The following is a 57,091-nucleotide window of genomic DNA, read 5'->3' as shown; positions in this document are numbered from 1 at the left end:
AATACTTGCGATGGCTGTTAGTTACTTTCTGTTCGCTATTTTGCTCAATAGTGTTGGAACAGTCATTTTACAATCAATCCATTCCTTTGGAATTACAAAACCACAAGCTGCGACATTGGAAGCATTTAAAGATCTTCCTATTGCTATCGTGTCATTTTTAGTCGCCTCCGTCATTCCAAGAGTTGGATTTAAAATTGCTTTGACTGTTGTGCTAGGAGTTGTGGCGCTGATCTGTAGCATTACACCACTGGTTGCTGAGTTTTGGATTTTAAAACTGGTCTTTGCTTTTGTGGGCGCTGCTTTCGCGGTAGTGAAAGTGTCCGTTTACGCGTTAGTTGGGCAAGTAACCGAGGGGAGTAATCAGCATTCAAGCCTTCTTAATTTTATTGAAGGTGTGTTTATGCTGGGAGTGCTTGGCGGGTACTGGGTTTTTGCGGCCTTTATCGATAGCGGTGATAACACACTTGGCTGGCTAAATGTATATTTTGTACTGGCGGTATTAAGTGCATTTACTGCAATCATTGTATGGATCTCGCCCATTGCAAAACCAGAGCCGACACAAGCGGCGGGATCTAATATTTCAGCTTTTACGGCAATGTTGAAGCTCGTCACAAAACCTTTGGTACTGGTGTTTGTCATTTCCGCATTTTTATATGTATTGATTGAGCAAAGTATCGGAACCTGGCTACCTACGTTTAACAATGAAGTCTTGTCTTTACCAGTTAATATAAGCGTGCAAATTACCAGTATTTTTGCAGCCTGTTTAGCACTAGGTCGACTTGGTGCTGGAGTTGTGCTTACCAAAGTACACTGGTATGTGGTGTTAAATGTTTGCCTTATCGCCATGGCTGTGCTTGTGGTGTTGACTCTACCCATGACGGAAAATATTGAAAAGGCAGCCATAACGTCTTTATTTGACGCGCCACTGGTGGCTTTCTTAATGCCTTTGATTGGACTCTTTATGGCGCCTATATATCCGGTGATTAATTCGGTAATGCTAAGCAGTTTACCTACCGCTCAACATGCCTCTATGACCGGGTTAATCGTGGTATTTTCAGCCCTTGGTGGTAGCACTGGCTCTATGATAACAGGGTTCGTATTTCAGCACTTTGGGGGGCAGCAAGCGTTTTATGGCGCGCTTATTCCTATGTGTGTCATTGCGGTATGTTTATATTTTTTCAAATCGATGAGTGAGTCTAGCCAAGCAAATCCAGCTCACACACCAAGTCAACAAAAGGTGAGCTGAGGTTTTACATGCAGTACCAATCAGATTTTTACAACACAGAAATTTTTAAGGCAGTACAAAAGGCCGGTTTGTTTACAGATAGTAAAGCCTTTGCTGACGCCATCGCAAAAATACCACTGGCAGAGATTGAACAGCTGTACGCCAAGCAAAAACCAACAGGAGCGGCGCTGCTGAACTTTGTTCATACGCACTTTGATTTTGTCGCCAGCAAAGAGTTAGAGGCCTTGCCTGACTTTGCTTGTGCACAGCTGTACATCAGTGCACTTTGGTCACGTTTATCCAGAAAACCGAGCACGGTTGCTACAGGCTCTTTATTACCGTTACCTTACCCTTATGTGGTACCGGGTGGGCGTTTCAATGAGATCTATTACTGGGACAGCTATTTCACTGCACTTGGACTATTAGATGCAAATCGAAACGATCTCGTTGAGGGAATGTTAGACAACTTTATCAGTTTGATTGACCGTATCGGGCATGTACCAAATGGCAATCGAGATTATTATCAAAGCCGCTCACAACCACCTGTGACGGCATTAATGGTGGATTTGCTGTGGCAACAAAAGTCTGATGACATGCAGTGGCTCAAGCGAGTTACCCAAGGGTTAATAAAGGAACATAACTTTTGGCAAACCGGTGGTGATGTTGGCAGCACTGAGGGTAATGCGCGGCTGCGTGTCGTCACAATGCCATGTGGCGGTACATTGAATCGTTATTGGGATCCGCTGGCAGCACCACGTCCGGAGTCGTATGTAGAAGATGTTGAATTGGCTAGTAAAGCAGTAGACCCAAGTGTGCTTTACCAACATATTCGGGCTGCATGCGAGTCGGGATGGGATTTTAGTAGCCGTTGGCTTGCAAACCCCGATGACTTGGCAAGTATCCGCACAACCCAAATTATCCCCGTAGATTTAAATGCACTGCTGGTCTTGCTTGAATTGCAGCTCGCAAGATGTTTAAAGAAACTAAATAATGAAACACAAGCCGAACATTATGATTCGCTGGCGTCAAAACGCAGTGCACTTATCCAGCGTTACTGTTGGTGTGATGAAACAGGCTGGTTTTATGATGTTAACCTTGATGATTATCAACCAACCAAAATTGTTTCACTGGCAGGGGTTGTCCCCATGTTTGCTAAGCAGGTTACACCAGCACAAGCACAGCGAATGGGTGACAAACTAAGATACGATTTTTTAAAATCAGGCGGGCTCGTCAGTACGCTAACCCCTACCTCACAACAATGGGATAGTCCAAATGGTTGGGCGCCACTGCAATGGTTTGCGGTATCGGGGCTAAGATCATATGGTCAAAACCAACTTGCAAGCGAAATTATGCAAGCATGGATTTATGCTGTTGAAACAGGCTTTGCACATCTGGGTTGTTTGCTGGAAAAGTATAACGTGGTAGAGCCAGACAAGCAGGCAGAAGGAGGAGAGTATGTTGTGCAACAAGGCTTTGGGTGGACAAATGGCGTTACCAGTCGCTTTTATCGACTTTTAGCGTCTGAAGTTGATAGTTTTTTGGGGTGACATTAAAGGCTTGTTTAAACGCTCGGCTAAATTGACTCGGGTGCTTGAAGCCGAGTGTAAAACTAACTGCGGTGATCTGAGCCCCAGCTTTTAATTTTGCCTTAGCTTCTGTGAGCCTCCTTGCTTGTAGCCACTGTTGTGGCGTAGTTGCAAATGATTTTTTGAATTGGCTAAAAAATCGACTGCGACTCATGCAGCTGAGCTTACAGAGTTTATCTACATCCAAAGGCTGATCTAAATGTGTCTCTAAATAATGCACTGCTAGGTATAGCCCATTGTGATCTGGAGTGTGTTTTACCGCATTGAGCAGAAGATCTCGGCTTTGTTGTTGTAGGAGCCTCGCTATCAGTTCATCCATTGCTAAATCGATAAAGTATTCTCGATTATTTTCATTTTCGCTAAACAGGTGGAACAGCTTTGCCAAACAGTGTTGGGTTTGCCAGTTGTGCTCGGTATGAATTAGCTGTGTTTGGTAAGTCACTTCATCGCAGAGGCTCAGAGATAATCTGTCGCTAACCGCCTTAATTTTCTCTCGGCTGATCTCAATGGCTAAGCAGGTAGTTGGCGAAGATAAGCTCGCATCTGGAAAGTCGATATGTACAGTTTGCTCGGGTGCCAGCACAAAGCTTTGATGTGGCAAAAACGGTTGATGGTAATCACAACTGTCTACATGCATTACTTTTTTGCCACTTACCATAGCGCAAAACAGCACTTCACCGGAGGTAAGCTTTACTTTATTGGCACTTTCATATGTGTCATAGATACTTAGCTCAACATTATTGGCAGCAAAGCTTACTTTGTTTTCGATCAAACGATCAATGTGACTAACACGTTTCGCAATCTGCAAGCAATATTCTCCTTATCCGATACTTTTTGGACTGTGTGTGTATATTCCAAGACGCCTTGTTAAGTTTTTAAAGCTGAATTTGGCTAATGTCAAACAGAAAAACAAATCTGGAACAGTAAGATCCAGGATAAATAACACAAGTTGCAGAGGTCAAAATGATATACGCAAATCCAAATACTGAGGGTGCTGTCGTCAGCTTTAAAACACAATACAACAACTTTATTGGTGGCGAGTGGAGACCACCTGTTGAGGGGGATTACTTTGATAATATAAGCCCAGTAAACGGTGAAGTTTTTTGTCAAGTTCCACGCTCAAGCGAAGCTGATATTGAACTTGCACTAGATGCTGCGCACGCAGCTAAAGCGTCTTGGGGTAAAACATCCGTTACTGAACGCAGTAATATTTTACTTAAAATTGCCGATCGGATTGAAAAAAATCTTGAATATTTAGCTGTTGCAGAAACGTGGGATAACGGAAAGGCTGTGCGCGAGACATTGGCGGCAGATGTGCCTTTAGCGGCGGATCATTTCCGATATTTTGCAGGGTGTATACGCGCGCAAGAGGGGACAATAGGTGAAATTGATGAGTCAACCGTCGCGTATCATTTTCACGAGCCTCTAGGGGTCGTGGGGCAGATCATCCCTTGGAACTTTCCATTGCTTATGGCTGCTTGGAAACTTGCCCCGGCGCTTGCTGCAGGCAATTGCGTGGTGCTCAAGCCCGCAGAACAAACGCCGGTCTCTATTTTGTTATTAATGGAGCTGATAGCCGACTTGCTACCAAATGGTGTCGTTAATATCGTTAATGGCTTTGGTCGAGAAGCCGGTGAAGCACTTGCTACTAGCCAGCGTATCGCAAAGATAGCATTTACAGGCTCAACTCCCGTTGGTTCACATATTTTGAAATGCGCGGCGGAGAATATTATTCCTTCAACCGTCGAGTTAGGCGGTAAATCTCCCAATATTTACTTTAGTGATGTGATGCAAGCGGATGATGACTACTTAAGTAAATGTATTGAAGGGGCGGTACTGGCTTATTTCAACCAAGGTGAAGTCTGTACCTGTCCTTCTCGATTACTCGTACAAGAAGACATATATGATGATTTTATCGCAAAAGTGATTGAGCGAACCAAAGCCATCAAGCGCGGTAATCCACTCGACACCGAAACTATGGTTGGTGCGCAGGCTTCACAAGCACAGTTTGATAAAATTCTTAGCTATATAGATATAGGTAAAAAAGAAGGGGCTGAAGTTTTAATAGGCGGCGAAGTAGAAAAGCTTGGTGAAGGTTATCATCAAGGTTTTTATATCCAGCCAACCCTGTTAAAAGGCAACAACCAGATGCGTGTATTCCAAGAGGAAATCTTTGGCCCAGTAATTTCTTTATGTACCTTTAAAGATGAGGCTGAGGCATTAAAATTAGCGAATAGTTCAGAGTTTGGTTTGGGTGCAGGCGTCTGGACGCGAGATATGAATCGAGCATATCACTTTGGTCGTCAAATTGAAGCAGGCCGCGTTTGGACTAATTGCTATCATATGTATCCAGCGCACGCAGCATTTGGTGGCTACAAAAAGTCGGGTATTGGCCGCGAAACGCACAAAAAGGCCTTAGATCATTATCAACAAACCAAAAACCTACTGGTGAGCTATAGCACCAGTCCACTGGGTTTCTTTTAGCCATAGCGGGAGATACCTCCCGCAATCTTAAAGCGCTGCGCCGCCCAGCTAGGGTTAAATACAACGGTATAGTGATAGGGCAATCTCTCACATCTCTAACAGAAATAACGTAAAAAGTAGTAATCTAGTACCTATACTCGCTAAATTTAAAGCGCTGATTTTTTTAAAACTATTCCTTATATAACAGTACTTTATTATTTTTCTTGCTTCGAAGTGTATCGTTGGTTGTTTTATGAATATTGTTCGAAAATATAGGCTAATACTTTGGTATACTTGTTTTTTTAAACTAATAACTCTACAATTTTCAACTGATTCTTGGGAGTTCTGGAAAAGAAACTCAAGATTTACACCGCAAATACCACCAATAGCAAACGGAGCTGCTATGTTTAAGTTTATCTCTTGGATCTTTTCGATCACCGCATTTTCACTTTCTTTCTTTTTTATCACGCAAGGCCATTACACGTTGTGTGTGGTGTTACTACTCGCAGGGCTTATTGCTTTGCCAAAGCGTGATACTGAGCTGCAACCGTTAGGTATGCGCTTACATACTAAGCATTTTGCCAATGAATCACGTTCTATTAGTTCAAAAGAAGTCATTAATTTCTTAGTTGCATTTTCACTTGCAGGGCTGAGTCTGGCGTTTCAATGGCATAGCGTCGTTATATAAAACGGCCAGTCTGATTTTGGGTATCAGCTTGAGGCTGCAAATATGTTTAAACTGATACCTAAAGTTGCTTGTTAAATTTGTGTTAGGGCATCTCCACTTCCTACATGTTGTTCTCAGGCAATCACTCTTGTAACTGGCTAAGCTCTACTCGGATATACGTAATTTAGCCGTTTTAAATTGCAAATTCTGAGCGGTCTACCGCAATATTTTATCTTCATGCAAAGGGTAAGTTTACAGCTTCAATAAAATCCTGAACAATAGTGTGTATAATACGCAAAATGATAAAACAACACAGGTTTTGCTGTTACTTCTATGTTTAACTTATGCTGACGATAAGTCATACGCTTTTGATAGTCTAATTCATTGCTAACTGTTTAATTTACTTTAATAATATACTGTTAGCACAAAGAGCCAAGGGTCAATACCTAGGGTAATACGAGAATGGCAATACTCTTGAAGCTTTCCAGTTAGGCTGATAAATAAAGCGACAATAGGCAAGTTGATTCTTTGCCTAAACTATAGAGTGATTAAGTGAAATCGTGTAATTGATATGTGTGGTTATGTAGTTTATGTGTGAGCTTTTAGGAATGTCGGCAAATGTACCGACGGACATTTGTTTTAGCTTTTCTGGTTTATTAGAGCGAGGCGGTAATACTGGGCCACATAAAGATGGTTGGGGTATTACCTTTTATGAAGGTAAAGGGTGTCGGACATTTAAAGATCCTGAGCCGAGCTGCCAGTCGGAAATCGCTAAATTGGTAAAAGCCTACCCGATTAAAAGCGTATCAGTGATCAGTCATATTAGGCAAGGTAATCGCGGCCGAACCTGTTTAGAAAATACTCACCCATTTACGCGGGAATTGTGGGGCAGAGAAATTACTTATGCGCACAATGGTCAACTGTCTGATTACAAAGACTTAAAAACAGACTTTTATCGCCCAGTGGGCAATACCGATAGTGAGTTGGCCTTTTGTTGGATTTTAGACAAGGTGAGAGAAAAGTATCCTAACAGGCCCTCAAATATGGTGTCAGTGTTTAGGTACATAGCCAAACTTGGGCACACACTTAGGGAGAAAGGAGTGTTTAATATGCTGATCACCGATGGTATTTATGTCTTAGCATATTGCACCAATAACTTACATTGGATAACGCGTAGAGCACCATTTGGCAAAGCAACCCTTATTGACGCTGACATGGTTGTTGACTTTCAAAAGGAAACAACTCCAGACGATGTGGTAACGGTAATAGCGACTCGACCGCTAACAAACGATGAACAATGGCAAAAACTACAGCCAGGTGAGTTTGCACTATTTAAGCTCGGTGAAAAGGTATAAGTTGCATTAGTTCCTTGCCATCAGCCTACTGGGCATCTGGCAAGGGTCAAACCGAATAATTTTTCGCATCAGTAGCTAGACTAAGCGCTAACTGCACCTAACTATTGATACGTAGGCTGCCACTTAATGTGAATCTAGAAACAATGTGTTAGCTCATTGCTTATCTACACCTCAGGTTATCTAGCTATCTGATTTTGCCTCTAAGGTTTTCAGCTCTATTTGAAATTGTTCCATCCCATCCTTTCCTTTATACATTTTCACAAGCATGTGATCATGATCGGGAGCAAACCATGCTATGGCTTGACGGTCACTGTCGTCATAAATGCGCTTAACTTTTATTGTTTTTACATTTCCAAACGGGAGGGTTATTGTCTCTTCGCCTGCAATTTCAAAGTCATAGCTACGTTGACTGCCTTTTTTGTCAATAATTGGATAGCTAAATTTGGTTTTGCCAGACTTTAAATCTTCCCTCAATTGTACTTGATAGCTAATCAAATCTTGTTGATTTTCGAGCCATTTTACTTTTAACGGATATTTTTCTTCGCTCGAGGTAATGGCATGGTTTTGATGATCGAACTTAATTTTATAGCTTTTGTCAGGTCCCGTACCTTCACGCTTCATACTATAGTGAAGTGGAATGATGACATGATCTGATAGCTTAAATAATGACTCCTCAATACGCACATCTGAAAAGATCATCCATTCGATGTCACTTTTATATCGCACTGCATAAGTGGACTCTGCTACTTTGGTGAGTGTCCGAGTTGCTGTGCCATGTACTTCCCCTTTGCGAGAAACTTGGTATTCTGCGTGATATTCTTTTAGAGGATTGGCAATCGTGGAGGTGGAAAGTAGAGCGCTAATACCAATTAGCACAGCGCTCCATTTTTTATTCTTTGATGTACGGCGCACCTTGAACTGGTAAGGTTTTGTTGTCAAAAACAGCATATTCTGCTTCCATGGTTAGTCTTTGTTCGCTGAACCATTTGACCACCAAAGGGTAAAGAATATGTTCTTGCTTATGAACACGTTGTGCTAGTGACTCTGCCGTATCACCGGGAAGAATTGCAACCTTGGCTTGGCAGACTACAGGACCGCCATCTAACTCTTCTGTGACAAAGTGAACGCTAGCACCATGTTCCGCATCGTTAGCATCGATAGCTCTTTGGTGGGTGTTCAGCCCTTGATACTTAGGCAACAAAGAAGGGTGAATGTTCAACATTTTTCCCTTAAATTTTTGCACTAAATATGGAGTTAGAATACGCATAAATCCTGCTAATACAACCAAATCAGGTGTAAAGCGCTCAATTAATTGGCCAAGCGCAACGTCATAGTCCTCGCGTGAGGCAAATTGCTTATGGTCTAATACTTCGGTTGTTATGCCGGCTTGTTGGGCTCTTATCAAACCATAGGCACTGGCTTTATTGCTGACGACGGCAGCAATTTCACCGTTTATATAGCCTGACTTACAAGCGTCTATAATCGCTTGTAAGTTTGACCCGCTACCAGAAATTAATACAACCAGGCGAGTTGGTGCCATTACTCGGCACCACCTAAGATCTCAACTTGTTCTTCACCTGTTTGTGCATTTTGGATCTCGCCAATGTGCCAAGCATTTTCACCTTGTGCTTTAAGTATTTCAAGGCTCAGTTCTAGTTTGTCAGCTGGAACAACTAGCACCATACCGACACCACAGTTGAATGTGCGGTACATTTCGTGAGTTGCGATGTTGCCATTTTCTTGTAACCAATTGAAGATTGAGGGCCATTGCCAGCTATCCCCTTTGATCACTGCCTTTGCCGACTCAGGTAGCACGCGAGGGATATTTTCCCAAAAACCACCACCTGTGATATGCGAAAGCGCGTGCACATCGACTTCTTTTAACAATGCTAAGATTTGCTTTACGTAAATGCGCGTCGGCTCTAGTAGATGTTCACCCAGTGTTTTACCTTCGAACTCTGCGTTGGTGTCTGCGCCAGAAACCTCTAGTACCTTGCGGATCAGTGAGTAACCGTTGGAATGGGGACCACTTGAACCAAGCGCAATTAGTTGATCGCCTGACGCAACTTTAGTCCCATCAATAATTTTAGACTTTTCTACAACACCGGTACAAAAGCCAGCCATATCGTAGTCATCGCCTTCGTACATACCAGGCATTTCTGCTGTTTCACCACCGATAAGTGCACAACCAGATAACTCACAGCCTTTACCGATACCAGATACAACGTCTGCTGCAACGTCAACGTCTAACTTGCCAGTGGCATAGTAATCCAAGAAGAATAGGGGTTCAGCACCTTGGACAATAAGATCATTAACACACATAGCAACTAGGTCGATGCCTACCGTATCATGTTTTTTTAAATCGATAGCTAAGCGTAGCTTAGTACCAACACCGTCAGTGCCAGCAACCAAAACAGGCTCTTTATACCCAGTTGGGAGTTCACATAGTGCACCAAAACCTCCAATACCGCCCATGACTTCTGGACGGCGAGTTTTCTTCACTACGCCTTTAATTCTTTCGACCAATGCGTTGCCCGCATCGATGTCAACGCCAGCGTCTTTATAACTAAGAGACTGTTTTTGTTCGCTCACAGGTTTTCCTCAAAAGTTGCTAGATAGATTTGCTTAGAAACGCCGACATTTTACAACAATTGCATCTGGGCGGCTAGCGACTTTACGAGAAACCCTTTGTATGTGGTCAAAGGTCCTCGATTTATTTGTGAGTCTAGTATAGGAAAGTGCTAGATGTTTGCTTTCAATGTAAAGGTATTTGACTTGCGTTAGATCAATATTCAGTGGCGGCAGGAGCGTACTATGAAGACAGACCCAATCAAGCAGTAACTTCATGAGATTATTGAAGAACACTGTTGTTAAAGGCGCATTGATTGGGTTTTCTAAACACGAGAATGCGTTTTATACCACCACGATTAATGGGACTAAAAAGATGAATATTGAACGCCATAGTTTAGCAAAAGAGCTACCAGAGTTTAAAGATAGAATTCACGAACTTAAATTGTCAGATGGACACTTCTCAAGGCTATTTAAAGACTATCACGAAGTAGATAATGAAGTGATCCGAATTGAGGATGGCGTAGAACACTCAAGTGATGAATATTTAGAGTCGCTGAAAAAAAAGCGCCTATGGTTAAAAGATCAACTATATAGCATTCTTAAAAGTGCTGAGTGACGATATATAACAATGCGGGCTAAGCTGGCCCGCATGCCTGCCTTTGCTTATCTTTTGCCTCCGTTGATGCCGTTTTGAGCAGGATCAAAATTCTTATCTATACTGTAATCATTGTACTCCTTTCACGATATATCCTTTGATTGCACTCACTTTGGTCATTGCTGGTAGCTTTATTATGGGATTAGCGTTTTCTCCAGCAATAAAGATCTGCCGTTTGACTTCGTCCATGGGGTGGCGTGTTTTGTTGATCCTAATGGCCTTGTTTGAGCTTGGTTACGTAAGCTTTGCGTATTTTATGTATGCTCACCTAGAGAGCATTAGCATTATTGAGCAAGGATTGAGCCTCATCTTATTCTTAGGGTCAATTTTCGTGTTTGTTGTCAATTGCCTCAGCTTGACGAGCTTGCGTGAGCTAGACGAGATAGCAAAACAAGCAAAATATAACGCGGAGCATGATTTTTTAACCGATCTTGAAAATCGGCAGCGCTGTATCGATGCGATAAATGAACGGAAATTACGACAAGTTGATTTCAGTGTTATTCTAGTCGACCTCAATAATTTTAAGCAGATAAACGATGCCAAGGGCCATTTTTTTGGTGATAAATTACTGGTAGCACTTGCGAATAAAATGCGCGCTGCACTATTACCGCGAAGTCAATTATATAGGATGGGTGGGGATGAGTTTATTATCATTATGGATGTCAGTGATGCTAACTGTATCTATTCACAAAATAATGCTTTGCTAAGCGAACTAAGATCGGGGATCGAAATAGAAGACCTAGAACTGGATGTTACCTATAGTGCTGGTGCTAGTTTATGGACAAAACAACGACAGCTAGGGGTCTTTGATCTATTGAAACAAGCTGATATAGCAATGTATTCGGCAAAACACAGCCGCCAAAGTATCGTTATTTTTGACGAAGAACTTCACGAAGGAGTTGAAGCTGAGTTTCAATTACTTACAAACCTAAAAACGGCATTGGCACGGGGGGAATTAACGCTTTATTATCAGCCGATTGTGTGTACACAAAGCGGCGATATTTATGGTGTGGAGGCATTACTGCGGTGGCCGCAAGCTGACGGCACTGTGATTATGCCTGATAAGTTTATTACATTGGCTGAGCGGAACAACTTAATTAAGCAATTGAGTGCGTTTGTTATTAACCGTGTGTTTCAGGACTTAGTAATTTTGCTGGAAGTACATTCAAGTTTAGAAGTGCATATTAATCTTTCATGCCAAGACTTTGTGGAGCAAAATTTGATAAGCACACTAGCAATGTTGTTAGATACGCACCAAATTGATCCTAAGCATGTTGTTTTCGAATTGACCGAAAGTACGGTAATGCAGGAAGTTGAAAAAGCACGAAGCCTAATTGAAACCTTAATTGAAATGGGATTTTCGGTGAGTATTGATGACTTCGGTACTGGTTTTTCCTCCTTTTCAATTCTCAAGGAGTTGCCAATCTCACAAATAAAGATTGATGGCTCTTTTGTCAGTCTCAGCCATGAGAGTGAGAAAGATCAAGCGATTGTAGAAACCAGTATGTTTCTTGCCCGTAAACTTAACTGTAGTATAGTCGCCGAAGGTGTTGAGAGCGATGCCTGTTTACAGTACTTATCCCGCTTGGGTTGCCCTTACATCCAAGGTTTTCAAATTTGTGAGCCACTATCATTGAGCGAGTGTATCAAATGGATGAACTCAAGATTAATGGTCAAAGGAGCGATGAAGCGCCTAGATGGGCGATAGCTAAAAAGTCAGTTTTGGTCTTGGCGGCACAAAACCATACATCTGCTCAAAGCCTGGTATTTCATTTTCCCAAATCGGTATTTCTTCACCTATATAAGCACGAAATGCGTCGAGGAATAGGCGTGTTCTTACAGGGAGATCACGATGAGGGTAAAGTGCGTACATCGCTGCAAAATCAATGAGCTTTGTCTCGGTAAGCAGTGGCTGCAGTTTTCCGTCGGCTACCTCTTGGCCAACTAAAAATGCGGGGGCGACGATGTAACATGTTCCGGATAACACGCTTTCTAAAAGAGTATCACCATCATTCGTTCTGAAGATACTCTTAATTGGCATTTGTTGCTCTTGGTTATTTTCATCCAAATAAGTAATGCTGGTGAAACGTAATGCGTCACTGGCGTAGCTTGCAGCTGGGAGTTGAGTTAATTCTTCAAGTGTCGTCGGTGTGCCATGTGTTTTTAAAAAGGTTGGGCTGGCTACTATCAAAAAACGATTACGTGCGATGCGCCGTGCTATCAAAGAAGAGTCTTTTGGCTCGCCGACACGAAAAGCTAAGTCAAATCCTTCACCGACTAAGTCAACCAGCCTGTCTTCTAGCCTGAGCTCGACTTCAACGTGAGGAAAACGTTTTTGGAAATCATTAATAACCGGCTGTACATAGCGTCTACCGACAACTGTTGAGCTGGCGATTTTGAGCAATCCCTTTGGCTCTGTGTGGTAATTCTGCGCGATCCGCTGTGTATCACTTAGCAGTAAACGCAGCTCTTCAGCTTTTTTTACCATTTCAGATCCTGCTGAGGTTAATGAAAAAGAACGTGTTGTTCTATTCATTAGTCTTACTCCAAGCTCTTCTTCAAGCTTGGTCATCTGCTTGGAAATGACTGAACGGTCAATGTTGCGAAGTTGTGCGGCGCTTGCAAATGAACCGCGTTCTACAACGTCTAAAAAGATTAATAATCGGCTGCTAATATCCATAGTGCAAAAAAGTTCACTGATACTGATGCCATTGTGACACTAAACAATTGGAATTGCGAGGGGCATATTTACACTAATAAAGTTGTGGCAAATAGCTAACAATGGTTTAATGAAAATAGACGCATAGCTTCTAAGCGTATTACATTATTTTGAAGCATAACGTAAAGGCACAAGATGAAAGCAGTCCGATTCAAACATACAAATGGACTTACCTTCGAGCAGGGAGAGATTAATTTACCCGAGGCGAACGATGATCAAGTTTTGATCAAAGTTGAGCATGTTGGTTTAAGCTTTATCGATACTAAAGTCGCCAATTGTCCTTGTGAAGACACACCAAATCGTGTGTTTGGTATTGACGCGGTAGGCACTGTTGAGAAAGCTTGTAAAACAGGCTTTCCTGAACCCGGCACTCGGGTATTTTGGCATGGAGATATACGTGAGCAGGGCACAATGAGCGAATTTGCAATCGTCCCTAGTCATGCCTTAACTGTGTTACCAGCCAATGTCGATGGTAAACTTGCAGCCGCGGCAATCGCGCCGGCTATGTGTGCATTAATCGCGCTATTCAAATTACAGCTGAATCGTGGTGATACCATACTTATTGAAGCGGCACATCATCCAGTTGGACAAATAGCGGTACAGTTTGCAAAGCAGCTCGGAGTTGGTGTTGCTGCTTGTACACAGGCAAAGCATAAAAAGCTGGTGGAACAACTAGGTGCAGATCTGGTTTATACAGAAGATAGTCTGTCTGCTTTAGCCGAGAGGTTACAGCAACATTTTGGTGAAGCAGAGGTTCAAGGTGCATTAGACCTTACCGGCACGCAAACACAGCAATTGATCAATCATTTGGTTTTTTGTGGACGAGTGAGTTGTTTAGCTGGGTTACCTGCAATTGAACAGCATGTATTGATGAAAAAGGCACCTAATATTGGCATTGTATCTTTATGTGGGAGCTGGCTTTCTAACAGTGTCTGTGCACAGCAAAGAATGGCATTTATTGGCAATGTACTGGCCGAAAAGCTAGAAAAAGACGAAGTAAAGTTGTCCCACTTAGGATCCGTCCTAGCTAATAACGACATTCTCATCGAGACACTCGATAAGCTTGCTGATGATAAAAATATTACTTTCTTCTGTGCTGAAATGCCGTTTAACTAATTCTTGCTTTTTAGGGTGCCAAGGCTGCGTGTAAGCCCAGCCTTGCACTTCTACAATATTTGATACATTTTCTGACATTTTTTCTTATCTGAACACCGTATACTCAAGCTACCACTAGGCTATGGCCGTAAAGTGCAGTAAATCCTTCTGTCCATGCTGTTAGTGGGTATAACTTATTATTCGATCTTATACCGATGCGCTTAGTACATGCTCTATTTAAGGGAGTAAGTCTGGCGCGAACTACGTTAAGGTTTTTTGTCTGGAAATAGATCGTTTAGTTAAGCGGATCGGTATTAATCGTGTCATCTCATATTTTATAATAGGTTTATTGATGTCAACACAGCATCAATTTGGTGCGAATTGATATGTTTATTTGCACTCGTCAAATTGGATAGACTAGTGCCCAAGGTTTAATAAGGATTAAACGATGAAAAAGTTACTCATTATTTTTAGTTTACTCGTTTTTTCGAGTATTGCTGTGGCGAATACTTCTCCATACACGCTAATCAATCAAGTAGGCGATAAGCTTTTTACAGATATTAAAGCGGTAAATAAAGAAGGAAAGGCAACTGAAACCGAAATGAAGGGGATTGTACGTAGTCGCCTTATGCCGCACATTGATGTGAAGTTTGTTTCCTTCAAGCTGCTTGGCAAGCATATCAAAGGGCTAAAAAGAGATGAAGCGGTCGACTTTATTAATGCCGTTGACGATTATTTAGTGGCAACTTATGCCAGCGCACTATTGCAGTATAAAGGGCAAGAGGTGATATTTGAAGAGTTGCCAGTTTCTGACGGCTCTGATTTTGCTACGGTAAAAGTTGTGATCAAAGAGCAAGCAAAGCCTGATATCGACATGCACTTTAAGTTTCGCCAAAGTAAAGATGGCACTTGGAAAGTTTATGACATGGTAGCTGAAGGCATTTCTCTACTGAGTGCGAAGCAAAAAGAAATCACCATGCGGATCTCTGAAGTAGGTTTGGCACAAGTCACCGCTGAACTTAAGAGCAAAGCATAAAACGAATTACTTCACCCGACTTTGAAGTAACCAAAAGAGCACAGTATCGTTGAGTGCTCTTTTTTTTGTTATTCACTCAACTTTGTTTAATAGTGGTTTACCCACCCTTGCTGCATTAAGGTTTTCGCAGGTGACAGTAGCTATTTGTTTAAGTGCTTCTTTAGTAAAAAACCCTTGATGGCCAGTTACTAATACATTAGGAAAGCTTACTAATCGAGAAAAGATGTCATCTTGAATGATCTCTTCACTGTGGTTTTTGAAAAAAAGTTCGGACTCTTGTTCATAAACGTCTAAACCAAGATAACCGAGTTGTTTTGACTTAAGTGCTGAGATACAGGCTTTACTGTCTAATAACGCACCTCGACTGGTGTTGATAAGCATCACTCCTGGTTTCATTTTTGCAAATGCAGCATCGTCAATAATATGATAGGTGTGTTCATTTAATGGACAGTGTAGGCTGATTATATCTGACTGTGCGAGCAAAATATCCAAAGAAACAAGGGTGTATGGCCCTTCACCAATATTGGGGTCGTAAACCAGTACATTCGCCCCAAAACCGTTAAGAATGCTAACCAGTGCCTGGCCGATTTTCCCACAACCAACAACACCAACAGTCTTGTTGTATATATTGAAGCCTAATAGGCCGTTTAGATCAAAGTTATCTTCTCTGACTCGATTATAGGCTTTATGTGTTTTTCTGCTCAATGTTAGCATTAAGGCAATGCAATGTTCGGCAACCGCTTCGGGACTGTAAGCGGGCACTCTTACCACATCTATGTTGCTTGCCGTTGCAGCCTTAATATCTACATTGTTAAATCCAGCGCAGCGAAGGGCAATTGTTTTGATGTTATATTCTTTGAGTGTGGCGATAACATCGGCATTCACAATATCATTTACAAAAACGCAAATGGCATCATATCCTTGGCACAGGGCTACGGTATTTGGATTCAGAGATTCATTGATAAAGCAAAACTCAAGAGCTGAAAAGGGCTCAATGGCTTGCTTAAAAAATGGCACTTCATAGTTTTGCGAACTGAATAGGGCGATTCTCATGGTTAATGTGGCTCTCTATCACTGATTTTAGCGTTTCTGGTTTTGTTCTTGGCGCATATCTAGATACTAGCATGCCATCAGAGTTTATTAGAAACTTAGTAAAATTCCATTTAATCGCGCGATTTTGCGCAATACCTCGGGTATGAGATTTTAAATAGCTAAATAAAGGGTGAGCATCCGGTCCGTTAACTTGTGTTTTAGTACAAATCTTAAAGCTCAAATTAAAGTGCGTATTATAAAACTCTTTGAGCATTTCATCTTCAAGTGGCTCATTACGGCCAAATTGATTGCATGGAAACGCCAGCACCTCAAAACCAAATTGTTTGTACTTGTTGTGTAGCTTTTCTAGTGCTGATAATTGCGGGGCAAAGCTACATTTGCTAGCAATGTTTACGATGAGCAGCGGTCTACCCGCAAATGATTGTAGCGGTATAACTTGTCCATCAATAAGCTGTGCACTAAAACGATAAATACTCTCCATCCTTTCAGGCTCCGTGTGTTTTCTTTATGTTATTCGGTATCAAAGCAGTTTTTTCATTTGCTATGACAGAGGTGCTCGGGTATAAAAACTCCATTCTTATTAAGATAACAATGAAATAGGACAGAAATATGTCAGTGAGAGTCGCTTTTTTAGGGTTAGGTGTCATGGGTTACCCGATGGCAGGACATTTGCAAAATGCAGGCTACCAAGTCACGGTATATAACCGTACGACAAGTAAGGCTGAAAAGTGGGCTTCAGAATATCAAGGAAGTTTTGCTGCAACACCAAAAGCTGCGGTGACTGACTGTGATTTTGTATTCATGTGTGTGGGTAATGATGATGATTTACGTTCGATAGTATACGGCAATGATGGTGTGTTGGCGGGAATTAAATCTGGTGCAGTGCTGGTGGATCATACCACTACATCAGCAAAAGTCGCCCGTGAAGTCGCGCAAGAAGCGCAATTACAAGGGGTTGAGTTTCTAGATGCTCCGGTGTCGGGAGGACAGGCCGGAGCTGAAAATGGCGTATTAACAATTATGGTTGGTGGTCAAACTAGTACGTTTGAAAAAGCACAACCAGTCATGGCTGCATTTGCAAGATTCAGCCAGTTAATTGGTGAAGTCGGTGCTGGACAGCTTTGTAAAATGGTTAATCAAATCTGTATCGCCGGAGTAGTACAGGGATTAGCGGAGGGACTACATTTTGCAAAACAAGCAGGCTTAGATGGCGAAAAAGTGATTGAAACGATTGCCAAAGGCGCAGCAGGGTCATGGCAAATGGAAAATCGCTATAAAACCATGTTAGCAGGAGAGTATGAGTTTGGCTTTGCTGTTGATTGGATGAGAAAAGATTTGGGCATTGCACTGGATGAGGCAAGAAGTAACGGTTCAAATTTAGCGCTTACAGCGTTGGTTGATCAGTACTATGCAGACGTTCAAGCGTTAGGCGGAAATCGCTTCGACACATCAAGCCTACTTGCTCGACTTGATGCTATCCACGACAAGAAATGATGGTGTAATCTAAGGCGAATTTATACACAAGTAGCTGGCTATTGGCTGGGAGTTAAACGCTGTTAGCATCAGATTTACTCCTTCAAATTGAGCAAGTATTAAGTCAAATTGGTATTATCCGAAGCTCAGGTTACTTGGGTGCTATATTAGCGATAAACTGCTGATGTAGCGCCTCTAGGTTATCAAGTATTGCTGTCTTTGCGCCGATATTCGTGTGTGCTAGCAAAGCTTTGAGTGTAGCCGGAGATTGTAAATCAGCCAGTGGCTTTGCGGTGCGCCAATGACTGATATGCCACGGTTCGGCAGCAACACCACCACGAAAACGGTCGTAAGGTCGGTAAAAACCATAGCGTTCGAGGTTGCTGTCTAGCCACAGAGAGAATTCGTATTGATGCCCGCCTTCCTGGTACTCCCACGGCTCAAGCTGCAATGATTGCTGTGCTGGTAGTCTATCCCTCGCGTATACATCTATATCTGTGCCAAAATGGTGGCGGCTTGCTCCTGGAAGGGCAGAAAACAGCATGATAGCTCTGACTTTTTCTATTTCAGACAGTTCACTCAAATCTACAGCTTGGTTGTTCAAGTCAAGCACCGGCCGTCGCATGGAGAACTTATGCTCCCATATCGATTTTTGCCTTTCAAAGCTGCGAAATGCTGAAGCCATGTAAAGCGTGAAACCGGCCAGTTTTGCAGCGTTGATAAGGGATGCCAAATCATCCACAATCTCTCGGTGCACATAACGACCGTTATAGCATATGAGATGCGATTCATTCACCCCACATGCTATACACTGTGCCGCCGTTAAGGAGCGGCTAGGCAAGTAACTTCTCCAAGATTTTTTCATAGATCAATGCGAGTTGGTCTAGATCTTTACAACTTACGCATTCGTTCACTTGATGAATGGTCGCATTTATCGGGCCAAGCTCAATGACTTTACAGCCTGTTTGTGCGATGAAGCGCCCATCAGAGGTGCCACCGGAAGTCTCAGGGGTTGTTGTTCTTCCCGTTACTTCTTGAATGGCTGCCATGGTAACATCGAGCAATGGGCCAGGCTCAGTTAAAAACGGTAAACCGTTTAATATCCAATCAAGTTCGTAATCAAGCTGGTGTTTATCCAAAATCGCAGTCACACGCTGCTTGAGTTCTTCGGCAGTTACCTCAGTGCTAAAGCGAAAGTTAAACTGAACTTGTAGGGTGCCAGGGATAACATTGCCGGCACCGGTTCCGCCATTAATATTAGATACTTGGAAGCTAGTTGCTGGAAAAAACGCATTGCCTTGATCCCACTCTGTATCGCTCAACTCTGCAATTGCTGCTGCGGATAAGTGGATTGGATTTTTAGCGAGGTGTGGATACGCGACATGACCCTGCTTTCCTATCACTTTAAGGTGTCCTGTGAGTGACCCGCGACGACCATTTTTAACCACATCACCAAGCTCATGACGAGATGAGGGCTCACCGACCAAACACATATCAATTTTTTCGTTTCGCGCCTCAAGTAAGTCGACAACGCGAGTCGTCCCATTCACAAATGGGCCTTCTTCATCAGAGGTGATCAAAAAAGACAAAGATCCTTTGTGATTAGGGTGGTTATTAATAAACCGCTCTGTGGCAACAATCATCGCAGCAAGTGAGCCTTTCATATCGGCAGCGCCACGCCCATGTAACATATCGCCTTCAATCGTTGCTGCAAATGGCGGGTGCTGCCATTGGCTCTCGTCGCCAACAGGTACAACATCGGTGTGACCGGCAAAGCAAAAGTGTGGCCCTCTTGTCCCTTTTCGTGCCCATGTATTGAGCGTATCGACAAAAAAGTGTTCTTCTACATTGAACCCTAATTTTGCTAGACGCTCGTTAATCAATTGCTGGCACCCTGCATCATCGGGTGTGACTGAAGCCCGTTGGATCAAGGTCTGTGCAAATTCTACTACTTCACTCATCAGGCAAAAATCTCATCATATTGGGCTGCTTTAAAGCCTAAGTGGTATTGACCTTGATAAAGTAAGATTGGGCGTTTGATCATGGCTGGCGCATCTAGTAAATGCTGTTTTGCACTCGTTTCACTTAAATTCTGCTTTTGTTCATCGCTCAGCGCACGATAGGTGGTACCACGTTTATTTAACACATTTTCCCAGCCTAAATGTTCAAAAAAAGTAGCGAGCAGGGTTTCGTCGATCCCTTCTTTTCGATAGTCATGGAAAGTAAACTCGATATTGTTGTCTTGAAGATATTTTTTTGCTTTTTTAATGGTATCGCAGTTGCTGATCCCATACATCATAATTGTCATAAAGCACACGCCCTCGCAATGGTTATTATCGGCTCTTTGGCCGCTGTAACTTGTTTTAAAGGATAATAACATGCACCAAGTTTTTGTGCATTGAGTAGCACAATTGCCGCCATTGTTTTTGCTTCACTTAGAGGAACATCGTAAAAACATAGTGGCTCACCGAGCGCGATCTTAGACTTACCAAAGCTATTAGCTTTAAGGTATTCAGGCTTGGTAAACTCACTACTGATGTCAAGGCTTAGTAACATTTTAAGGCCGTTGTTTGCCTGCACAATATACTCGCAGCCATTTCTGCGCGTTTGGAGTAACTGGCCGTGACAAGGAGAAAGCAGCAGTGGCACTCGAACCTGCACGCATACACCAATTCCCAATGCTCCCGATGCAATTACTGCGTTTGAGTGTGCTGTGAGCGGAAACACCTTACCGGTGAAAGGGCTAGGAATATGTGCGATAGGGTTGGCAATTTGTGATATTGGTCGATACTGAATAGTTGGTGAAAGTTCAATCAAAGTAGTAAATACCCGTCTTTTTTAAGCGCTTGTATAGCATGTTGAATTTGGCTCTGCTTCACAAGAATATAGTCTGTATCATACGTTGATAAGGTAAATATTGAGATGTTCGATTTTGCCAGCACGCCAGATATATTTGCCATAATGCCAGTTAAAGAAAATCCAAGCGGTCCTATTACCTCTAGCGCGCGCCAGTGAGTTTCGGCTGCAAGGCTATCGACTTTAATACCTGACTCACAGACTATGGATAGCTCATCTGATGTTTTGGCTATAAAGAAAATTTCACTGTTTAACACCGCTTGCGGTACTGCTTCATCACAATCTAGACTATGTATCGTAAATTCTTGCTTGAGCAGCTGCAGTGTTTGCTTTGACATTACCAACCCTTTATTTGGAAAAATACCAAGTGCTTAAAACATAGTATAGTGAAGTCAAATTAAAGACCAGAGCAGATGGGTAAAAGTAAAAAATTAATTATTAAGAGCTGATACCAATTAGACTTAATAATTGCTTACTTAGAACAACTAAATAGCAAAATTTTTGTCTGGTTACGACAAGATTTTCTCGCCTCAAAATAGACCACTGAATTAAGATAATTGGTATTAGAATAACCAATGGCTTTTCAGTCACAATTTTCGTGGTTTTTGTGTCGATTTCAATGCAGCGTTATGGCGTTGTATGAGGAAATAGGGCATCCCCAGTAATTATTGTCAAAAAGATATAAATCAAGGTGTACTTTGAGAGGAAAGGGCTCAGTATTGAGCCCTTCGTCTAATAGTAGTGATTAAGCTTCGATTTGCGTCGCTTGAATTGCGGTCAACGCGATTGTATATACGATGTCATCGACTAATGCACCCCTACTTAAATCATTGACGGGCTTGCGCATACCTTGCAGCATAGGCCCTATGCTGATCAGCTCCGCACTTCGTTGTACAGCCTTATATGTAGTATTACCGGTGTTCAGATCTGGAAAGACAAATACAGTTGCTTTACCAGCCACTTTGCTGTTTGGTGCTTTTTTACGCGCGACATTTTCCATTATTGCGGCATCGTATTGAAGTGGCCCATCTATATCTAGGTCGGGGCGTTTTTCCTGTGCAATTTCTGTTGCAGCTCTCACTTTTTCCACATCAGCGCCTTGCCCAGAAGTACCAGTACTGTAACTGATCATTGCAACTCGCGGTTCGATACCAAATGCTGAAGCTGAGTCAGCTGACTGGATGGCGATATCTGCTAATTGCTCCGCAGTGGGATCAGGGTTAATTGCACAGTCACCGTACACTAATACTTGATCTGGTAACAGCATAAAAAATACTGAGCTAACTAAGGATGCGCCAGGCGCGGTTTTTATCAACTGCAGAGGCGGCCTGATAGTATTTGCTGTGGTGTTCACTGCGCCTGATACCAAGCCATCAACTTTGCCTTCAGCTAACATCATAGTGCCAAGAACTACGTTGTCTTGTAACTGCCCTTCAGCAACAACTTCAGTGAGACCTTTGTTTTTGCGTATCTCAACCATAGGCGCAATATATTTGTGCACTTCATCTTGTGGCGATAATATGGTCACATTTTCATTTAGCTCTACACCTTGCTGCTGGGCGATGCGCTCAATTTCTTCGCGGTCGCCAAGTAACACGGTCTTCGCAATGTTGCGAGCGCCACAAATCGCAGCAGCCTTTATTGTACGAGGCTCATTGCCTTCGGGTAGTACAATTGTTTTACCTGCACGTCTTGCCAGATCAGTGAGCAAGTAACGAAAAGCCGGTGGTGACAGCTTACGAGTTTTGGCAACGCCTTTAGCAAGACCCTCTAGCCACTCACTGTCAATATGGCGAGCATTGTGCTGCTTCACCCTTTCAATACGTTGCTCATCATCACTGGGTACTTCCATATTAAAGTTATGTAGTAGTAATGACGTACGCCATGTATCGGCCTCAGTGGCGAGAATAGGTAAACCAGTATCCATGGCCTGCTCACACAAGGTCATGATCTTCTCTTCGGGCTTAAAACCACCGGTTAATAATATGGCACCAATCTTTGTACCATTCATAGCCGATAAACAGGCTGCGACCAATATATCTGAACGGTCACCTGGAGTGACCAACAGGGCACCTGGGGTAAAGTGGTTCAGAATATTTGATACCGTTCGAGCACAGAAGGTCACGCGGCGCAGACGACGGTGTTCCATGTCACCTGCATTGATGACTTCGGCTTTCATGTAATTACTCAGATCAATAACCCGAGGTGCAACAAGATCAAAGTCCCACGGAATTGCGCCTAACAGCTGAAATGGGTGCTTTCTAAAAATCGGTAGCGACGCTAATCGATTCATTTCATTTTCTAGTTCATCAGGCTTGTACTGATCAACTAAGTCTGCACGTGCTCGACCATCTTCATCCAGTGGTGCATTGACTTTGTTAAAAATACAACCCAGCACACGAGGGTGGTTGACCCCGTCGTAATTACCCGCGGCGATTTCTAGTCGATCTTCAAGCTCGTCAATGGAGTCATTTCCTGGTGTTAGAACAAAAACAATGTCTGCGCCCAGAGTTTGAGCGATTTCACGATTCACACGTCCAGCATATGGCTGACGACGCGTGGGCACCATCCCTTCAATGATGGCAACCTCATCATCTTGCACCGCACCTTCGAAGCGCTCTACAATTTCCTCTAGCAAGTCGTCGCCTTTGCCATCACCAATCATCTGCTCAGCATAGCTCAGCTCAAATGGTGTTGGCGGAGTAATCGTTGACCCTTGTTGTACGATAAGGGTCGATTTTTCTGGACCTGTGTCTTCTTTTCTTGGTTGTGCAATCGGTTTAAAAAAGTTCACTTTGACCGCTTTTTGCTCAAGCGCTCGGACTATACCTACAGAAACCGACGTTAAGCCAACGCCAGTTGAAATAGGAATGAGCATGATACGACGTCCCATTACTATGCTCCTTTTGCAAGTGTTGCAGCGTCGTTCGCGATCACCCACTCTTCATTCGTTGGAATAACCATCGCAACCGGAGAGTGTGCGGCGTCAGTGATAATACCCTGACCACCAAATCGAGCTTTGAGGTTTTGCTCAGCATTTACCTTCATGCCAAGGAAGCCCAGTTGGTTAACCACTTTTTCACGGATAACATCCGAGTTTTCACCGATACCACCTGTGAATACGAGTGCATCTAAACCACCTAACGGGACTAAGAAGCTAGCAATTTGCTTAGCCAAACGGTAACAAAAAATATCCAAGGCGAGACTCGCTTGAGGGTGATTTTCCTGAGCCGCTTCTTCTATTGTGCGGCAGTCATTTGATAGCTCACTGATCCCAAGTAAACCACTTTGCTTGTTCAACAGCGTATCAATTTGCTGGGTTGAGTAGTTTAGGTGGTTGATAAGGAATGAAAATAAACCTGGGTCTATATCACCACTTCGGGTCCCCATAACCAGACCCTCCAGTGGGGTTAACCCCATACTAGTATCGACAGATTTACCATCTTTTATGGCCGTAACAGAACAGCCATTACCCAAATGCGCAGTGATAATACGAGATGGTGCCTGTTGCAACCCTAAAACTTCAATGGCTTGTGCCGATACGTAAGCATGACTAGTCCCGTGGAAGCCGTAACGTCGTACACCATGTTCACGGTAGAGCGAGTAGGGTAGCGCGTAAAGGTATGCGGTTTGATCCATACTTTGGTGGAAGGCCGTATCAAACACTGCAATCTGCGGTAAATGGGCAAATGCCGCCTGTGCTGCGCGTATGCCAAGTAGATTGGCAGGGTTGTGCAAAGGCGCGAGACTTGCCGTTGCTTCGATTGCTTGAATAACGGAGTCATCAATAATGACTGACTGTGTAAAACGCTCTCCGCCATGCACTACGCGATGGCCGACAGCGACAAGATCAGCATCTAAAGAAAGATCTTTGATGAGTTTTACAAGTGTAGTGATTGCAACTTGGTGTGCATCACCACTGTTAAGGGGAACGATTTCTTTGTTGCCTTGGAACTTGTACTTTATTTGTGGTGCTTGTTCAGCGAGGCGCTCGCCCAGACCTGATAATATTTCCTCTCCGGTTGCGTTATCAATGATTGCAAACTTGAGACTGGAGCTTCCACAATTAAGAACCAAAACATGCTGAGATGACATAATGACTTTCCGTTTTGACAATAACAGTTATTGCGTATTAAGCTTAAAGCTATAGCGCATATAAGCTACGCATTTAGACTAAGGTATAGTTGACAGTAAAGACGTCGATTTTACCTCATTTTTTATATAAAAGTTAGCACCTAGGAGTTATGATGCAAAAAAGTCTTATTTCGCAAGTGCAACTTGGACGTCAATACTCAAAAGAGTGGCCTATGCGCAAGGAATTAGCACCACTATTCCCCGAGTTTCGGGTGATAAAGGCGACAGAGCTTGCTTTAAATACTATGCCTATGCTGGCGGTGTTTACTCTATTTCTGCAAACTAGTCAGTTGGGGTACCAATATTTACCACAGGCGATAGCGGTTGCGCTGTTCTTTTTATCGTTGCCTGTTCAAGGGCTGTTATGGTTAGGAAAAAGGGCGGAAACACCATTAAATCCAGCACTGAATTCTTGGTACACAGAGCTTCACCAAAAGATGGTTGCGAATGGCTACGATACCCCTTTATCCTCTAGAAAGCCAAGATATCGGGAATTGGCGAGATTATTGAAAGATATGTTTGAAAAGATGGATAAAGCATTCACCAAAGAAAACCTGTGAGGTAATGTATAAGCCTACCCCTAAAAACAGTGGGTAGGCTACAGCGTGCAAGCGCTAATTTAGTGAATCACCTTTGGACTTCAACATATCCATGTTAGTTCGTAAGATAGTGCTATTCGTTGCGCTGATATTCATTAATAAAAAATGATAGCGTCACTTCAACTTTATCCATTTTTTGCAATCTGTCTAAGTGCTGCTGCTTAAATTTCCACGCAAATGGTGTCATCATGATCAGGTGCTGTACGCAAGTAAAGTCCATAGTGTGAGTCTGTTGTAACTTGGTACGATCAACTAATGTAAAACCAGCAGGGGTGTCCGGCGCTTTGTGTAGTTTCACATCGTCGTAAATGAGAGACTTTAGCTCAAACAGATGATGCTCTGCTGGTGATATCACAAATAAGCTGCCTTTTGATTTACACAGACGCGCTAACTCTTGATCAAAAATCGGCGCGAAAATACTGACGATAACGTCAGCAAACTTATCTTCAAATGGCGCCTCCTTAACAGACGCGACACTAAACGCGACTTGAGCGTAGCGTTTTGCTGCATAACGTATTGCTGGCTTGGCAATATCTACACCATATACCGTGGCATTTGGACAGTGACTCGCAATTTCTCGTGTATAAAACCCTTCTCCACAGCCTAAGTCCAATACTTTTTCAGGCGTTTTCTGTGCTACAAGAGAGGCGAGGTTATCTCTTAGAAACTCATAATGGTGGGTTTCAAAAAATGCACGACGTGCAGCCACCATTTCTTGGTTGTCACCAGGCTGTTTAGACTTTTTATTCTGAACTGGCAATAAGTTGACATAGCCTTCTTTGGCTATATCAAATTGGTGATTTTGATCACAGGTATAGCTAGCACCACCTCGAAACAAAGGTAGTTTACAAAGCGGGCAGCGGTAATGGGATATCATTTGTCTAAGTATTCCCTATCAAAAAAGGTTTTAACCCAATGTGGGCGGTATGTAATAAGCAAAGTGATAGCCATGCCATTTAGCATTGCTTCTGGGAACCACATGATGACAGCAAAGTGCAGGTAATTATCTGCAAGCTCGAACCAAGTATAGGCATCGACGGTGTAATAGTACATTGCGCTGAGTAAGATTTTTAAGCACCCGACGGTACCTGCAAATATAAATGCACAGACGAAGATATATACAAAAAAGTGCCTCGGTAGGTAATGATAGCAAAGCACAAATAACCCGTAACTAATGTACACTGGGAGTAAAGCGGTAAAGAGCCATAAATTACCAAACTCCGGCAATGAGAAGCCGTTGAAGTAACCATGTAATATACATGCTAAGCTTGCACTTAGCGCACCTAAACGCCATCCCAGTATAAGGCTTACAGCGGTAACACCCAAAATATGAATATCAAGTTGTGGTAAAATGCCCGCCTTAATTTGCCACAGCAACGTGAGTACGACAGCGCAACTTAACACCCCAGTTTGTCTTGCTGCAACCAGTAATAATTGTTGGTACTCTTGACGATTAAAGCTAAATAAAAATAATCCGAGCGCGGCGATAAAAGTCACGGCTTCTTCCACATGTTAATGAGATTGGCAATACTAGTTCGAGCAAAACTGTGAGTTACAGCTCAATATAGTGCGATCCTATTTGGTTTTCAGATTTACTCAGTGTGAGGGAGTACCTTGATGCTAACCGGTTAAAACCTTCTCATCTAGATAAGCTTTTGCCTTAGCGATAGCTACGTAATTGACAAGGTTTACTCCCCTCAAAAAAAGTCACTTCGTTGATATGATACGATCAGAGACTAAAAGTAGCCCAAACTGGGGCGTGATCTGAAGGCTTTTCAATTCCTCTTAACTCGTAATCGATATCACTTTCAAGGCACTTAGCCATCAAAGGCTCTGTAGCGAGTACCACATCAATACGTAATCCACGGTTGTCATCAAAGCCTTTAGAGCGATAGTCAAACCAAGAGTATTTCTCTGTGGCATCAGGTGTTAACTCTCTAAATGTATCTTTGAAACCCCAGTCCAATAACGTTTTTAACCATTCACGTTCCTCTGGCTGGAAAGAGCACTTTCCGGTTTTTAGCCATCGTTTACGATTTTGCTCACCAATACCAATATCAGCATCTATTGGAGAGATATTAATGTCACCCATCACGACTAAATTTGATTTAGGATCAGCAAACTCATTTAAATGTGTCATCAGATCAGCATAAAATTGTCTTTTATACGGAAATTTTGTTTCGTGGTTAATATTGTCGCCTTGTGGGAAGTAGCCATTCATTACAGTGACCTCAGCGCCAGAGTCACTTTCAAATGTACCACTAATCATTCTACGTTGTGATTCATCAGTGTCGGTTGCAAAGCCTTTTTGAATCACTTTGGCTGGCTTTTTGGAGAGTATCGCAACACCATAATGAGCTTTTTGTCCATGAAAATAAACATGGTACCCCAGTGCTTCGACATCATCTTTAGGAAAAGCTTCATCATGTACTTTGATTTCCTGAAGCCCAATTACGTCAGGTTGATGTTTTTCTATTAATGCTTGTAATTGATGTAGCCTAGCTCTTAGGCCATTAATGTTAAACGAGACAATTTTCATAGCACTCTCTATTGACTTTGCTGTTTTGTAGCAGAGTTTATCATTTAAAAAGAAGAGGATCAGCGATTGAAGGCAATTAACCTGAGCTTTGAGAAATTATTGCCTTTCTATCGGTGAATTTTAGCAATCACAACCACAATCTAAAGGTTGTACCAATTTGCTCCGTCAAGTTGAGCCAATGTATTGGACAATGATACTTGTGCTGTGGAGAGTGAAGCACGCTACAGTAAAATTTATATAGCGCCTAACCCCTTTTTTGCAGTTTAAGACAAGAAAAACTGGTTAGTAGCATTTGAACGTACCTAAAACCTAGCTATCGCAGTCGTTGAAGAAAGCGTTTGTCCCGGTATTGGTATATATGAACTTGTTAAATTTTGTACAAGTTTAGGTGTGCCATAGCGATAATTTTACCCTAGTGTAAATAGAACATTAAATAAGCAGTTTTGCATGATTTAGCTGTTTACTTATTCTACATTGTAATTATAATCCGCACCGAATCGTTCATTTGGGGTATATTATGCTTAAATCTCTCTCTTTCTTAGGTCTTGTTTCTCTAGCTTCTTCAACTGCGTTTGCGTCTCAAGTTGAGTACACGCAAGCTGACTCGTCGCCTGCGACAAAAGTGTGCGCTGTTGCTGCGGAGCAGGGGTTCAGTGCAGCACGTAAAGAAGCTGCATCACTAGGCTTATTTATTTCTCGCTTTTCACCGAGCATCAAGTGTAATGGTGAAGATATTCGTGAGTTTGCAAAAGCATCTCAGCGTATTCAAAGGCAAGAAAAGAAAGTTGAGTTAGTTGCTGAAAAATCTGATGTAGCAACTGGATTATGTATTGACGCTGTGCGTCACGGTGTGAATCATTTACGCCTTAGCAATCAACAGGTACGTAACCTTCGTTGTAACGACATGCCTGTTAAGCAGTTTGTTAAAGAATTCAGAAACGCAGCGATCTAATACCATTTGTTCTAAAACTTACTTAGTTGGTATTACTGCTACGTATCAAAATATACCGACGAATAAGGTTGGTAAAAAAATCCGATAAACAGTCGTTTATCGGATTTTTTATGTTAAAGCCTAAAAACTCTTTACTACTGGGTGTGTTGAACCATCTATTGTTTATGCTTGCGCTTTTAGATGCTCAATAACGACTTGATGATGATCTTTTGTTTTAAACTTATTGAATACATGTTTGATGGTTCCATCCTGACCCACAAGGAACGACAATCTGTGGATCCCGTCATACTCTTTACCCATAAATTTCTTCAGACCCCAAACACCGAATTCATCTGCGACGGCATGATCTTCATCAGAGAGTAGATCGAAGTTTAGCTCTTTTTTGTTTTCAAAGTTTTTTAACTTTTTCACAGGATCAGGGCTAATACCAACGGCAACGGTGTTAAGTGCAGCGAGTTCTGTTTTGTGATCGCGTAAGTTTTCCGCTTGAACTGTGCAGCCTGGTGTAAGCGCTTTGGGGTAAAAATAGACTAAGACTTGATTGCTCTTAAGTAAGTTTGCAAGTTCAATGGTTTCGTCATTTTGATTCTGTAATGAAAATAATGGTGCTTTATCACCTGCTTTCAAAGTGTTCATGTAAAATCCTTAGCGAATGCGTCTAAAAATGTAATCTACGTTTAAGGCGTGAGAAAGATCTTCAAACTGAACTTTAAAGTTATCGATATCAACATCTACAGGAATATTGAATTCAAGCTCACAGCGCATGTGAAGTTCGTCATCTTGCTCAAAGGTATCCGATTTTAGTGAACAAATACTGACGCCTTGCGCTGCAAAATAGCGAGTCACTTTGCTCAATGTACCGGGAGAATCCAGCCCTTCGTACTCCAAGGTATAACCGGCACTAAATTCCCCTTGTTGATGACTTGAGGTTCGTTTCATCATGGTCAACAAACCCAGCTCCATGCTTTTAGCTGGTAAGGTATGCTCGACACGACTGATAGAGGCCATATCACCGGCGAGTAACATAATGAAAGTAAATTCGTTACCTAATATTGCGATACGGCTGTCGATAATATTACAGTTGCAGTCGCTCACAAGTTGTGTCAATTCACCAACAATACCAGATCTGTCTTCACCTATCGCTGTTAAGACTAGCTGATGGTTTGTATGATGCGTGGTCATTTTAAAACCTCTGATTTCATGTAACGCGCCCAATTAGTTAACGCGAAATACTACCATATCTGAGTTTTAGCGCTAGCGGGATGTAATAAAAAATAGAATCGTGGATGACTGTGTGGTTGCTTGTTTTTCTGGTGCATGACAAGTAACATAAGGCAAATTTTTGGCTATGTAATAGATAGGTCAGCAAAAAGTGCTAAATCTATACTGTCATAGCGCTAATAGTTCAACGTTGCCAATATTTGGTAACTTTGTGTGAACCAATTCGGCAATCCTAAATCATAACTTTGATTCGAATAATAATAGGGTTTGCTAAGGAGTAAATGAGTGCAGTATTGGATCCCAAAATCACTGGTTCTTGGAATTGCCGTTAGTTTGAGCGGCTGTAGTATTTTCACAAATGATGCACATCATGAGAGAAATTATCGAGCAAATGCGCCAGTTAAGGTTCCTGAAGGGCTAGAGAAGCCTTATCGCGACCCTGAATTTGCGATGCCTGTAGGGCAATATGAAAACACCCCAGAACCGGTCAGTTACCGTGCTCCTCAACAAGTATTGACTGTTGCGCAAGGTAGCTGGGTTGAGCAAGGCGAAGAAGCGGCAAGGATCTTTTTTGATAAAAACGATGGTATAGACGATTTACCACAGTTTATCTGGCGTGCTGTTGATGGCGTCATTGCTTTACACGAAGCAGGTTATGAGGTTGAAAATAAAGCACAAGGTACCGTAACAACCACTTGGTATTCGCTCATTAAACCAAAAGATGGCTGGTTTTGGGAAGAGAGCAAAGCCCCTGCTAAACAAAAATTTACCTTCACGGTAGAGCAAAAAGCACACCAACGTACGGCATCAGTTTTAGCTGAACTAGTTGATTATCAAGGTGAAGAAGCGCTCACGCCATTATTAAAGCGTCACCTAGAGGTTCGAGCGCTTAACGAAGTAGTATCGGAATTTGACTATCAGTATCGTCTACTTCAGGTTGAGCTTCGCAAGCGACAAGGCGTGTTGGCATTAGAGCTAGGCTTTGATAAAGCGGGGAATTCGGCACTACTTACCGAAAAAGGTCAGCAAGCGGTGTTGGATCGTTTTTCAAACTTCCTAGAAAGAAGTAACTTTACCGTTGTACGCGTTGATAGGGAAAAACAAGAAGTGTTAGTTCGCTATGAAGCGCCGGAAAGCAGCGTTTGGGACTCTATCTGGGGCGAAGAAGCTGTGGTGTTGCCTATTGAAAATGGTGACTACACAATAAGTGTCGCCGAAGCGCAAGACACACGCACATCAATTACGTGGAAAGATGGACAAGGCAATGTGCTAGATGCGAACACCATGAATAACTTGCATCAGGCTTTAATTGAGCTGCTTAGGCAGAAGGGTCTAACGATCTAACAAGTATAATAATTTAGAAACGAAAAGAGCTTCGGCTCTTTTCTTTGTTTTTGTGGAAGTAAAAAAATGACACAGAGCACTATGGCTACACGCAGTACCTTACAAACATGGTTTGCGTTTATCGTACCGTCATTGATTGGTATTTTTTTATTTATGACGCCCGTTGCTGTTGGCGAGGCGATGACTATTCCAATAGCGGTGATGGCAAAGTGGTTGCAAGCGCAGGTTGCGCCTTTTATCAAAGATATGATTGTTGCTATTGTTTGTATCACAGGGGTGATGAGTTTGATTATTAAGCTCTTTAAACCGCAAGCACTATTAAAAATAAACATAATAAGACACTTATTTGATGTCAGTTGGGTTTGGCTTGTAACCAGACTTATCGGCATGGTGTTTATTGTGCTTACTTTCAATGGTGTTGGTCCGGAGGCTATACACTCAGAAAACACTGGCGCACTTGTACTTAATGACCTGTTACCGGTGCTGTTTTCTGTTTTTATCCTCGCTGGGTTATTGTTGCCACTATTACTTAATTTTGGTTTACTCGAGATGGTTGGCACTTTACTCACCAAAGTGATGCGTCCCTTATTTGGTGTACCAGGCCGTAGTGCGGTAAATTGCGTGGCTTCGTGGCTAGGAGATGGTAGCGTCGGTATTTTGATGACAGCGCGTCAGTATGAAGATAAACATTATACACAGCGAGAGGCGGCCATCATAGGCACTACTTTCTCAGCAGTTTCCATCACGTTTTGTTTGGTCGTGATAGGCCAAGTGAAGCTCGAGCATCTATTTGCGCCATTTTACCTTACCGTATGTGCAGCAGGCTTCGCCGCGGCAATCATTGTTCCACGTCTACCACCACTTAGATTTAAAAAAGACATCTATATTGATGGCACAGATCATAACCAAGATTCAGAAGCGGTTCCTGAAGGTAAAGGATTGCTTCGCCACTCTTTGGATGTTGCATTAACCAAGGCCAAAACAGCACCAGGTATAAAAGGTACGGTGGAAGAAGGGCTTCATAATGCACTTGATATGGTATTTGCTGTGTTACCTGTAGTTATGGCTGTGGGTACTTTTGCTCTTATCATTGCTGAATATACACCAATATTTCAGTATCTAGGTACTCCATTCGTACCTTTCCTAGAGTTTTTAAATGTGGCTGAGGCAGAAAAGGCCGCACAGACAATCGTTGTAGGCTTTGCGGATATGTTTATTCCATCAATTCTTGCGGCAGGCTCCATTGAAAGTGATACAACAAGATTTATTGTTGCGGCAATGAGTGTTACTCAATTAATTTATATGTCTGAAGTGGGTGCACTGCTTCTGGGAAGTAAAATACCTGTTAACCTATGGGAGTTGTTCCTGATCTTTATTCTAAGAACGCTGGTAACATTACCCGTTATTGTACTTATGGCTAAATGGTTAATTGGTTAACTAACGCATTAGTAAGCTCCCTACGAGAGGTAGGGAGCTATAAGCATACTACCTAACGCCAGCTCACTACAGGCCTTGCTTATCAGTGCTTGCTCTACACATAAATACCAGCTTTGCCTCTGGTTATTATGAGGAGACGGAGAACCTATCCAAGCGCAAGGTAGCGTCTTGGATGGTAAGTTCCAATATGTTGAAACTGACTATGCTCGCCAGTGTTTAGACTAATTCAGATTATCTATGTCTTTTTTTAATTGGTAACCTTCATCCGTCACAATCTGCTCTAGGGTTGCTACTCGGGATTTTAGCGCATTAATTTCAGCTTGCAGCTGTGCTTGTTGCTCCTTAGTGTGAGTGCCTGCTTTTTTAAATTCCAAACGTCGCTTGTACATCTCACTAATGATGCCGCCGCCGACACAAATTAGTACGATGAGAAAAACCATTGTAGTGCCTGACATGACAGTATTACTCCTTATAAAGAATATCATCTAGACTTTGTTTCGACTCAACTTGAAGGTTCAAATCTAGAGTTTATTAAAATTGGTATAATTTCGTAATGTTATCCGCAATAAAAAATGGCATCACGAGATAACCCATGATGCCATTAAGTATATTAAAAAGTGAACTGACAATTGTCAGTTAGCACTCAATGATATTTACTGCCAGCCCGCCACGAGCTGTTTCTTTATATTTTGTTTTCATGTCATTACCAGTATCGAGCATGGTTTTAATGACTTTATCCAACGACACTTTTTGATCGCCAGTACCGCGCAGTGCCAGTCTCGATGCGTTAATCGCTTTAATTGAACCCATTGCATTACGCTCTATACAAGGTACTTGCACTAAGCCTCCAACAGGATCGCAAGTAAGGCCTAAATTGTGCTCCATACCAATTTCAGCTGCATTTTCAACATGGACAACGTTACCACCCATAATTTCAGTGAGCGCGCCTGCGGCCATAGAGCAGGCAACACCAACTTCACCCTGACAACCAACTTCAGCGCCTGAAATTGAGGCATTTTTCTTGTATAGAATACCAATTGCGGCTGCGGTCAGTAGGTAGCGAGTCGCAATTTCCATATCAACTTCTTTGATAAAGGTATGGTAATACATCAACACAGCAGGAAGAATCCCCGCGGCGCCATTTGTCGGTGCAGTCACAACACGGCCACCTGCTGCGTTTTCCTCATTAACTGCAAGGGCAAAAAGATCGACCCAGTCCATTGCTCGCAGCGGATCTTGATGCGTCTCAACACTTAACTTTAAGTATAAACTTGGTGCCCGTCGACGTACTTTTAGTCCGCCCGGTAGGATGCCTTCGGTCTTCATGCCGCGCTCAATACAGGCTTTCATGACTTGCCAAATGTGAAAAAGCGCTTCTTTAATTTCACTTTCGTTTCTTAGCGTCTTTTCGTTTGCCATCATCAAGGATGACACACTAAGACCAGACTCTTTGCACATCTCCAATAGCTCAGCTGCTGAATTAAATGGATAAGGTGCCGGATTTTCCGTTCTAATATCAAGGGCCGCTTGCTTCTCAGCTTCGAAGTTTTGGTCTGTAACAATAAATCCACCGCCAATTGAATAATATATTTGACTGTGGACGAGCTCTTCACCATTAAATGCCTTGATTTCCATTGCATTTGAATGTTTTGGCAGTGTTTTTCTGCGGTGAAAAACAATAGCCCCTTGTTTGGGAAACTTAACTTTATACTGTTTATCAAGATAGATAACTTGTTCATTCTCAATAGTATCAAGAATTTCAGGAACGAGATCTGCGTCAATTGTTTCAGGGTCGTAACCTGCAAGTCCTAGAATGACTGCCTTGCCAGAGCCATGCCCAATTCCAGTTTGACCCAATGAGCCATAAAGCTCTACTTTCACCGAGGTGATATTATCAATAATGCCTTGTGCTAATAAGTCTTGAACAAAAAGCCTAGAAGCACGCATTGGTCCAACAGTATGAGAGGAGGAAGGCCCAATACCGATACTGAACATATCGAATGCACTGATCATAAATTTTACTCACATTGCCTTTAAAACGGACGTCATCATAACGTGTCTGTAGAGGGAAGTAACCCAAATTCGGCAAAACTGATGGGGTAAGGCTATTTTTATGGACCACAAACGTCAAAAAAGGGAGAGCGAGCGCGAAACTACATAAAAGATCTCAAAACAATGAGTCTAATCACTTATGGCTACACTAGCTGGATAAACTGTTTTACGATTTTAGCTGTCGCGCCCCATAGTAAACCATGAGGCGTCATAAACCCTTCAAGAGAGACTGACTCTCCTTTATGGATAAAATTGAAGGTCTGCCAATTTTTTTGTGCCTTGAGCTGTTTCAAAGAAAGCACAAAAGTATGCTGGACTTCAGCACTTTGTCCTAGCCATTTGGCATGCTGATGTACCTTAGCTACGACGGGAGTGATTTGATAGCCTGTCAACGTGCTCAATAAGGGCAGCGTACCTAAAACTTGAGATTCTGTGATAGACAAGCCAATTTCTTCTTCGGTTTCCCTAAGCGCTGTATTAATAATATTGGCGTCTTGTTGTTCGACTTTACCACCTGGGAAGCAGATCTGACTTGGATGACTGTTTAGAATATTACTGCGTTTACAAAAGAGTAGGTGTGCGCGGTCATGGACGCTTACGATAGGAAGTAATACTGCACTGTGCACAGTATTTTTCCGTGCAGCTTGATTTATAGTCGTATGCACAGCGCCTTTTGTTTGCTGCACTGGCGCAGCTGATGACGCCAGTAAAAATTGCGAGATTACTTGATCAGTTTTCATTTAATACTGGTAAAATCTTGTTTACTTTATGATACGTTTCCTCGTACTCAAGCTGGGCTTGAGAGTCCTTTACTATACCACCACCTGCCCAACAATAAATTTTATTTTGATGACAAACTAATGTACGAATAGTGATGGATGTATCCATATTTCCACATGCACTTAGGTATCCTATCGACCCACAATAAACGCTACGTCTATGCGGCTCAAGCTCTTCGATTATCTCCATTGCTCTTATTTTGGGGGCGCCAGTAATTGAACCGCCAGGGAATGCGGCCTCTAATTGATCCACCGCGCATTTGCCTTCGGCCAATTCGGAAGTGATTGTGCTGACTAAGTGGTGAACCGCAGGAAAGCTCTCAATATCAAAAAGAGCAGGTACTGTGACTGAGCCTGGTTTAGCTACTTTACCTAAATCATTTCTAAGCAAATCAACAATCATGACATTTTCAGCGCGATCTTTGGTGCTGTTGCGAAGTGCTTTTGCTTGCACAAGGTCGGCTTGCTCATCGGGCAAACGAGGCAGGGTTCCTTTAATTGGTTTAGTCTCAACAACATTATTTTTTACTTGGATGAAACGCTCAGGAGATACAGATAGCACTGCGCTATTTCCAAGTGTGTAAAACGCTGAAAAGGGTGCACGATTACTATTTCTAAGTTTTTTATAGGCAAGCCAAGGAGCACCATCATATGTTGCGCTGAAACGCTGTGCGAGATTGATTTGGTAGCAGTCCCCACTGAGTAAATATGCTTGAATCTTGTTAAACTTGTCCTCGTACTGTGTTTGAGACATGTTTGAACGCCACGTTGATGTGAGAGTAAATGCGTTGTAGCACGAGGGCGCTTCTATACGGCTCAAGTAATTTGCTAGTCTATCGGTTTTTGGTTGAGAGACGTAGAACCACGCATTAGCGGTTTTATCAAAAATAAGTGCGTCAGGGTACAGCCCGATATGCGTATCAGGAAGCGAAATATCTTGGTCGGCTGTACTGGGAATTTGTTCAATGTAGCGGCCAAAGTCGTAACCAAAATAGCCAAGCCATCCCCCAGTAAATGGTAAACCATGGCTAGCTTGACTTTGATTCATTAATGCCAGTTTACTTTTCATGATGGTAAAAGCAGATTGATCCATTATTTTACCGTCTAAATAAATGGCACCGTCCCGCGCTTCAAGTGTATGCAAAGGTTCAAAAGCGATAATGTGGTAGCGGCTGTTGATATGTTCAGAATCACACGAATCTAACAGGATCGCTTGCGTTTCGTTTGCAAAGTATTCAAAAAGTTCAACGGCACTCAGTTGAATGTCTAATTTAACACAGTTTATTTGCTCATTTATCATTTACTTGACCTGCAAAGCTAGCCCCAAACGGGCGAGGAGGTTATCATAGTTGCTTGCTATTCCATAGTTCAAGGTATTGAAATTGACTTTCTGACGCTGAATAACAACAATTGCCAGCGTAGCGTTTCAATCCTGAACCATACCGTCGAAAATTGAGGAACCGTCATGAGCACAATCCGTCAGCAAGACTTTATTGATAGCATTGAAGATGCGCTTCAATATATCTCATTTTATCACCCACTTGATTTTGTCCAAGCGTTAGAGAAGGCCTACGAAAAAGAACAAAGTAAGGCTGCAAAAGATGCGATTGCACAAATTCTTATCAACTCACGGATGTCAGCTGAAGGTAAACGTCCGTTGTGCCAAGATACCGGTATCGTTACTTGCTTTGTTAAAGTAGGTATGGATGTTAAGTGGGACAAAACGGACTTAACTGTTCAACAGATGGTAGATGAAGGTACACGACGCGCATACACCAATCCAGACAACCCGCTGCGTGCATCAATTGTCGCTGATCCTGCTGGTAGTCGTAAAAACACCAAAGACAACACGCCATCTGTTGTTCATATTGATATGGTACCAGGTGCAGAAGTTGAAGTGATGATCGCTGCCAAAGGCGGTGGCTCAGAAAATAAAACTAAAATGGTGATGTTAAACCCATCTGATGATGTAGCCGAGTGGGTAGAGAAAACGTTACCTGCCATGGGCGCTGGCTGGTGTCCACCGGGGATGTTGGGTATAGGTATCGGTGGTACTGCGGAAAAAGCAGCGGTACTTGCGAAAGAATCATTAATGGATCCGGTCGATATCCATGAACTAATGGAACGTGGCGCTGAAACAGCGGAAGAAAAGCTACGTCTAGAAATTTTTGAGCGTTCTAATAAGTTAGGTATTGGTGCACAAGGTCTTGGTGGCTTAACAACGGTTGTTGATGTCAAAATTAAAACTGCACCAACCCACGCTGCATCTAAGCCAGTTGTTATGATCCCTAACTGTGCAGCTACTCGTCACGTGCATTTTACTCTTGATGGTTCAGGCCCTGCCGACTTGAAAGCGCCAAAACTTGAAGATTGGCCAGAAGTAACTTGGGAAGTCGGTGAAGATACTCGACGTGTTAACTTAGACACACTGACTAAAGACGATATCCAAGAGTGGAAGATGGGTGAAACAGTATTACTTTCGGGTAAAATTCTCACTGGTCGTGATGCTGCTCACAAGCGCCTCCAAGAAATGATCAACTCAGGTGAAGGGTTACCAGAAGGCGTCGACTTTACTAATAAGTTTATTTACTACGTAGGTCCTGTGGACGCTGTTGGCGACGAAGTTGTAGGCCCTGCAGGTCCTACCACATCTACACGTATGGATAAGTTTACTGACTTAATGTTAGAGAAGACGGGACTTATCGGTATGATTGGTAAGGCTGAGCGTGGGCCTGCGACGGTTGAGTCGATCAAACAAAATAAATCCGTCTATCTAATGGCTGTTGGCGGTGCTGCATATTTAGTGGCAAAAGCGATTAAGAAGTCACGCGTTGTAGCATTTGAAGACTTAGGTATGGAAGCTATCTACGAGTTTGAAGTAGAAGACATGCCAGTAACCGTTGCTGTCGACAGCAACGGTGAAAATGCCCACACTCAGGGCCCTGCTATTTGGAAAGCCAAAATTGAAGAGCTAGATAGTAAGCTTAGTTAAGGCATCGTAACAGAGAAAAGGGAGGCATATGCCTCCCTTTTTCTGTATGTGATAGTTTACATTATCAAAGTGCTTTCCGTTTACGTAAACAGTAACTTCGGGAAATTCAAATAACTTAGATTAAATTCTGATTAAAGGCTGTTTTTTAGGATATATTTGCCTTCATTTTATAATTTGTTGGATTTTATATTTGTATTTGAGTGCAAATGGGTTTATATCATCTCAATTTGTGGAATGGTGCTAAAGTTAGTGATAGAGTCTAGCCAATTTCAGCGCTATTTGCGTTTGATGAGTCGTAATATTACCTAACATCAAACAGCATGCCCAAGTGGGATTGATAATTTTGGAGAAAAAGAAAGTGGCTGTATTTAACCAAGTTGAATTTGATAATCATGAGCAAGTCGTGTTTTGCTCGGACGAAGCGTCTGGCTTAAAAGCTATCATTGCTGTTCACAATACTACGTTGGGGCCAGCGGTAGGTGGCTGCCGATTATGGAACTATGCGTCAGATGAAGATGCTGTGTATGATGTTTTACGTCTATCAAAAGGGATGACATATAAAAATGCCGTTGCACGACTGCCTTTTGGTGGAGGTAAATCGGTGATCATTGGTGACGCGAAAACAATAAAATCAGAAGCGTTATTTCGTGCATTCGGAAGACATCTAGAACGTTTAGGTGGCAGCTATTACTCAGCCGAAGATGTAAACATCACAACTGGTGATGTAATGACCATGCATAAAGAAACAAATTATGTGATGGGGCTAGAGGGCAAAAGCGGTAACCCATCTCCTTTTACCGCATTAGGTACTTTCCTTGGCATCAAAGCGGCATATCAACATAAGCATGGTCACGAAGATCTCGCTGGAGTTAAAGTTGCTGTACAAGGTTTAGGCGCTGTGGCATACACATTATGCAAATACCTTCACGAAGCAGGCGCAGAGCTTTTTGTTACCGACATTAACCAAGAGTCAGTACAGCGTGTTGTTAATGATTTTAACGCAACAGCTGTCAGTATCGATGGAATTTATGACTTAGACGTTGATGTTTATGCGCCGTGTGCGTTAGGTGCAACCATTAATGACGACACTATCCCTCGCTTAAAAGCGAAGATTATTGCTGGATGTGCAAATAATCAGCTGGCTGAATCGCGCCATGGTGAAATTATTCGCGAAAAGGGCGTTTTGTATGCCCCTGATTATGTGATAAATGCTGGCGGTATCATTAACGTTTATTATGAAACGAAACCTGAAGGTTATGATGAAGCGGCAGCAACTAAGCATGTTGAAGGTATTTACGATACGCTGACAGAAATCTTCAAGCGATCTGAACAAGAGCAAATTTCTACGCATATAATTGCAGACAAATTAGCACAAGAGATCATTAAAAACGGGCTATAATAGTGGAGCCGTTTAACTGATTTAGAGAGGGGCGCAAGCCCCTTTTTTTGTATGAAAAAGAAAATTTCTCTAGAAGCTTGGCCCCGTAAAGAACACTACGCTTTTTTCAATGAGTTTGAACAGCCGTTTTTCTCTGTGACTGTTACTTTGCAAATGCGGCGCTTATATGAGCTGAGTAAGCGAACTGAAACGCCTTTCTCACTAACATGCTTGTATGCTCTACAACTGGCATTACAGCAATACGCCCCAATCCGTTATCGTATTGAGTCAAGTGATGTTGTTGAGTACGATGAAGTGGAAATTAGCAGTGTATTTCTGCGTGATGATGAAACTTTTAGGTTTGTAAGGTTGGCACCTGAGCGTGACTTTAAGCGCTTCATTAGTATGAATCTTCACTGTAAAGCTGAACAACTGGATGGGCCGTTACTTAGTGAGCAGTTTTTATCAGAAAGTCTATCCCCAAATTGTGTCCATGTGTCAATTCTACCCTGGTTGTCATTTTCTAGTTTCAATCATGCAAGGCACAGTAGAGATGACTTTGGCATTCCTAAATTTGTTTTCGGAAAATACAACAAAGCAGATGGAACCATGCCATTTTGTATCGAGGTACACCATGCGTTAATGGATGGTCTACACGTCGCTGAATTCGTACGAATTTTACAGGAAAAAATAGATCAAGAGATTTGGGATAGATAAACAAATTTTGCGCTAATTTGCAGACGATGAAATAATTTTCGCATAATACAATGACATACTTTGTTTATCTTGCTGTTTTTTATGTTTATTCATTATATTTATGTGGAATATCTATTCAGCTTATTGGAATAAATCTGATGTAAAGTATTGTAAATAGCGTATGCAAAAGGTTGGTTTTACGAGAGTTCTGTATCTTTTGCTGTGTTTTTGATGTTAATTTTTTGTTTTCTATATAATTATTACTTATTTATTGACAAAAAATGTTTTCACAGCGAAGTTGACACATCGTGTTGCATTTAGCATTATTGAACGGTTGATATCTGTCAAATGATGTCAGGGTTGCTCTTACTACGTATTAAGAGCGCAAAAATTATAAAAGTAACATTACTTAATTGGTTGGGAACTATGTCTGTTAAAATCAGAAAGAGCCTTGTAGCTACGGCGCTTTTAGGCGCGACAGCTTTTGCAAGCAGCAATGTGATTGCAGATCCTTTGAATGACATACAAAAAGTAGGTCAACAAACTCAAACGGCTGCTAAAAAGTCTCAAGAAAAGATTGATAACCTATATGGTCAGTCTCAAGAAATGATCGCTGAATACCGTGGTCTTATCGACGAAACAGAACTGCTAAAAGTGTACAACGACCACGTTGCACGCCTTGTAGCAGACCAGAATGCTGGTATTGAGTCTCTTGAGCGTCAAATTGGTACTATTGATAAGACAAAACAGGACGTTGTGCCTTTGATGTATCGCATGATCGATACGCTTGAGCAATTCATCAAAGCGGACGTTCCGTTTAATCAAGAATCACGTCTAGAGCGTGTTGAGAGACTTCGTAGCATTATGACGAACTCTTCTGTAACGACTTCTGAAAAGTTCCGTCAGGTGCTTGAAGCTTATACTATTGAAACTGACTACAGTACAACTATCGTGTCAAGCCAGGGTTCACTTGAACAAAACGGTAAAAACATCAATGTTGACTTCGCACGTCTTGGCCGTATTGCATACGTTGCTCAGTCGTTTGACCAAAAACACGCTTGGGTTTGGAATAACAGTACTAAGCAGTGGGAACAACTTGGCGAAGAATATCTTAAGCCAGTTAAGAGCATGATCCGTATCGCTCGTAAGCAAGCGGCTCCTGAACTTATCGATCTACCTATCTTTGGCGCGGAGTAATTAATGATGAAGAAACTATTTAAAGGTTTTGCAGTTGCTGCAGCGTTAACAGTTTCTGCTGGTGCCGCGCTAAATGCACATGCGAACACTGAAGCCTTAGACAAAATTTTAGAGCAGGTTAAGCAAAACCGTATTTCTGAAGGTAAAATCAACAAGCAACGTGAGCAAGAGTTCTTAAACGACCGTGCTGACAAGCAAGCTTTATTGAACAAAGCAAAACGTGACTTAGCCGCTGAAAAAGCGCGTGGCGATCGTTTAAACGAGCAGTTTAAGCAAAACGAAATCACACTTGCGGAAAAAGAAGTTGAACTAGAAAACGCTAAAGGTACTCTAGGTGAGATGTTTGGTGTTGTTCGTCGTTCAGCAGCTGATGCTATTGGCTCAATTGAAGCATCACTTGTAAGTGCTGAAAAGCCTGGGCGTGCTGAAGTACTTCGTTCACTAGCGGAAGCGAAAGAACTTCCTACTACTCGTGAACTTGAAGACCTTTGGATTGCTTTCCAGACTGAAATGACTGAGTCTGCAAAAGTTTCAAAATTTGAAGCTGAAGTTGCAGAGCTAAGTGGTGACATTAACGTTAAAGAAGTAACGCGTGTAGGTAACTTCAACCTTGTTACAAAAGACGGTTATGTTATCTATGATGCGGAGAACAAGCAAATCGTGCCACTAGGTAAGCAGCCAGGTGGTGAGTTAGGCGGTGTTGCGAGCCTTATCGGTGCATCTGCTGATCAATACGTTAAGTTTGCAGTTGACCCAACTCGTGGTTCACTATTACAACTTAATACTCAGCGTGCAACAATGGAAGAGCGTTGGCACCAAGGCGACACGGTTGGTTATATTATCACTGCACTACTTATCTTAGGTGCGTTGATTGCGGTTATCCGTATGCTTGACCTATTCATCGTGAGCGGCAAAATCAAAGCGCAAATTAAAAACGCGAATAACCCGAACACAAACAACCCACTTGGCCGTATCTTGAAAGTTTACCACGATAATAAAGACCAAGACGTTGAAAACCTAGAGCTTAAACTTGACGAAGCTATCTTACGTGAAACTCCACGTATTGAGATGGGTGTAAATATCATCAAGATCCTAGCGGCTATCGCGCCACTACTAGGTCTACTAGGTACGGTTGTTGGTATGATCATGACGTTCGAATCAATCACGCTATACGGTACTGGTGATCCGAAGATCATGGCTGGTAACATCTCTCTAGCGCTAGTAACTACAGCACTAGGTCTAATTGCAGCTCTACCACTAATTCTACTTCACGCTGTTGTTGCTGGTCGTAGTAAAGCGGTTCTACACATCCTAGATGAGCAAAGCGCAGGTATTGTTGCCGCTCACGCGGAGAAGGAGAAAGCCTAATGTTAGTCCTGATGGAGATATGGGAATCTATCAGGGATTTTGTTGCTACAGGCGGCGATGTATTATACGTGGTCGCAATAGCACTCTTTCTAATGTGGGTTTTAATGATTGAGCGCTATTGGTTCCTACTAGGTGAATTTCCTAAAATACACAAGGAAATAGTCACTAAGTGGGACGCCCGCCAAGATACTACGTCTTGGTACGCACACAGAATCCGCGATGCATGGATTTCTGAAGCGTCTGAAAAATTAGATGAGCGTATGTTGATTATCAAAACATTGGTTGCAATGTGTCCTTTAATCGGTCTTTTAGGTACAGTGACAGGTATGATCACAGTATTCGAGACAATGGCTACTCAAGGTACGGGTAACGCACGATTAATGGCTTCAGGCATTTCAATGGCTACGGTACCAACAATGGCTGGAATGGTTGCGGCACTATCAGGTGTTTTCTTTAGCACGCGTTTAGAAGCGCGCGCAAAAATGGCTAAAGAAAAGCTAGTTGATAGCTTGCCTCATCACTAGAGAGAGATTGAACTATGGCACGTAAACAACGTTTTCGTGAAGAGGAAGATGCAGCAGTAGATATGACGCCGATGCTAGACATCGTATTCATCATGCTTATCTTCTTCATCGTAACCACTTCTTTTGTTAAAGAAGCTGGTATTGAGGTTAACAAGCCAAAAGCGGCACAAGCACAAAAAACTAAGAACGCGAACATCTTCATCGCAATCCGTGAAAACGGCGAGATTTGGATGGATAAGCGTCAAGTAGATGTTGAGCGTGTAAGTGCTAACCTTGAAAGTCTAATGGCCGAGCAACCTACAGACGTGATAATTATTCAAGCTGACAAAGGTGCGAAACACGGCGTAGTAGTGAAGGTTATGGATCAGATCAAAGCGACTGGCGACAACCTGAAGATTTCAATAGCTGGAGATCAGTAATGATTCGACTTCTGTTTTCACTTCTAGCAGGTGGGGCAGTAACTCTCGGCTTGTTCTTTTTTATGTCATATCTTATCTCCGGCGGAGCGGATAGGGCAGATGTTCAAAAAGAACAGATCGTAGTCGAGATTATGTCGAATCCACCTGAATCGAAGGTGCAGCAGCGGAAGCGTGTCCCGCCTCCGCCGCCGCCACCGCCTAAACAGCCGCCTAAGCCGCAGCCGCCTCAGCCTGACGTTGCTGATCCGACTGGTGGTAACATCGGCTTTAATATGCCTAGTATTGATCTAGGTGGTACAGCAGGTGGTTTATCTGGACCAGGTGAGTTCGGTCGCGATGGTGATGCAACACCTATCGTTCGAATTGAGCCTAAATATCCACCGCAAGCTGCTCGTGATGGCAAAGAAGGTTGGGTACGCTTATCATTCACAATCAATGAACTTGGTGGTGTTGAAGACATCGAAGTTATTGAAGCTGAACCAAAGCGTATATTTGACCGTGAAGCTAAACGTGCGCTTCGTAAGTGGAAATACCGTCCAAAGGTTGTTGATGGTAAACCACAGAAACAGCCGGGCATCACTGTTCAGCTTGATTTTACATTGAACCAAGACTAAGGAGGCAGGATATGAAAAGTTTACCTAAATTTACAGCTCTTGCTCTTCTTATCGCACTGACTGGTGGTACGTACTCAGGATCAGTTTCTGCTGCGCCGAACTATGAAGAAATAGAAAAGCGTAAAGCGGCAAAAACTAAAATCATGGGTGAGCGGGTAGGTAAAAAAGTTGCCCAAGCTTTCGACTTGTATAACGAAGAGAAAGTGGATGAAGCAATAGCAATGCTTCGTGAGCTAGACCCTTCTGATGAGTTTGACAAAGCAACGGTTAACCGCTACCTGGGCCAGCTGTATGCTCAAAAAGAAAATTACGCCGAGGCCATTAAATATACTCGTCAAGCAATTGCACCAGACGCGCTTAATTTTAAAGATCAAGCGGACATCATGAAGCTATTAGGTGACCTTTTATTGGGTACTGAAAAGTACGCAGAAGGTATTAAAGCCTATGAAGCTTGGATGGATTTCACTGGTGAAACTGATGGAAAAGTATATGGCCGTATTGCACAGGCATATTATGAGTTGAAGCAATTCAAAAACGTTATTGCTCCTGCTGATAAAGCAATTGCCGGTGTAGAAGAGCCTAATAAACAGTACTATCTGATGAAAGTAGCGGCTTATTTTGAACTGAAGCAGTTCAAAAATGCTGTGAAAGTTGGTGAAGAACTGGTTAGAGTTTTCCCAGAAGACCCTAAAGTGTGGACTCAACTTGGTGGTTTTTATTTGCAAACTGAAGATTACAGTAAAGGTATGACTGTAATGAAGGTTGCGTATGACAAAGGCTATTTTGCAAAAGAGAATGACTACAAAATCCTTGGTAGTCTATACTCTTTAACAGATAACCCTTGGCGCGCTGCTCAAACTTTCGAAAAAGCCATCAAAGATGGCAAGATTGAACGTACAAAGCAGAACCTAACAGCACTTGCAAGTTATTATCATCAAGCTAAAGAAATCACTGACGCTGCAAAATTCTATGAAGAAGCAGCGAAAATGGATGATGATGCCGATCTTTATCGCCGAGCTGGTAGCTTGCTACATCAAGCACAAAAATATAGTGCTGCGGTAGTAAGGCTGAATAAGGCGCTTGAACTTGGTACTGATAAAAAAGGAAGTGCATATGCAGATCTTGCAGAAGCTTACTTCTATCAGGGCAAATTTAAGCAAGCCCACGCAGCAATCGTGAAGGCGCAGGATGACCCGAGTACTCGTAAGTTTGCGAAGAGTTGGGAAACCTACATTAAAGACAAAGCACAGCGCAAAGGCATCAGCCTTTAATAAAAAAGCCCCGAAAGGGGCTTTTTTGATTCTCAGATATGAAGTTAAGCCATGAAAAAGTATTCTTTAGCCTTGTTAACCTCAATCCTACTTTCCACGTTAACTGCATGTGGAGATAGTAACCTCTCCCTCAATGAGCAAGAGTTCAGCTCAGAATTACGCGCGTTAAATAGCGCACTGTATAGACAGTCTGACTTGAAGATCAACGAGCTTCCGTTTACTGAAGCGTATCTAGAGCGTAGGCATTCAATCCTTTCAAATAAATTGCTCTCATCCAATGTAGCTATACATTCTGAATTAGATTATCTAAGAATTCAGCAGCGCTACCCCGAGCGCTACTTGCCCTGGCCTGGTAATGTACCTGTGATAACTTATATTCAAGAAAAGGTGAGTACTGAAGTAGTTGATAAATGGTTTTTATTCGTCAAATCAAAGCTGGTAGAGGCAAGTGAAAGCAATATTAGGCTGAACCGACTCGAACACCAGGGATTACTGGAACAGTTGACTTCTGCTGATATCGCACTCCAATCACGTGATGACTTGATTAGTTACTTAAACAGCTACAGGCCAAGAGCAATGCTTGGTTTACATCAGCTTCCCAATGGTAAAGAGTGGTATCAATCTAAACTAAACTTTTATGGTTCCATAAAGACTTCACCTAACAAGGTATTGGCTAACTTAACTAAGCTTACTGTACATGATACAAATACAGTACCGCCAGTGATGCCGAATCTACATCGCCCTTACATTTTAGAGTTGCTACCAGATAGTTGTAAAAAGTTAACTGGGCTGAACTGGCGAGACGGCTTTGTTAATTTGCCAGCATCGGTTGCCAAATGTAAACAAGTAAGAAAACAGCATAAGATGTTATTGCTAACAATAATGGAAGTAGATTTGGGCTTGCACTACCAAGGGTGGTCACAACAGCAAGCATTTGTTGTGCTCAACTCAAGACTAGCGCTGAATGAACAACAAGCACAACAATTGATTGCTAATATCGTGTATTTTCCTGCAACTATTTTTGCTGCATATCCATACTTCTTGCAGCCTTAGCTTTACAACTTATACAGCGCTGAGTTGCAGGGTCTTGCTCTAGCAGCTCAGGCTCAATCGCTTGTTCACAATCGCAACAGTAACCAAATTGGCCGATCTCCATTTGACAAAGTGCAGCCTCGACTTTCATCAGCCGATCGTATTGTGGGAATTGCTCCGGATTAATCTTTTCCACCACAATATCTAACCACTTATTTGGCGGATTAACTTCTAAAGTGTTGGCAAGGTTATGTGTAAACTCATTGGGTGAGGATTTCAACTCACCTAAAAAGTCATTTCTCAGTGCAGTAAGTTCAGCCTGAAGGCTTTGCTCGTAGTTTATTACATTTTCATTCATGGGCGCTCTCCTATCCGACGCCCCATTATCATTTGGGTATAGCTTTGCTGTTATGATTTGAATCAAGGTCTGGAGATATTGCATATTTCTCAAGCACTCTAACGACATCTTGTTTGCTTTTCAGTGTTTTGATTTCGTCAAACACAAGATGGGCACCGTTATACTGACGCTTTAGATAGCTTAACCACTGTTTCGTTCTAGACGAAAAGTATTTGTCACTCATATTTTCATCTTGGTGCATTGAAGAATGCAATATGTGATAGACCACATTTTCCCATGAAAGCGGTGAGTAGGGCTTATCTGCTTTGTATGCTTTGATTTTAGCTGCTAAATCTGGCGTAGCTAATGCTCCGCGACCCAACATAAGATCTTGGCATTGGCTGCGCTCCTGGCAACGTAGTGCATCCTCAACTTGCCAAATTTCACCGTTTGCGATAACAGGAATGGTTAACCTTGATAATAAAGGCGGTATTTTTTCCCAATATGCGGGCGGCTTATATCCATCTCTTTTTGTTCGCGCATGAATAGCTAGGCTTGAGGCTCCGGCTTGTTGAACTGCATCGACAATCTCAGTGCTGTTTGCATCGTCATCAAAACCAAGTCTAATCTTGGCGCTCACCTCATGCTCAGTTGGTACCGCTTCTCGCACCGCTTTAATAATTTGGTATATTTGCTCCGGTTCTTTTAGTAACACGGCGCCGCCTCTGCTTTTATTAACCGTTTTTGCAGGACAGCCAAAGTTAAGGTCTACTCCGTGAGAGCCGAGCTTTACAGCTTTTCTTGCATTGGCAGCAAGGGCGTGTGGGACTTGCCCTAGAAGTTGGATCCTAACAGGAGTTCCAGACTTCGTATAACCGCCATTGAGTAGCTCTGGGCAGTACCTGACGAAAACTCGGCGAGGAAAGGTGAGGTCAACAACACGAATAAACTCTGTGACGCAGAGATCAAACCCTCCAATATCAGTGAGTAGTTCACGCATTTTAAAATCGACGACCCCTTCCATTGGCGCAAGAACAAGCTTCATATAACAACCTCAGATACAGCAACACGGTGCCGCAGCAGATGACACCTTCAAAGTGCGCCATTTTAGCTAATCGTGCAACGTAAGTCATTAATAGCAGGGAGTTGGACTAATACCAATTTGACTTAATACTTACTCATTTTGAAGGAGTAAATCTGACGCTACCCGCGTTAAAAATTTATTATTTAGAACAACTAAATAGCAAAATTTTTGCCTTGCCTACAGGACGTAGGTACCTCGGCGTGAGCAGGACGCGGAAGCGGTGTTATCGACAAGATTTGCTCGCCTCAAAATAGACCACTTAATTAAGAAAGTTGGTATAAAGGTGTAATATTTGTAGGGAGAGCTTTGTTAATTTTTTAATTACTATTAGACTGGAGTAGGGTGAATTTAATACAAACACCGCGACGGTAAAGGATAGTTATCCCAAGCATACTCGAGCATGATACGGTAAACATGAAATTTTTAAAAAATAGCGAAATAAAACTCTAGCCAGCTTGGTCTACTAATTGAATCAACTATTTTCGAGAGAGCATACAGTATGAATACAATTAAAAATAACTCTATCGCGCTTACGTTAAGCGCTGTGGTTGCAGGCACTGCGGGTCTTACTGCTACTGATGCAAACGCCAATCCATTTAGCTTTGAAACAATGACCTCGGGTTATCAACTAGATGCTGGTGAAGGTAAGTGTGGCGAAGGTAAATGCGGCGGCGATGCTAAAGGCAAAAAAGAAGGCAAGTGCGGCGAAGGCAAATGTGGCGGCGATGCTAAAGGCAAAAAAGAAGGTAAGTGCGGCGAAGGTAAATGCGGCGGCGATGCTAAAGGCAAAAAAGAAGGCAAATGCGGCGAAGGTAAATGTGGCGGCGATGCTAAAGGCAAAAAAGAAGGCAAGTGCGGCGAAGGTAAATGCGGTGGTCATGCTAAAGGCAAAAAAGAAGGCAAGTGCGGCGAAGGTAAATGCGGCGAAGGTAAATGCGGCGGCGACGCTAAAGGCAAAAAAGAAGGTAAGTGCGGCGAAGGTAAATGTGGCGGCGACGCTAAAGGCAAAAAAGAAGGTAAGTGTGGCGAAGGCAAATGTGGTGGTAGCCACTAATTACTGGTTATAAAACACACTTAACCCTACCTTATGGCACAGTGGATTTTGATGAGCTGTGCCATGATGTACCTCAGACTAAGCAAAACATCACCACAGAAATTGTTTTAGCTTTTCAGTATTATATCCGTCAACAGTAATCACTAAGGTGAGAGTAAATGGCAGCGAAGCTAGGTAATTTAGGACTTGGCCTACGTCGAGAAATGATTGAGGATGTGTTAAACAACCCTCCCGCGCAAATTGACTTTTTTGAAGTTGCACCAGAAAACTGGATAAAATTTGGTGGCAAGTTAGCCAAGCAATTTCAAGCGCTAACTCAAGCACACACGTTTATTTGCCATGGCTTATCCCTGTCTTTGGGGTCACCCGCACCGCTCGATACCGAGTTTCTATCACAGCTTAAAACATTTTTTAAGCAGCATAATATCCATACCTACAGTGAACATCTTAGTTATTGCTCTGGTGACGGTCACATGTATGACCTTATGCCCATACCGTTTACCGAGGAGGCTATTCGCCATACCGCAAAGCGGATCAAAAAAGTTCAAGATATACTTGAGCGTCGTATCGCGGTAGAAAATGTTTCTTACTATGCCGCTCCAGGTCAAGAAATGTCGGAGTTAGAATTTACGCTGGCGGTATTAGAAGAAGCAGATTGTGACTTACTTTTAGATGTAAATAATATTTACGTTAACTCTATTAATCATGGTTATGATGCGGAGCAGTTTTTGGCAGCGATGCCAACCGAGCGCATCACATACGGACATATTGCAGGGCATTTTGTGGAAGCTGATGATTTATTGGTAGACACTCATGGTGCTGAAGTATCTTCGCCTGTATGGCAATTGCTGCATCGAGCCTATGAGCTACACGGCGTATTTCCTACTTTGTTAGAACGAGATTTTAATATTCCACCTATGCCTGAATTACTGGCTGAGGCAGGGCAAATATCAGCCATTCAAGTTAAGTATTTCAATGTGGAAGAAAAGGTATAAACATGTCATTTGTCGAAACACAGCAAGCTTTTATGGCGTACATTCGCGATCCTGACAACCAGCCAGCGCCTAGTGGTATTGAATCTCGTCGTTTAAAAATATATCAAGAGCTGTTTTTCAATAATATAGAAGGGTTTGTGAGTAGTGCGTTTCCTGTACTTAAGAGCTTGTATCCAGCAACACAATGGCTTGCCTTAGTCAGGCAGTTCTTTGTCAAACACCATTGTAAATCACCGTATTTTCTGGAGATCAGTCAAGAATTTCTGCTGTTTTTACAAGGCGAATATGAACCCACAGCAACAGATCCTGAGTTTATGCTTGAACTTGCGCACTATGAATGGTTGGAACTTGATGTTGCCACAACAGTAGAATCACAGGATGAATATTCACTCGATGCCGATGCGCTGCGACATGCCAACCTCTATTTAGCAAGTACCACTCGAATTGCCCATTATCAATACCCAGTACATCAGATAAGCGAGACCTTTAAACCGGACAAAGTAGAGGGTCAAACCTTTAGCTTTGCGCTATATCGTGACGACGAAGACGATGTACAGTTTATCGCATTAAATCCAATGACGGCACTAATGCTATCTGTTATTGAATCAAACGGTGGGGCGCAACTTTATGAAATTACTACTGATATAGCCAAGCAAGTGCCTCAATTTAGTCAAGAGCAGCTATTTCAGGGAGCATTGCATACCCTTGGTGAATTGGCAAAACTAGGCATTATCAAAACGAAAAACCTTTAAGCAACGCGTAACATCGACTATTATACAGCCTGATTTTCGTCGTGCTTAAACTCGGACTAGGGCGCTGGTCAATACCATCTATATTAACTGGTGGTGCGAGTTATAAAATTAAAGGTAGTATCTATGTCTAAAGGTGACTTTAAAGATCCGTTTAATGCAAAATACTTTATTGCATTTGTTGCTGTTTTTGTTGGAATTGGCTGTCTAAACGCTATTCTTGGTTGGGCAACAGCGGTAGTTTAATCACGCAATTCATAAGGCTGCACTCGCAGCCTTTTTTGACTCTCGGCGCTTAATATACGAGTGTAAATGATTCATCCTGGCCGCGCGACTTAGAACATTAATCACATTATCATCGCCTTTTCGGCGCTAAATTGTTCGCTTTTTCCTCATCCTCACCTGTAAAATCAATCAGTCGGTTTCAACCTGATAGAAAATTGTTATAATCTGGCTCTTTTGTAATAAACTTAAAGCACAGTAATTATGACGACAGAGAATATGTCATTAATCAAAAATAGTATCGCAACGGTTCCAAACTATCCAAAACCTGGGATCATGTTCCGCGATGTTACTTCACTGCTAGCAGAGCCAGCTGCATTTAAAGCAACCATCGACGCATTCATTGCTGCATATAAAGATGGTGGATTTACTAAGATAATTGGTACCGAGTCACGAGGCTTTATTTTTGGAGCGCCGCTTGCTTATGCGCTTGGCATTCCATTTATTCCAGTACGTAAGCCAGGGAAATTGCCACGCGAGGTGATCAGCCAATCTTATCAACTGGAGTATGGCGAAGATATCCTAGAGCTACACGCTGACGCCATTGAAGCGGGTGATAAAGTACTATTAGTTGACGACTTATTAGCAACAGGTGGTACTATTGAAGCAACCGCAAAATTAGTTAAGCGTCTAGGTGGTGAAGCGACTGACGCGGCGTTTGTTATTTCGTTACCAGAGCTTGGTGGTGAAAAGAAAATCCAAGATCTTGGGATCAACATTCTCTCTTTAGTAGAGTTCGAAGGCGAATAAGCATGAGCTATCAGGTTCTGGCGCGTAAATGGCGTCCACAAAATTTCCACGAATTAATGGGGCAGGAGCATGTAAAGCAAGCTCTAGTAAACGCACTTAATGAAAAGCGTCTACACCATGCCTATTTATTCACAGGAACACGAGGTGTGGGCAAAACAACGATTGCTAGGATCTTCGCTAAAAGCTTAAACTGCGAACAAGGCGTGACTTCAACGCCTTGTGGTCAGTGTAGTGCGTGTACTGAGATTGAAAGTGGCAAGTTTATCGATTTAATCGAGATTGATGCCGCGTCTAGAACCAAAGTTGAAGACACCAGAGAGATTTTAGACAACGTACAGTACGCACCGACTCGTGGCCGATTTAAAGTTTACCTTATCGATGAAGTGCATATGCTATCTAAGCATAGTTTTAATGCGCTACTAAAAACGTTAGAAGAGCCGCCCGAACACGTAAAGTTTTTGCTGGCCACAACGGATCCGCAAAAGCTACCAGTAACGATTTTATCTCGCTGCTTGCAATTTAACCTCAATGCGATGACACAAGACCAAATTGTTGAGCAGCTGCAAAAAATACTGCCAATGGAGCAGATAGAGTTTGAGCTTAGCGCGTTACAAACGCTCTCAAAAGCCGCTGACGGTAGTATGCGTGACGCTCTTAGCCTCACGGATCAAGGTATAGCACAAACTAATGGTAATTTAACATTGCCAGCTGTACAGTCCATGCTTGGTCTAATGGACAGCGCACATGCGATTATTCTTCTGTCTGCGGTGTTGTGCCACGATGGCGAAGCATTACTTGACGGTATAGAAAGAATAGCGCGACAAAATGGTAATTTTGTCAGTGTGCTAGACGACTTGATCGCACTTTTGCACGTTATTCAATTAGCGCAGCTAGTGCCTAGTGCTGCACGTCTATCAAATTTTGATAATAACGATATCAAGTTATTTGCAGAGCAGCTAGCGCCGCAACAAGGTCAACTACTGTACCAATTACTGTTAAATGGTAAAAAAGACCTAAAATGGGCACCAGAACCTAAACTTGGCTTTGAAATGGTGATGTTACGCCTCATGGCGTTTGAAAAAGAAAGTCACGTTAGTATGAGCAACATGCCGTCTGCATCGCAGAAAGAGGCAAAGCCAAATAAAGTAGGCAACCTGCGTGAACTTTTAAAAAAGCCAACGGCTGAAAATACCTCGGTTGCAAGCGCACCACAGAGCCAGCAGGGTACTGCACCAGTTGCACCTGCACCGACTTTGCCACCAGCCACACCCCAAGCGCCAATATCATCAGCACCCGTGGGGCCAAGCTCACAACCTGAAGCTGACGAAACACAGATAGCAAGCCAATATGATAGCGTGATGTCACAGGCCGTAGCGCAAGGCTTTCAAGAGCAGGTTGTAACGCCACAACCAGAGTATCAGTCTGCAAGTAGTACTTTTTCACCAGCACCAGATGAACAACAAAGCGAACAAGCGATATTGTCATCATCAGATGATACGGTAGAGTCAGTAACATCTCCTGCAAGTACCCCGGTGTCAGAGCAACAAAGCCAAGCGCAGTCTGCTATAGCGAGGATTTTGAAAAATCGCAACATCTCAGGTGCTGGTAAATTGGTGGGAGCCGATGGTGAGGTAAAAAAGTCTGAGGCGCCGAGTGCGCCCATGCAAATGCCAAAGCCTGCGGTTATGGAGAATGTGCATGTCGAGCCACAGGTAGCGCAAACGGTTGAGCCTCGTCCGGTAATAAAAAAGCCAAAGAAAGAGGCGTTCCAGGCGCGTCATCGACCAATCACAGAAAATCTAGCGCCGGAATTGCTTGAGCAGTTATCACCTGTAAAACATGATGATAATGAGCAAAAGACACAAGTTGAAATTCCAGCTCCGGAGAACTTTGTCAGCCCAATTAGCGACATTAAATTTGCATACCAAAGTGATGATTGGGCAAATATGATTGAAAAAATGCAACTAGGCGGGCGCATTCGTCAATATGCACTTCACAGCGTGTTTACGCAAGAAGGCGAGCAGGTGCAACTGCAAGTAGATGCAAGTCAACAGCACTTAGACTCTGGAGTTTTGAGAGAAAAATTAACTGAAAGCCTCAGTGCTTTGTTAGAGAAGCCAGTATCGCTGGAAATTAATTACATAGAAGCACTAAGCAGTACTCCGTTTTTAGTGCAGCAGCAGCTTGATGAGCATAGATTGATGCAAGCAAAAACAGCAATGCGCGAAGATCCACTCGTCAGCGCATTTGTTCAAGAATTTGACGCAATGCTGGATGAAAATAGCGTCCAAGCATTGTAATTAGGGGCGTTAGCCCTTATCTTTTATCACAGTAAACCAAATTGAAGTATAAGAGAGCAGAATATGTTTAAAGGCGGAATGGGCAACATCATGAAACAAGCGCAGCAAATGCAAGAGCGCATGGAAAAAGCCCAAGAAGAAATCAAAAGCTTAGAAGTCACTGGTGAAGCAGGTGCAGGCTTGGTAAAAGTCACTATGCTTGGTAGCCACAACGTACGTCGCGTTGAGATCGACGAGAGCCTTATGGAAGACGACAAAGACATGATTGAAGACCTACTTGCCGCTGCGGTAAACGACGCTGTCCGTCGTGTAGGTGAAGAAACACAAAAGCGCATGTCAGAAGTTACCGGCGGCATGCAAATGCCTCCAGGCTTCAAAATGCCGTTCTAATTTAGAATCCTTTAAAAATAGCGCCTTTAGGCGCTATTTTTTTATCTGAAATTTAGGCTGACACAGAATTCTGAACGCCCTCAAACTAGCCAAAAATTGCTGATATGATTTCTTCCATACGGCTTTACACGCATCAGAAAAGAACCCTTGCTGATCTACCAAGAATATTCGTTTGAAAGCTTTAGTGCTTACGTTATCATTACAGTATTCTGAGATCTCTGTCTCAAATACATGTAATATAACCTCTATATCACTCGCTTCAATATATTGGCTTTGTAAAGCCTTTGGTAGTCTAGACTGTAAATCTTTACTGAGAGAAACACCGTTAATGCCCGACTCACCCAAGTGCAGGTAAATGCCTTGTTTCGACTCAGGTTGAAACATCATAACCACGCGTGAAACATCTGCCCAAGGACTTCGTGATTGGCGCGTGTAGCGTTTAAAAAACTCAATTGTATCTGTCATCATTGTTACTCATAGTAGTTGGCCTATCAGTAACAAGGTTCATGCTAAGGTAATTAGCTGCTATTCATCATATTTTCTCATTTGTAAGCGTCACGTTCACGCTGAAGTCTAAAGTGGCTAGCACTCGAATCTCGGCTTTCCTTGGTGTGTTTTCCCTAGTAGTCAGAGCTGGCTATATATTTAGGCGCACACCAGATGACTCATACCTCAAGCGTCGGTGAAGTCATCTTACAAATAAAAAAAACAAAAAATAAATCAAGATTATGCTTTACCTACCAATCATCAAACCCACCACAACTTGAATCATCAAAGGTGTCAAAGGTGTCAAAGGTGTCAAAGGTGTCAAAGGTATCCGAACTAGAAAAATCATTATCAAAGCACGAGTTATGATCGATACCATCATCTGTAGATGTCACCCCATATGGATTTCCATTGATATCAACACTGCCACACATTGGTGAACCATCTACATTTACACTTGGCTCACTATTAGAAACTGAATCGTCAGAACCAAACAAGAAGCTAAATAACCCCATAAAAATCACCTTTCTTAACATTAAGTTACTGACAAATTGTCTCAAAAATGCTAGCTTTTGAAAGCACTTTCGTAGTCGTTAGACGCCTACAAGTGCTTCGCTGAAATAAGGCTAAAATAGAAAGCAAAAATAGAATTTAAAAGGGTGATATAGGGACATAGATAAACCGTTTCATTGAAATATAAATTATCTCAAACTCATCACTAAATAATGGTATCGCTGAGCCAAACTTGATTAAGTTCATCTGTGCCTAATTATGTTCCCTACCTAAATACACCTGAACCAATATCCGCCCAGTAATTCAAGGCGTACATTGGTAACAAATAAAAGAATTACAGGGTTATGCCGCTTTCAATAAGGGCGTAATTCCAAAATACATTGATAAGTAGCGCTGTAGATGGCAACTACTTTTGGAAGACTAAAATGACAACGAACACAAATTTCTCTCAAACCGCTGCTTTTATCTGGTCAGTAGCTGATTTACTTCGCGGTGACTTTAAGCAATCTCAATATGGTCGCGTTATTTTACCTTTTACTCTTCTACGTCGCCTTGAGTGTGTATTAGAAGAATCAAAAGACGCTGTTGTTACACAGGCTGAAAAACAGGGCGGGATCGCACTTTTAGCTAATTTATGATCAAATAGCGCCAATCCCATTGCTAGGCGCAACCAATGAACCTGATTGAACACCTTACAGTTGTAGAAGAAACTCGCTCTGATATTAACAAAAAGCACGACTTAGTTGATGTCATTTTCCTTGTTATTAGCGCCATCATGGCAGGTGCTGAAGGTTGGCAGGATATCCAGCTCTATGGCGAGTCGAAGGAAGGTTGGTTGCGACAGTATCG

General features: G+C 42.5%; 58 protein-coding genes and 1 pseudogene (1 of these 59 cut by a window edge). 32 read left to right on the top strand and 27 right to left on the bottom strand.

Features of this window, described 5'->3' with window-relative positions; translation table 11 throughout:
- On the top strand, positions 1-1,246 hold the 3' portion of the coding sequence (locus F9Y84_RS08570; protein WP_147390520.1) for an MFS transporter. The gene continues 17 nt to the left of window position 1, outside the view; the window shows 1,246 of its 1,263 coding nt (coding positions 18-1,263); its start codon lies off the left edge, out of view; the stop codon is at positions 1,244-1,246.
- A gap of 8 nt (positions 1,247-1,254) precedes the next feature.
- Entirely contained in the window at positions 1,255-2,772 is a 1,518-nt protein-coding gene (locus F9Y84_RS08565) for a trehalase family glycosidase (protein ID WP_147390521.1), read from the top strand.
- On the opposite strand, the gene F9Y84_RS08560 is transcribed toward F9Y84_RS08565, so the two are convergent.
- Positions 2,717-3,619 carry a helix-turn-helix transcriptional regulator gene (locus tag F9Y84_RS08560; protein ID WP_147390522.1) on the bottom strand — a complete coding sequence of 301 codons (903 nt, stop codon included), beginning with the start codon at positions 3,617-3,619 and terminating at the stop codon, positions 2,717-2,719. The two genes, F9Y84_RS08565 and F9Y84_RS08560, sit on opposite strands and share 56 nt — an antisense overlap.
- A gap of 155 nt (positions 3,620-3,774) precedes the next feature.
- On the opposite strand from F9Y84_RS08560, the gene exaC reads away from it, so the two are divergent.
- The 3 genes from exaC to F9Y84_RS08545 all read left to right on the top strand — a co-directional run bounded on the left by exaC (position 3,775) and on the right by F9Y84_RS08545 (position 7,296).
- Positions 3,775-5,295 (top strand): acetaldehyde dehydrogenase ExaC, encoded by a 1,521-nt coding sequence (exaC, locus tag F9Y84_RS08555; protein ID WP_147390523.1) that lies wholly within the window; start codon positions 3,775-3,777, stop codon positions 5,293-5,295.
- Between the two features lie 382 nt (positions 5,296-5,677).
- Positions 5,678-5,962 (top strand): hypothetical protein, encoded by a 285-nt coding sequence (locus F9Y84_RS08550; RefSeq protein ID WP_147390524.1) that lies wholly within the window; start codon positions 5,678-5,680, stop codon positions 5,960-5,962.
- Between the two features lie 569 nt (positions 5,963-6,531).
- A complete protein-coding gene (locus F9Y84_RS08545; protein ID WP_125252407.1) occupies positions 6,532-7,296 on the top strand; it encodes a class II glutamine amidotransferase in 765 nt (254 codons plus the stop codon).
- A 180-nt stretch (positions 7,297-7,476) separates the two neighbouring features.
- On the opposite strand, the gene F9Y84_RS08540 is transcribed toward F9Y84_RS08545, so the two are convergent.
- Genes F9Y84_RS08540 through purM form a run of 3 tightly spaced genes read right to left on the bottom strand, consistent with a single transcriptional unit; the run spans position 7,477 to position 9,888 of the window.
- Complete coding sequence (locus tag F9Y84_RS08540) at positions 7,477-8,172, bottom strand: DUF3108 domain-containing protein (RefSeq protein ID WP_147390525.1); 696 nt, start codon at positions 8,170-8,172, stop codon at positions 7,477-7,479.
- 13 nt (positions 8,173-8,185) lie between these two features.
- Positions 8,186-8,836 carry a phosphoribosylglycinamide formyltransferase gene (gene purN / locus F9Y84_RS08535; protein WP_147390526.1) on the bottom strand — a complete coding sequence of 217 codons (651 nt, stop codon included), beginning with the start codon at positions 8,834-8,836 and terminating at the stop codon, positions 8,186-8,188.
- Positions 8,836-9,888 carry a phosphoribosylformylglycinamidine cyclo-ligase gene (purM, locus tag F9Y84_RS08530; RefSeq protein WP_128731216.1) on the bottom strand — a complete coding sequence of 351 codons (1,053 nt, stop codon included), beginning with the start codon at positions 9,886-9,888 and terminating at the stop codon, positions 8,836-8,838. The genes purN and purM overlap by 1 nt, the downstream gene beginning before the upstream one ends.
- Positions 9,889-10,141: 253 nt before the next feature.
- Between purM and F9Y84_RS08525 the strand changes: the two genes are divergently transcribed.
- Together F9Y84_RS08525 and F9Y84_RS08520 are read left to right on the top strand one after the other, a co-directional pair.
- Complete coding sequence (locus F9Y84_RS08525) at positions 10,142-10,483, top strand: HP1242/YdcH family protein (protein ID WP_373865588.1); 342 nt, start codon at positions 10,142-10,144, stop codon at positions 10,481-10,483.
- 175 nt (positions 10,484-10,658) lie between these two features.
- Positions 10,659-12,230: a putative bifunctional diguanylate cyclase/phosphodiesterase gene (locus F9Y84_RS08520; RefSeq protein WP_225740691.1), complete on the top strand. Its 1,572-nt coding sequence runs from the start codon at positions 10,659-10,661 to the stop codon at positions 12,228-12,230.
- Here F9Y84_RS08520 and F9Y84_RS08515 read toward each other — a convergent pair whose 3' ends face one another.
- On the bottom strand, positions 12,231-13,202 hold the full coding sequence (locus tag F9Y84_RS08515; RefSeq protein WP_125252411.1) for a LysR substrate-binding domain-containing protein: 972 nt from the start codon (positions 13,200-13,202) through the stop codon (positions 12,231-12,233).
- Between the two features lie 174 nt (positions 13,203-13,376).
- Here F9Y84_RS08515 and F9Y84_RS08510 point away from each other — a divergent pair, with 174 nt between their 5' ends.
- Both F9Y84_RS08510 and F9Y84_RS08505 read left to right on the top strand, forming a co-directional pair.
- Complete coding sequence (locus F9Y84_RS08510) at positions 13,377-14,357, top strand: zinc-binding dehydrogenase (RefSeq protein ID WP_147390527.1); 981 nt, start codon at positions 13,377-13,379, stop codon at positions 14,355-14,357.
- Between the two features lie 427 nt (positions 14,358-14,784).
- Positions 14,785-15,372, top strand: a complete 588-nt coding sequence (locus F9Y84_RS08505) for an MlaC/ttg2D family ABC transporter substrate-binding protein (protein WP_125252413.1) — start codon at positions 14,785-14,787, stop codon at positions 15,370-15,372.
- 72 nt (positions 15,373-15,444) lie between these two features.
- Here the strand turns inward: F9Y84_RS08505 and F9Y84_RS08500 are convergent, their stop codons facing one another.
- Positions 15,445-16,425 carry a 2-hydroxyacid dehydrogenase gene (locus tag F9Y84_RS08500; protein WP_147390528.1) on the bottom strand — a complete coding sequence of 327 codons (981 nt, stop codon included), beginning with the start codon at positions 16,423-16,425 and terminating at the stop codon, positions 15,445-15,447.
- Entirely contained in the window at positions 16,391-16,906 is a 516-nt protein-coding gene (locus F9Y84_RS08495; protein WP_125252415.1) for a glutathione peroxidase, read from the bottom strand. The genes F9Y84_RS08500 and F9Y84_RS08495 overlap by 35 nt, the downstream gene beginning before the upstream one ends.
- Before the next feature lie 128 nt (positions 16,907-17,034).
- Between F9Y84_RS08495 and F9Y84_RS08490 the strand changes: the two genes are divergently transcribed.
- A complete protein-coding gene (locus F9Y84_RS08490; protein ID WP_147390529.1) occupies positions 17,035-17,919 on the top strand; it encodes an NAD(P)-dependent oxidoreductase in 885 nt (294 codons plus the stop codon).
- Positions 17,920-18,049: 130 nt separating this feature from the next.
- Here the strand turns inward: F9Y84_RS08490 and F9Y84_RS08485 are convergent, their stop codons facing one another.
- The 7 genes from F9Y84_RS08485 to F9Y84_RS08455 all read right to left on the bottom strand — a co-directional run bounded on the left by F9Y84_RS08485 (position 18,050) and on the right by F9Y84_RS08455 (position 24,849).
- Positions 18,050-18,763 carry a M15 family metallopeptidase gene (locus F9Y84_RS08485; RefSeq protein WP_225740692.1) on the bottom strand — a complete coding sequence of 238 codons (714 nt, stop codon included), beginning with the start codon at positions 18,761-18,763 and terminating at the stop codon, positions 18,050-18,052.
- Entirely contained in the window at positions 18,732-19,859 is a 1,128-nt protein-coding gene (gene dapE / locus F9Y84_RS08480; protein WP_147391448.1) for a succinyl-diaminopimelate desuccinylase, read from the bottom strand. The genes F9Y84_RS08485 and dapE overlap by 32 nt, the downstream gene beginning before the upstream one ends.
- Positions 19,859-20,206 carry an ArsC family reductase gene (locus F9Y84_RS08475; protein ID WP_147391449.1) on the bottom strand — a complete coding sequence of 116 codons (348 nt, stop codon included), beginning with the start codon at positions 20,204-20,206 and terminating at the stop codon, positions 19,859-19,861. The genes dapE and F9Y84_RS08475 overlap by 1 nt, the downstream gene beginning before the upstream one ends.
- Positions 20,203-20,715, bottom strand: a complete 513-nt coding sequence (locus F9Y84_RS08470; protein ID WP_128730519.1) for a PTS glucose transporter subunit IIA — start codon at positions 20,713-20,715, stop codon at positions 20,203-20,205. Before F9Y84_RS08470 ends, F9Y84_RS08475 begins: the two co-directional genes overlap by 4 nt.
- Entirely contained in the window at positions 20,712-21,092 is a 381-nt protein-coding gene (locus F9Y84_RS08465) for an ACT domain-containing protein (RefSeq protein WP_147391450.1), read from the bottom strand. The genes F9Y84_RS08470 and F9Y84_RS08465 overlap by 4 nt, the downstream gene beginning before the upstream one ends.
- Before the next feature lie 407 nt (positions 21,093-21,499).
- Positions 21,500-23,647, bottom strand: coding sequence for a phosphate acetyltransferase (gene pta, locus F9Y84_RS08460; protein WP_147390184.1), 2,148 nt, complete (start codon positions 23,645-23,647; stop codon positions 21,500-21,502).
- A gap of 2 nt (positions 23,648-23,649) precedes the next feature.
- Positions 23,650-24,849: an acetate kinase gene (locus F9Y84_RS08455; RefSeq protein WP_128730516.1), complete on the bottom strand. Its 1,200-nt coding sequence runs from the start codon at positions 24,847-24,849 to the stop codon at positions 23,650-23,652.
- A 152-nt stretch (positions 24,850-25,001) separates the two neighbouring features.
- Between F9Y84_RS08455 and yfbV the strand changes: the two genes are divergently transcribed.
- Entirely contained in the window at positions 25,002-25,448 is a 447-nt protein-coding gene (yfbV, locus tag F9Y84_RS08450; protein WP_125252423.1) for a terminus macrodomain insulation protein YfbV, read from the top strand.
- A gap of 112 nt (positions 25,449-25,560) precedes the next feature.
- Here the strand turns inward: yfbV and rlmA are convergent, their stop codons facing one another.
- From rlmA to xthA, 3 genes are all read right to left on the bottom strand, one after another.
- Positions 25,561-26,364, bottom strand: coding sequence for a 23S rRNA (guanine(745)-N(1))-methyltransferase (rlmA, locus tag F9Y84_RS08445; protein WP_147390185.1), 804 nt, complete (start codon positions 26,362-26,364; stop codon positions 25,561-25,563).
- Complete coding sequence (locus F9Y84_RS08440; RefSeq protein ID WP_125252425.1) at positions 26,361-26,984, bottom strand: energy-coupling factor ABC transporter permease; 624 nt, start codon at positions 26,982-26,984, stop codon at positions 26,361-26,363. Before F9Y84_RS08440 ends, rlmA begins: the two co-directional genes overlap by 4 nt.
- Before the next feature lie 232 nt (positions 26,985-27,216).
- Positions 27,217-28,026 carry an exodeoxyribonuclease III gene (xthA, locus tag F9Y84_RS08435; protein WP_125252426.1) on the bottom strand — a complete coding sequence of 270 codons (810 nt, stop codon included), beginning with the start codon at positions 28,024-28,026 and terminating at the stop codon, positions 27,217-27,219.
- Between the two features lie 517 nt (positions 28,027-28,543).
- On the opposite strand from xthA, the gene F9Y84_RS08430 reads away from it, so the two are divergent.
- Positions 28,544-28,978 carry an exonuclease III gene (locus tag F9Y84_RS08430; protein ID WP_128730514.1) on the top strand — a complete coding sequence of 145 codons (435 nt, stop codon included), beginning with the start codon at positions 28,544-28,546 and terminating at the stop codon, positions 28,976-28,978.
- Positions 28,979-29,140: 162 nt separating this feature from the next.
- On the opposite strand, the gene bcp is transcribed toward F9Y84_RS08430, so the two are convergent.
- Together bcp and F9Y84_RS08420 are read right to left on the bottom strand one after the other, a co-directional pair.
- The gene (gene bcp, locus F9Y84_RS08425; RefSeq protein WP_128730513.1) at positions 29,141-29,614 is read right to left on the bottom strand and encodes a thioredoxin-dependent thiol peroxidase; all 474 of its coding nucleotides are present in this window, start codon (positions 29,612-29,614) and stop codon (positions 29,141-29,143) included.
- 9 nt (positions 29,615-29,623) lie between these two features.
- Positions 29,624-30,160 (bottom strand): glycine cleavage system transcriptional repressor, encoded by a 537-nt coding sequence (locus F9Y84_RS08420; protein WP_125252429.1) that lies wholly within the window; start codon positions 30,158-30,160, stop codon positions 29,624-29,626.
- A 324-nt stretch (positions 30,161-30,484) separates the two neighbouring features.
- On the opposite strand from F9Y84_RS08420, the gene bamC reads away from it, so the two are divergent.
- Together bamC and F9Y84_RS08410 are read left to right on the top strand one after the other, a co-directional pair.
- Complete coding sequence (gene bamC / locus F9Y84_RS08415) at positions 30,485-31,543, top strand: NlpB/DapX family lipoprotein (RefSeq protein ID WP_125252430.1); 1,059 nt, start codon at positions 30,485-30,487, stop codon at positions 31,541-31,543.
- Positions 31,544-31,609: 66 nt separating this feature from the next.
- The gene (locus F9Y84_RS08410; RefSeq protein WP_147390186.1) at positions 31,610-32,980 is read left to right on the top strand and encodes a YjiH family protein; all 1,371 of its coding nucleotides are present in this window, start codon (positions 31,610-31,612) and stop codon (positions 32,978-32,980) included.
- Between the two features lie 221 nt (positions 32,981-33,201).
- Here the strand turns inward: F9Y84_RS08410 and F9Y84_RS08405 are convergent, their stop codons facing one another.
- The 4 genes from F9Y84_RS08405 to pabB form a co-directional block, all read right to left on the bottom strand.
- Positions 33,202-33,435 (bottom strand): hypothetical protein, encoded by a 234-nt coding sequence (locus F9Y84_RS08405; RefSeq protein ID WP_125252432.1) that lies wholly within the window; start codon positions 33,433-33,435, stop codon positions 33,202-33,204.
- Positions 33,436-33,616: 181 nt separating this feature from the next.
- Positions 33,617-34,993 (bottom strand): L-serine ammonia-lyase, encoded by a 1,377-nt coding sequence (locus tag F9Y84_RS08400; RefSeq protein WP_147390187.1) that lies wholly within the window; start codon positions 34,991-34,993, stop codon positions 33,617-33,619.
- Positions 34,994-35,175: 182 nt separating this feature from the next.
- Positions 35,176-35,772: an NUDIX hydrolase gene (locus F9Y84_RS08395; RefSeq protein ID WP_147390188.1), complete on the bottom strand. Its 597-nt coding sequence runs from the start codon at positions 35,770-35,772 to the stop codon at positions 35,176-35,178.
- Entirely contained in the window at positions 35,762-37,111 is a 1,350-nt protein-coding gene (pabB, locus tag F9Y84_RS08390; protein WP_147390189.1) for an aminodeoxychorismate synthase component I, read from the bottom strand. Before pabB ends, F9Y84_RS08395 begins: the two co-directional genes overlap by 11 nt.
- Before the next feature lie 165 nt (positions 37,112-37,276).
- Between pabB and F9Y84_RS08385 the strand changes: the two genes are divergently transcribed.
- From F9Y84_RS08385 to F9Y84_RS08340, 10 genes are all read left to right on the top strand, one after another.
- Entirely contained in the window at positions 37,277-38,803 is a 1,527-nt protein-coding gene (locus tag F9Y84_RS08385) for a fumarate hydratase (protein WP_147390190.1), read from the top strand.
- A gap of 358 nt (positions 38,804-39,161) precedes the next feature.
- Positions 39,162-40,202, top strand: coding sequence for a Leu/Phe/Val dehydrogenase (locus F9Y84_RS08380; RefSeq protein ID WP_147390191.1), 1,041 nt, complete (start codon positions 39,162-39,164; stop codon positions 40,200-40,202).
- 51 nt (positions 40,203-40,253) lie between these two features.
- Positions 40,254-40,898 carry a CatA-like O-acetyltransferase gene (locus F9Y84_RS08375; protein WP_128730505.1) on the top strand — a complete coding sequence of 215 codons (645 nt, stop codon included), beginning with the start codon at positions 40,254-40,256 and terminating at the stop codon, positions 40,896-40,898.
- Between the two features lie 405 nt (positions 40,899-41,303).
- The gene (locus F9Y84_RS08370) at positions 41,304-42,074 is read left to right on the top strand and encodes a DUF3450 domain-containing protein (protein WP_125252439.1); all 771 of its coding nucleotides are present in this window, start codon (positions 41,304-41,306) and stop codon (positions 42,072-42,074) included.
- A 6-nt stretch (positions 42,075-42,080) separates the two neighbouring features.
- Positions 42,081-43,442 carry a MotA/TolQ/ExbB proton channel family protein gene (locus tag F9Y84_RS08365; protein ID WP_128730527.1) on the top strand — a complete coding sequence of 454 codons (1,362 nt, stop codon included), beginning with the start codon at positions 42,081-42,083 and terminating at the stop codon, positions 43,440-43,442.
- The gene (locus F9Y84_RS08360) at positions 43,442-43,966 is read left to right on the top strand and encodes a MotA/TolQ/ExbB proton channel family protein (RefSeq protein ID WP_125252440.1); all 525 of its coding nucleotides are present in this window, start codon (positions 43,442-43,444) and stop codon (positions 43,964-43,966) included. The genes F9Y84_RS08365 and F9Y84_RS08360 overlap by 1 nt, the downstream gene beginning before the upstream one ends.
- A gap of 14 nt (positions 43,967-43,980) precedes the next feature.
- On the top strand, positions 43,981-44,385 hold the full coding sequence (locus tag F9Y84_RS08355) for an ExbD/TolR family protein (protein WP_010606404.1): 405 nt from the start codon (positions 43,981-43,983) through the stop codon (positions 44,383-44,385).
- Entirely contained in the window at positions 44,385-44,999 is a 615-nt protein-coding gene (locus F9Y84_RS08350) for an energy transducer TonB (RefSeq protein WP_125252441.1), read from the top strand. Before F9Y84_RS08355 ends, F9Y84_RS08350 begins: the two co-directional genes overlap by 1 nt.
- An 11-nt stretch (positions 45,000-45,010) precedes the next feature.
- Positions 45,011-46,270 (top strand): tetratricopeptide repeat protein, encoded by a 1,260-nt coding sequence (locus tag F9Y84_RS08345; protein WP_147390192.1) that lies wholly within the window; start codon positions 45,011-45,013, stop codon positions 46,268-46,270.
- Positions 46,271-46,321: 51 nt separating this feature from the next.
- Positions 46,322-47,323: a hypothetical protein gene (locus F9Y84_RS08340; protein WP_225740693.1), complete on the top strand. Its 1,002-nt coding sequence runs from the start codon at positions 46,322-46,324 to the stop codon at positions 47,321-47,323.
- On the opposite strand, the gene F9Y84_RS08335 is transcribed toward F9Y84_RS08340, so the two are convergent.
- Positions 47,286-47,660 carry a TraR/DksA family transcriptional regulator gene (locus tag F9Y84_RS08335; protein WP_147390193.1) on the bottom strand — a complete coding sequence of 125 codons (375 nt, stop codon included), beginning with the start codon at positions 47,658-47,660 and terminating at the stop codon, positions 47,286-47,288. The two genes, F9Y84_RS08340 and F9Y84_RS08335, sit on opposite strands and share 38 nt — an antisense overlap.
- A 28-nt stretch (positions 47,661-47,688) precedes the next feature.
- Positions 47,689-48,684 (bottom strand): tRNA-dihydrouridine synthase, encoded by a 996-nt coding sequence (locus F9Y84_RS08330; protein WP_125252444.1) that lies wholly within the window; start codon positions 48,682-48,684, stop codon positions 47,689-47,691.
- A gap of 538 nt (positions 48,685-49,222) precedes the next feature.
- On the opposite strand from F9Y84_RS08330, the gene F9Y84_RS08325 reads away from it, so the two are divergent.
- From F9Y84_RS08325 to F9Y84_RS08300, 6 genes are all read left to right on the top strand, one after another.
- Positions 49,223-49,777 carry an HvfA family oxazolone/thioamide-modified RiPP metallophore gene (locus tag F9Y84_RS08325; RefSeq protein ID WP_168756751.1) on the top strand — a complete coding sequence of 185 codons (555 nt, stop codon included), beginning with the start codon at positions 49,223-49,225 and terminating at the stop codon, positions 49,775-49,777.
- Between the two features lie 158 nt (positions 49,778-49,935).
- Positions 49,936-50,772 carry an HvfB family MNIO-type RiPP peptide maturase gene (locus F9Y84_RS08320; RefSeq protein ID WP_125252446.1) on the top strand — a complete coding sequence of 279 codons (837 nt, stop codon included), beginning with the start codon at positions 49,936-49,938 and terminating at the stop codon, positions 50,770-50,772.
- Between the two features lie 2 nt (positions 50,773-50,774).
- Positions 50,775-51,524 carry an HvfC family RiPP maturation protein gene (locus F9Y84_RS08315; protein WP_147391269.1) on the top strand — a complete coding sequence of 250 codons (750 nt, stop codon included), beginning with the start codon at positions 50,775-50,777 and terminating at the stop codon, positions 51,522-51,524.
- 483 nt (positions 51,525-52,007) lie between these two features.
- On the top strand, positions 52,008-52,553 hold the full coding sequence (apt, locus tag F9Y84_RS08310) for an adenine phosphoribosyltransferase (protein WP_128730500.1): 546 nt from the start codon (positions 52,008-52,010) through the stop codon (positions 52,551-52,553).
- A 2-nt stretch (positions 52,554-52,555) separates the two neighbouring features.
- Positions 52,556-54,853, top strand: a complete 2,298-nt coding sequence (gene dnaX / locus F9Y84_RS08305; RefSeq protein WP_147391270.1) for a DNA polymerase III subunit gamma/tau — start codon at positions 52,556-52,558, stop codon at positions 54,851-54,853.
- A gap of 63 nt (positions 54,854-54,916) precedes the next feature.
- Positions 54,917-55,243 carry a YbaB/EbfC family nucleoid-associated protein gene (locus tag F9Y84_RS08300; protein WP_010368987.1) on the top strand — a complete coding sequence of 109 codons (327 nt, stop codon included), beginning with the start codon at positions 54,917-54,919 and terminating at the stop codon, positions 55,241-55,243.
- A 33-nt stretch (positions 55,244-55,276) separates the two neighbouring features.
- On the opposite strand, the gene F9Y84_RS08295 is transcribed toward F9Y84_RS08300, so the two are convergent.
- Positions 55,277-55,711, bottom strand: coding sequence for a hypothetical protein (locus tag F9Y84_RS08295; protein WP_147391271.1), 435 nt, complete (start codon positions 55,709-55,711; stop codon positions 55,277-55,279).
- Between the two features lie 269 nt (positions 55,712-55,980).
- Positions 55,981-56,244, bottom strand: coding sequence for a hypothetical protein (locus F9Y84_RS08290; protein ID WP_147391272.1), 264 nt, complete (start codon positions 56,242-56,244; stop codon positions 55,981-55,983).
- Between the two features lie 423 nt (positions 56,245-56,667).
- On the opposite strand from F9Y84_RS08290, the pseudogene F9Y84_RS08285 reads away from it, so the two are divergent.
- Positions 56,668-56,847, top strand: a pseudogene (locus tag F9Y84_RS08285) (type I restriction-modification system subunit M N-terminal domain-containing protein); the annotation flags it as partial.
- 68 nt (positions 56,848-56,915) lie between these two features.
- Positions 56,916-57,091 (top strand): transposase family protein (locus F9Y84_RS08280; protein WP_168756750.1); only part of this gene is annotated, 176 nt, incomplete at its 3' end.

The sequence above is a fragment of the Pseudoalteromonas peptidolytica genome (genome assembly GCF_012641745.1).
In the GTDB taxonomy this organism is placed as follows: Bacteria; Pseudomonadota; Gammaproteobacteria; order Enterobacterales; family Alteromonadaceae; genus Pseudoalteromonas; species Pseudoalteromonas peptidolytica.
This window is presented reverse-complemented; position numbering and strand designations above follow the sequence as displayed.

What these genes read in the sequence shown, in the direction of transcription:
- F9Y84_RS08565 (WP_147390521.1), top strand. Translation starts at nt 1,255, where the DNA reads ATGCAGTACCAATCAGATTTTTACAACACAGAAATTTTTAAGGCAGTA.
- exaC (WP_147390523.1), top strand. Translation starts at nt 3,775, where the DNA reads ATGATATACGCAAATCCAAATACTGAGGGTGCTGTCGTCAGCTTTAAA.
- F9Y84_RS08550 (WP_147390524.1), top strand. Translation starts at nt 5,678, where the DNA reads ATGTTTAAGTTTATCTCTTGGATCTTTTCGATCACCGCATTTTCACTT.
- F9Y84_RS08545 (WP_125252407.1), top strand. Translation starts at nt 6,532, where the DNA reads ATGTGTGAGCTTTTAGGAATGTCGGCAAATGTACCGACGGACATTTGT.
- purN (WP_147390526.1), bottom strand. Translation starts at nt 8,836, where the DNA reads ATGGCACCAACTCGCCTGGTTGTATTAATTTCTGGTAGCGGGTCAAAC.
- F9Y84_RS08525 (WP_373865588.1), top strand. Translation starts at nt 10,142, where the DNA reads ATGAGATTATTGAAGAACACTGTTGTTAAAGGCGCATTGATTGGGTTT.
- F9Y84_RS08520 (WP_225740691.1), top strand. Translation starts at nt 10,659, where the DNA reads ATGGGATTAGCGTTTTCTCCAGCAATAAAGATCTGCCGTTTGACTTCG.
- F9Y84_RS08515 (WP_125252411.1), bottom strand. Translation starts at nt 13,202, where the DNA reads ATGGATATTAGCAGCCGATTATTAATCTTTTTAGACGTTGTAGAACGC.
- F9Y84_RS08510 (WP_147390527.1), top strand. Translation starts at nt 13,377, where the DNA reads ATGAAAGCAGTCCGATTCAAACATACAAATGGACTTACCTTCGAGCAG.
- F9Y84_RS08505 (WP_125252413.1), top strand. Translation starts at nt 14,785, where the DNA reads ATGAAAAAGTTACTCATTATTTTTAGTTTACTCGTTTTTTCGAGTATT.
- F9Y84_RS08500 (WP_147390528.1), bottom strand. Translation starts at nt 16,425, where the DNA reads ATGAGAATCGCCCTATTCAGTTCGCAAAACTATGAAGTGCCATTTTTT.
- F9Y84_RS08495 (WP_125252415.1), bottom strand. Translation starts at nt 16,906, where the DNA reads ATGGAGAGTATTTATCGTTTTAGTGCACAGCTTATTGATGGACAAGTT.
- F9Y84_RS08490 (WP_147390529.1), top strand. Translation starts at nt 17,035, where the DNA reads ATGTCAGTGAGAGTCGCTTTTTTAGGGTTAGGTGTCATGGGTTACCCG.
- F9Y84_RS08485 (WP_225740692.1), bottom strand. Translation starts at nt 18,763, where the DNA reads ATGAAAAAATCTTGGAGAAGTTACTTGCCTAGCCGCTCCTTAACGGCG.
- dapE (WP_147391448.1), bottom strand. Translation starts at nt 19,859, where the DNA reads ATGAGTGAAGTAGTAGAATTTGCACAGACCTTGATCCAACGGGCTTCA.
- F9Y84_RS08475 (WP_147391449.1), bottom strand. Translation starts at nt 20,206, where the DNA reads ATGACAATTATGATGTATGGGATCAGCAACTGCGATACCATTAAAAAA.
- F9Y84_RS08465 (WP_147391450.1), bottom strand. Translation starts at nt 21,092, where the DNA reads ATGTCAAAGCAAACACTGCAGCTGCTCAAGCAAGAATTTACGATACAT.
- pta (WP_147390184.1), bottom strand. Translation starts at nt 23,647, where the DNA reads ATGGGACGTCGTATCATGCTCATTCCTATTTCAACTGGCGTTGGCTTA.
- F9Y84_RS08455 (WP_128730516.1), bottom strand. Translation starts at nt 24,849, where the DNA reads ATGTCATCTCAGCATGTTTTGGTTCTTAATTGTGGAAGCTCCAGTCTC.
- yfbV (WP_125252423.1), top strand. Translation starts at nt 25,002, where the DNA reads ATGCAAAAAAGTCTTATTTCGCAAGTGCAACTTGGACGTCAATACTCA.
- rlmA (WP_147390185.1), bottom strand. Translation starts at nt 26,364, where the DNA reads ATGATATCCCATTACCGCTGCCCGCTTTGTAAACTACCTTTGTTTCGA.
- xthA (WP_125252426.1), bottom strand. Translation starts at nt 28,026, where the DNA reads ATGAAAATTGTCTCGTTTAACATTAATGGCCTAAGAGCTAGGCTACAT.
- F9Y84_RS08430 (WP_128730514.1), top strand. Translation starts at nt 28,544, where the DNA reads ATGCTTAAATCTCTCTCTTTCTTAGGTCTTGTTTCTCTAGCTTCTTCA.
- bcp (WP_128730513.1), bottom strand. Translation starts at nt 29,614, where the DNA reads ATGAACACTTTGAAAGCAGGTGATAAAGCACCATTATTTTCATTACAG.
- F9Y84_RS08420 (WP_125252429.1), bottom strand. Translation starts at nt 30,160, where the DNA reads ATGACCACGCATCATACAAACCATCAGCTAGTCTTAACAGCGATAGGT.
- F9Y84_RS08410 (WP_147390186.1), top strand. Translation starts at nt 31,610, where the DNA reads ATGACACAGAGCACTATGGCTACACGCAGTACCTTACAAACATGGTTT.
- F9Y84_RS08405 (WP_125252432.1), bottom strand. Translation starts at nt 33,435, where the DNA reads ATGTCAGGCACTACAATGGTTTTTCTCATCGTACTAATTTGTGTCGGC.
- F9Y84_RS08400 (WP_147390187.1), bottom strand. Translation starts at nt 34,993, where the DNA reads ATGATCAGTGCATTCGATATGTTCAGTATCGGTATTGGGCCTTCCTCC.
- F9Y84_RS08395 (WP_147390188.1), bottom strand. Translation starts at nt 35,772, where the DNA reads ATGAAAACTGATCAAGTAATCTCGCAATTTTTACTGGCGTCATCAGCT.
- pabB (WP_147390189.1), bottom strand. Translation starts at nt 37,111, where the DNA reads ATGATAAATGAGCAAATAAACTGTGTTAAATTAGACATTCAACTGAGT.
- F9Y84_RS08385 (WP_147390190.1), top strand. Translation starts at nt 37,277, where the DNA reads ATGAGCACAATCCGTCAGCAAGACTTTATTGATAGCATTGAAGATGCG.
- F9Y84_RS08375 (WP_128730505.1), top strand. Translation starts at nt 40,254, where the DNA reads ATGAAAAAGAAAATTTCTCTAGAAGCTTGGCCCCGTAAAGAACACTAC.
- F9Y84_RS08370 (WP_125252439.1), top strand. Translation starts at nt 41,304, where the DNA reads ATGTCTGTTAAAATCAGAAAGAGCCTTGTAGCTACGGCGCTTTTAGGC.
- F9Y84_RS08365 (WP_128730527.1), top strand. Translation starts at nt 42,081, where the DNA reads ATGAAGAAACTATTTAAAGGTTTTGCAGTTGCTGCAGCGTTAACAGTT.
- F9Y84_RS08360 (WP_125252440.1), top strand. Translation starts at nt 43,442, where the DNA reads ATGTTAGTCCTGATGGAGATATGGGAATCTATCAGGGATTTTGTTGCT.
- F9Y84_RS08355 (WP_010606404.1), top strand. Translation starts at nt 43,981, where the DNA reads ATGGCACGTAAACAACGTTTTCGTGAAGAGGAAGATGCAGCAGTAGAT.
- F9Y84_RS08350 (WP_125252441.1), top strand. Translation starts at nt 44,385, where the DNA reads ATGATTCGACTTCTGTTTTCACTTCTAGCAGGTGGGGCAGTAACTCTC.
- F9Y84_RS08345 (WP_147390192.1), top strand. Translation starts at nt 45,011, where the DNA reads ATGAAAAGTTTACCTAAATTTACAGCTCTTGCTCTTCTTATCGCACTG.
- F9Y84_RS08340 (WP_225740693.1), top strand. Translation starts at nt 46,322, where the DNA reads ATGAAAAAGTATTCTTTAGCCTTGTTAACCTCAATCCTACTTTCCACG.
- F9Y84_RS08335 (WP_147390193.1), bottom strand. Translation starts at nt 47,660, where the DNA reads ATGAATGAAAATGTAATAAACTACGAGCAAAGCCTTCAGGCTGAACTT.
- F9Y84_RS08330 (WP_125252444.1), bottom strand. Translation starts at nt 48,684, where the DNA reads ATGAAGCTTGTTCTTGCGCCAATGGAAGGGGTCGTCGATTTTAAAATG.
- F9Y84_RS08325 (WP_168756751.1), top strand. Translation starts at nt 49,223, where the DNA reads ATGAATACAATTAAAAATAACTCTATCGCGCTTACGTTAAGCGCTGTG.
- F9Y84_RS08320 (WP_125252446.1), top strand. Translation starts at nt 49,936, where the DNA reads ATGGCAGCGAAGCTAGGTAATTTAGGACTTGGCCTACGTCGAGAAATG.
- F9Y84_RS08315 (WP_147391269.1), top strand. Translation starts at nt 50,775, where the DNA reads ATGTCATTTGTCGAAACACAGCAAGCTTTTATGGCGTACATTCGCGAT.
- apt (WP_128730500.1), top strand. Translation starts at nt 52,008, where the DNA reads ATGACGACAGAGAATATGTCATTAATCAAAAATAGTATCGCAACGGTT.
- dnaX (WP_147391270.1), top strand. Translation starts at nt 52,556, where the DNA reads ATGAGCTATCAGGTTCTGGCGCGTAAATGGCGTCCACAAAATTTCCAC.
- F9Y84_RS08300 (WP_010368987.1), top strand. Translation starts at nt 54,917, where the DNA reads ATGTTTAAAGGCGGAATGGGCAACATCATGAAACAAGCGCAGCAAATG.
- F9Y84_RS08295 (WP_147391271.1), bottom strand. Translation starts at nt 55,711, where the DNA reads ATGATGACAGATACAATTGAGTTTTTTAAACGCTACACGCGCCAATCA.
- F9Y84_RS08290 (WP_147391272.1), bottom strand. Translation starts at nt 56,244, where the DNA reads ATGGGGTTATTTAGCTTCTTGTTTGGTTCTGACGATTCAGTTTCTAAT.